This window comes from Pseudomonas sp. ok266 (assembly GCF_900110195.1).
GTDB lineage: Bacteria > Pseudomonadota > Gammaproteobacteria > Pseudomonadales > Pseudomonadaceae > Aquipseudomonas > Aquipseudomonas neuropathica.
The window spans coordinates 457,235-513,669 of record NZ_FOCU01000003.1 but is presented as its reverse complement, the minus strand read 5'-3'; the positions used below and the strand labels follow the sequence as shown (position 1 = coordinate 513,669).

Annotated in this window: 54 protein-coding genes and 1 other RNA gene (1 of these 55 cut by a window edge); 38 read left to right on the top strand and 17 right to left on the bottom strand. The window is 59.3% G+C overall.

Annotated elements, in window-relative coordinates; all coding sequences use genetic code 11:
• A protein-coding gene (locus BMY54_RS08020; RefSeq protein ID WP_093430695.1) for an acyl-CoA dehydrogenase family protein crosses the window boundary here: on the top strand, nt 1-823 show its 3' portion. Its footprint begins 314 nt before the window's first position; the window shows 823 of its 1,137 coding nt (coding positions 315-1,137); its start codon lies beyond the left edge, outside the window; the stop codon is at nt 821-823.
• Nucleotides 824-926: 103 nt separating this feature from the next.
• Here the strand turns inward: BMY54_RS08020 and BMY54_RS08015 are convergent, their stop codons facing one another.
• A complete protein-coding gene (locus tag BMY54_RS08015) occupies nt 927-1,967 on the bottom strand; it encodes an NADP(H)-dependent aldo-keto reductase (RefSeq protein ID WP_093430694.1) in 1,041 nt (346 codons plus the stop codon).
• A 245-nt stretch (nt 1,968-2,212) separates the two neighbouring features.
• Between BMY54_RS08015 and rplM the strand changes: the two genes are divergently transcribed.
• From rplM to BMY54_RS07980, 7 genes are all read left to right on the top strand, one after another.
• Nucleotides 2,213-2,641: a 50S ribosomal protein L13 gene (gene rplM, locus BMY54_RS08010; RefSeq protein WP_007917032.1), complete on the top strand. Its 429-nt coding sequence runs from the start codon at nt 2,213-2,215 to the stop codon at nt 2,639-2,641.
• Between the two features lie 14 nt (nt 2,642-2,655).
• Nucleotides 2,656-3,048 (top strand): 30S ribosomal protein S9, encoded by a 393-nt coding sequence (gene rpsI / locus BMY54_RS08005; RefSeq protein WP_008080273.1) that lies wholly within the window; start codon nt 2,656-2,658, stop codon nt 3,046-3,048.
• A gap of 269 nt (nt 3,049-3,317) precedes the next feature.
• A complete protein-coding gene (gene petA / locus BMY54_RS08000; protein ID WP_003228055.1) occupies nt 3,318-3,911 on the top strand; it encodes a ubiquinol-cytochrome c reductase iron-sulfur subunit in 594 nt (197 codons plus the stop codon).
• On the top strand, nt 3,911-5,122 hold the full coding sequence (locus tag BMY54_RS07995; RefSeq protein ID WP_093430693.1) for a cytochrome b: 1,212 nt from the start codon (nt 3,911-3,913) through the stop codon (nt 5,120-5,122). The genes petA and BMY54_RS07995 overlap by 1 nt, the downstream gene beginning before the upstream one ends.
• Nucleotides 5,122-5,904 (top strand): cytochrome c1, encoded by a 783-nt coding sequence (locus tag BMY54_RS07990; protein ID WP_093430692.1) that lies wholly within the window; start codon nt 5,122-5,124, stop codon nt 5,902-5,904. The genes BMY54_RS07995 and BMY54_RS07990 overlap by 1 nt, the downstream gene beginning before the upstream one ends.
• Nucleotides 5,905-6,050: 146 nt before the next feature.
• A complete protein-coding gene (locus BMY54_RS07985) occupies nt 6,051-6,668 on the top strand; it encodes a glutathione S-transferase N-terminal domain-containing protein (protein ID WP_007917025.1) in 618 nt (205 codons plus the stop codon).
• Nucleotides 6,669-6,684: 16 nt separating this feature from the next.
• The gene (locus tag BMY54_RS07980) at nt 6,685-7,098 is read left to right on the top strand and encodes a ClpXP protease specificity-enhancing factor (protein WP_007917024.1); all 414 of its coding nucleotides are present in this window, start codon (nt 6,685-6,687) and stop codon (nt 7,096-7,098) included.
• A gap of 51 nt (nt 7,099-7,149) precedes the next feature.
• Here BMY54_RS07980 and BMY54_RS07975 read toward each other — a convergent pair whose 3' ends face one another.
• The 4 genes from BMY54_RS07975 to BMY54_RS07960 form a co-directional block, all read right to left on the bottom strand.
• On the bottom strand, nt 7,150-7,728 hold the full coding sequence (locus tag BMY54_RS07975; protein ID WP_007917023.1) for a BON domain-containing protein: 579 nt from the start codon (nt 7,726-7,728) through the stop codon (nt 7,150-7,152).
• Entirely contained in the window at nt 7,725-8,318 is a 594-nt protein-coding gene (locus BMY54_RS07970) for a phosphoheptose isomerase (protein WP_093430691.1), read from the bottom strand. The genes BMY54_RS07975 and BMY54_RS07970 overlap by 4 nt, the downstream gene beginning before the upstream one ends.
• Before the next feature lie 104 nt (nt 8,319-8,422).
• Nucleotides 8,423-8,785 (bottom strand): YraN family protein, encoded by a 363-nt coding sequence (locus tag BMY54_RS07965; protein ID WP_093430690.1) that lies wholly within the window; start codon nt 8,783-8,785, stop codon nt 8,423-8,425.
• Nucleotides 8,785-10,596 carry a penicillin-binding protein activator gene (locus tag BMY54_RS07960; protein ID WP_093430689.1) on the bottom strand — a complete coding sequence of 604 codons (1,812 nt, stop codon included), beginning with the start codon at nt 10,594-10,596 and terminating at the stop codon, nt 8,785-8,787. Before BMY54_RS07960 ends, BMY54_RS07965 begins: the two co-directional genes overlap by 1 nt.
• 177 nt (nt 10,597-10,773) lie before the next feature.
• On the opposite strand from BMY54_RS07960, the gene rsmI reads away from it, so the two are divergent.
• From rsmI to lpxC, 18 genes are all read left to right on the top strand, one after another.
• Nucleotides 10,774-11,679, top strand: a complete 906-nt coding sequence (gene rsmI / locus BMY54_RS07955) for a 16S rRNA (cytidine(1402)-2'-O)-methyltransferase (protein ID WP_093430688.1) — start codon at nt 10,774-10,776, stop codon at nt 11,677-11,679.
• A gap of 73 nt (nt 11,680-11,752) precedes the next feature.
• Nucleotides 11,753-12,106, top strand: an RNA gene (gene rnpB / locus BMY54_RS07950) — RNase P RNA component class A.
• A 402-nt stretch (nt 12,107-12,508) separates the two neighbouring features.
• Complete coding sequence (gene mraZ, locus BMY54_RS07945) at nt 12,509-12,964, top strand: division/cell wall cluster transcriptional repressor MraZ (RefSeq protein ID WP_007917012.1); 456 nt, start codon at nt 12,509-12,511, stop codon at nt 12,962-12,964.
• Nucleotides 12,961-13,908, top strand: coding sequence for a 16S rRNA (cytosine(1402)-N(4))-methyltransferase RsmH (gene rsmH / locus BMY54_RS07940; RefSeq protein ID WP_371748248.1), 948 nt, complete (start codon nt 12,961-12,963; stop codon nt 13,906-13,908). The genes mraZ and rsmH overlap by 4 nt, the downstream gene beginning before the upstream one ends.
• Nucleotides 13,905-14,198: a cell division protein FtsL gene (gene ftsL, locus BMY54_RS07935; protein ID WP_007917008.1), complete on the top strand. Its 294-nt coding sequence runs from the start codon at nt 13,905-13,907 to the stop codon at nt 14,196-14,198. Before rsmH ends, ftsL begins: the two co-directional genes overlap by 4 nt.
• Nucleotides 14,198-15,937: a peptidoglycan D,D-transpeptidase FtsI family protein gene (locus BMY54_RS07930; RefSeq protein WP_175559568.1), complete on the top strand. Its 1,740-nt coding sequence runs from the start codon at nt 14,198-14,200 to the stop codon at nt 15,935-15,937. Before ftsL ends, BMY54_RS07930 begins: the two co-directional genes overlap by 1 nt.
• Nucleotides 15,937-17,400, top strand: coding sequence for a UDP-N-acetylmuramoyl-L-alanyl-D-glutamate--2,6-diaminopimelate ligase (locus BMY54_RS07925; protein ID WP_093430687.1), 1,464 nt, complete (start codon nt 15,937-15,939; stop codon nt 17,398-17,400). Before BMY54_RS07930 ends, BMY54_RS07925 begins: the two co-directional genes overlap by 1 nt.
• The gene (gene murF, locus BMY54_RS07920) at nt 17,393-18,760 is read left to right on the top strand and encodes a UDP-N-acetylmuramoyl-tripeptide--D-alanyl-D-alanine ligase (RefSeq protein ID WP_093430686.1); all 1,368 of its coding nucleotides are present in this window, start codon (nt 17,393-17,395) and stop codon (nt 18,758-18,760) included. The genes BMY54_RS07925 and murF overlap by 8 nt, the downstream gene beginning before the upstream one ends.
• On the top strand, nt 18,760-19,842 hold the full coding sequence (gene mraY, locus BMY54_RS07915; RefSeq protein WP_007917000.1) for a phospho-N-acetylmuramoyl-pentapeptide-transferase: 1,083 nt from the start codon (nt 18,760-18,762) through the stop codon (nt 19,840-19,842). Before murF ends, mraY begins: the two co-directional genes overlap by 1 nt.
• A gap of 5 nt (nt 19,843-19,847) precedes the next feature.
• Complete coding sequence (gene murD, locus BMY54_RS07910; RefSeq protein WP_093430685.1) at nt 19,848-21,194, top strand: UDP-N-acetylmuramoyl-L-alanine--D-glutamate ligase; 1,347 nt, start codon at nt 19,848-19,850, stop codon at nt 21,192-21,194.
• Nucleotides 21,191-22,408 carry a putative lipid II flippase FtsW gene (gene ftsW, locus BMY54_RS07905; protein ID WP_007916996.1) on the top strand — a complete coding sequence of 406 codons (1,218 nt, stop codon included), beginning with the start codon at nt 21,191-21,193 and terminating at the stop codon, nt 22,406-22,408. The genes murD and ftsW overlap by 4 nt, the downstream gene beginning before the upstream one ends.
• Nucleotides 22,398-23,468, top strand: a complete 1,071-nt coding sequence (gene murG / locus BMY54_RS07900; RefSeq protein WP_064392864.1) for an undecaprenyldiphospho-muramoylpentapeptide beta-N-acetylglucosaminyltransferase — start codon at nt 22,398-22,400, stop codon at nt 23,466-23,468. Before ftsW ends, murG begins: the two co-directional genes overlap by 11 nt.
• A complete protein-coding gene (gene murC, locus BMY54_RS07895) occupies nt 23,461-24,921 on the top strand; it encodes a UDP-N-acetylmuramate--L-alanine ligase (protein ID WP_016987574.1) in 1,461 nt (486 codons plus the stop codon). Before murG ends, murC begins: the two co-directional genes overlap by 8 nt.
• Nucleotides 24,918-25,877: a D-alanine--D-alanine ligase gene (locus BMY54_RS07890; RefSeq protein WP_093430684.1), complete on the top strand. Its 960-nt coding sequence runs from the start codon at nt 24,918-24,920 to the stop codon at nt 25,875-25,877. The genes murC and BMY54_RS07890 overlap by 4 nt, the downstream gene beginning before the upstream one ends.
• Nucleotides 25,878-25,881: 4 nt before the next feature.
• Complete coding sequence (locus BMY54_RS07885; protein ID WP_053123632.1) at nt 25,882-26,748, top strand: cell division protein FtsQ/DivIB; 867 nt, start codon at nt 25,882-25,884, stop codon at nt 26,746-26,748.
• Nucleotides 26,749-26,763: 15 nt separating this feature from the next.
• Nucleotides 26,764-28,023 carry a cell division protein FtsA gene (gene ftsA / locus BMY54_RS07880; RefSeq protein WP_007916987.1) on the top strand — a complete coding sequence of 420 codons (1,260 nt, stop codon included), beginning with the start codon at nt 26,764-26,766 and terminating at the stop codon, nt 28,021-28,023.
• 67 nt (nt 28,024-28,090) lie between these two features.
• Nucleotides 28,091-29,287 carry a cell division protein FtsZ gene (gene ftsZ / locus BMY54_RS07875; RefSeq protein ID WP_016986475.1) on the top strand — a complete coding sequence of 399 codons (1,197 nt, stop codon included), beginning with the start codon at nt 28,091-28,093 and terminating at the stop codon, nt 29,285-29,287.
• A gap of 112 nt (nt 29,288-29,399) precedes the next feature.
• Nucleotides 29,400-30,311 carry a UDP-3-O-acyl-N-acetylglucosamine deacetylase gene (lpxC, locus tag BMY54_RS07870; protein ID WP_007916984.1) on the top strand — a complete coding sequence of 304 codons (912 nt, stop codon included), beginning with the start codon at nt 29,400-29,402 and terminating at the stop codon, nt 30,309-30,311.
• A gap of 178 nt (nt 30,312-30,489) precedes the next feature.
• Here lpxC and BMY54_RS07865 read toward each other — a convergent pair whose 3' ends face one another.
• The 7 genes from BMY54_RS07865 to BMY54_RS07835 all read right to left on the bottom strand — a co-directional run bounded on the left by BMY54_RS07865 (nt 30,490) and on the right by BMY54_RS07835 (nt 40,532).
• Nucleotides 30,490-31,998: a sensor domain-containing diguanylate cyclase gene (locus tag BMY54_RS07865; RefSeq protein WP_093430683.1), complete on the bottom strand. Its 1,509-nt coding sequence runs from the start codon at nt 31,996-31,998 to the stop codon at nt 30,490-30,492.
• Nucleotides 31,999-32,218: 220 nt separating this feature from the next.
• A complete protein-coding gene (locus BMY54_RS07860; protein ID WP_093430682.1) occupies nt 32,219-33,535 on the bottom strand; it encodes an OprD family porin in 1,317 nt (438 codons plus the stop codon).
• A 196-nt stretch (nt 33,536-33,731) separates the two neighbouring features.
• On the bottom strand, nt 33,732-33,953 hold the full coding sequence (locus BMY54_RS07855) for a hypothetical protein (RefSeq protein WP_093430681.1): 222 nt from the start codon (nt 33,951-33,953) through the stop codon (nt 33,732-33,734).
• Nucleotides 33,954-34,233: 280 nt separating this feature from the next.
• On the bottom strand, nt 34,234-35,598 hold the full coding sequence (locus BMY54_RS07850) for a heavy metal sensor histidine kinase (RefSeq protein ID WP_093430680.1): 1,365 nt from the start codon (nt 35,596-35,598) through the stop codon (nt 34,234-34,236).
• The gene (locus BMY54_RS07845) at nt 35,588-36,265 is read right to left on the bottom strand and encodes a heavy metal response regulator transcription factor (RefSeq protein ID WP_007916978.1); all 678 of its coding nucleotides are present in this window, start codon (nt 36,263-36,265) and stop codon (nt 35,588-35,590) included. The genes BMY54_RS07850 and BMY54_RS07845 overlap by 11 nt, the downstream gene beginning before the upstream one ends.
• An 8-nt stretch (nt 36,266-36,273) precedes the next feature.
• Nucleotides 36,274-39,375 carry a multidrug efflux RND transporter permease subunit gene (locus BMY54_RS07840; protein WP_093430679.1) on the bottom strand — a complete coding sequence of 1,034 codons (3,102 nt, stop codon included), beginning with the start codon at nt 39,373-39,375 and terminating at the stop codon, nt 36,274-36,276.
• Nucleotides 39,372-40,532 carry an efflux RND transporter periplasmic adaptor subunit gene (locus tag BMY54_RS07835; protein ID WP_093430678.1) on the bottom strand — a complete coding sequence of 387 codons (1,161 nt, stop codon included), beginning with the start codon at nt 40,530-40,532 and terminating at the stop codon, nt 39,372-39,374. Before BMY54_RS07835 ends, BMY54_RS07840 begins: the two co-directional genes overlap by 4 nt.
• A gap of 1,069 nt (nt 40,533-41,601) precedes the next feature.
• Here BMY54_RS07835 and BMY54_RS07830 point away from each other — a divergent pair.
• The 4 genes from BMY54_RS07830 (at nt 41,602) to BMY54_RS30565 (ending at nt 43,024) form a co-directional block, all read left to right on the top strand.
• Nucleotides 41,602-41,964, top strand: coding sequence for a DUF6124 family protein (locus BMY54_RS07830; RefSeq protein WP_093430677.1), 363 nt, complete (start codon nt 41,602-41,604; stop codon nt 41,962-41,964).
• 228 nt (nt 41,965-42,192) lie between these two features.
• Nucleotides 42,193-42,498, top strand: a complete 306-nt coding sequence (locus BMY54_RS07825; protein ID WP_093430676.1) for a hypothetical protein — start codon at nt 42,193-42,195, stop codon at nt 42,496-42,498.
• 111 nt (nt 42,499-42,609) lie between these two features.
• A complete protein-coding gene (locus BMY54_RS07820) occupies nt 42,610-42,849 on the top strand; it encodes a hypothetical protein (protein ID WP_038362870.1) in 240 nt (79 codons plus the stop codon).
• A 19-nt stretch (nt 42,850-42,868) separates the two neighbouring features.
• Nucleotides 42,869-43,024, top strand: a complete 156-nt coding sequence (locus BMY54_RS30565) for a hypothetical protein (RefSeq protein ID WP_175559559.1) — start codon at nt 42,869-42,871, stop codon at nt 43,022-43,024.
• Between the two features lie 139 nt (nt 43,025-43,163).
• On the opposite strand, the gene BMY54_RS07815 is transcribed toward BMY54_RS30565, so the two are convergent.
• The 5 genes from BMY54_RS07815 to norR form a co-directional block, all read right to left on the bottom strand.
• A complete protein-coding gene (locus BMY54_RS07815) occupies nt 43,164-43,913 on the bottom strand; it encodes a YkgJ family cysteine cluster protein (protein WP_093430675.1) in 750 nt (249 codons plus the stop codon).
• A gap of 83 nt (nt 43,914-43,996) precedes the next feature.
• Nucleotides 43,997-44,323 (bottom strand): hypothetical protein, encoded by a 327-nt coding sequence (locus BMY54_RS07810; protein WP_093430674.1) that lies wholly within the window; start codon nt 44,321-44,323, stop codon nt 43,997-43,999.
• Nucleotides 44,324-44,468: 145 nt separating this feature from the next.
• On the bottom strand, nt 44,469-44,927 hold the full coding sequence (locus BMY54_RS07805; protein ID WP_093430673.1) for a GNAT family N-acetyltransferase: 459 nt from the start codon (nt 44,925-44,927) through the stop codon (nt 44,469-44,471).
• 27 nt (nt 44,928-44,954) lie between these two features.
• On the bottom strand, nt 44,955-45,857 hold the full coding sequence (locus tag BMY54_RS07800) for a chemotaxis protein CheV (RefSeq protein WP_008084803.1): 903 nt from the start codon (nt 45,855-45,857) through the stop codon (nt 44,955-44,957).
• Nucleotides 45,858-46,183: 326 nt separating this feature from the next.
• Complete coding sequence (gene norR / locus BMY54_RS07795; protein WP_093430672.1) at nt 46,184-47,743, bottom strand: nitric oxide reductase transcriptional regulator NorR; 1,560 nt, start codon at nt 47,741-47,743, stop codon at nt 46,184-46,186.
• A gap of 164 nt (nt 47,744-47,907) precedes the next feature.
• Between norR and hmpA the strand changes: the two genes are divergently transcribed.
• From hmpA to BMY54_RS07750, 8 genes are all read left to right on the top strand, one after another.
• A complete protein-coding gene (gene hmpA / locus BMY54_RS07790; RefSeq protein WP_093430671.1) occupies nt 47,908-49,089 on the top strand; it encodes an NO-inducible flavohemoprotein in 1,182 nt (393 codons plus the stop codon).
• A gap of 235 nt (nt 49,090-49,324) precedes the next feature.
• Nucleotides 49,325-49,834 (top strand): disulfide bond formation protein B, encoded by a 510-nt coding sequence (locus BMY54_RS07785; protein ID WP_025109264.1) that lies wholly within the window; start codon nt 49,325-49,327, stop codon nt 49,832-49,834.
• Between the two features lie 843 nt (nt 49,835-50,677).
• A complete protein-coding gene (cyoA, locus tag BMY54_RS07775; RefSeq protein WP_007916947.1) occupies nt 50,678-51,619 on the top strand; it encodes a ubiquinol oxidase subunit II in 942 nt (313 codons plus the stop codon).
• A 3-nt stretch (nt 51,620-51,622) separates the two neighbouring features.
• Entirely contained in the window at nt 51,623-53,653 is a 2,031-nt protein-coding gene (gene cyoB / locus BMY54_RS07770; protein WP_042560959.1) for a cytochrome o ubiquinol oxidase subunit I, read from the top strand.
• 3 nt (nt 53,654-53,656) lie between these two features.
• Nucleotides 53,657-54,280 (top strand): cytochrome o ubiquinol oxidase subunit III, encoded by a 624-nt coding sequence (gene cyoC / locus BMY54_RS07765; protein ID WP_007916943.1) that lies wholly within the window; start codon nt 53,657-53,659, stop codon nt 54,278-54,280.
• On the top strand, nt 54,280-54,615 hold the full coding sequence (gene cyoD, locus BMY54_RS07760) for a cytochrome o ubiquinol oxidase subunit IV (protein ID WP_007916940.1): 336 nt from the start codon (nt 54,280-54,282) through the stop codon (nt 54,613-54,615). Before cyoC ends, cyoD begins: the two co-directional genes overlap by 1 nt.
• Nucleotides 54,616-54,626: 11 nt before the next feature.
• On the top strand, nt 54,627-55,514 hold the full coding sequence (cyoE, locus tag BMY54_RS07755) for a heme o synthase (protein ID WP_007916939.1): 888 nt from the start codon (nt 54,627-54,629) through the stop codon (nt 55,512-55,514).
• Between the two features lie 387 nt (nt 55,515-55,901).
• A complete protein-coding gene (locus BMY54_RS07750) occupies nt 55,902-56,393 on the top strand; it encodes a RidA family protein (RefSeq protein WP_007916938.1) in 492 nt (163 codons plus the stop codon).
• Nucleotides 56,394-56,435: the final 42 nt, after the last annotated feature.

Here is a 56,435-nt window from a genome sequence, read left to right as displayed (position 1 = left end):
GGCGCTGAAGCACAAATACCTGCCGAAACTGGTTTCGGGCGAGATGGTCACGGCCATCGCCATGACCGAGCCGGGGGCGGGTTCCGATCTGCAAGGTGTGAAGACCACCGCTGTGCTGGACGGTGACGACTATGTGATCAACGGTTCGAAAACCTTCATTACCAACGGCTTTCTCGCGGATCTGGTGATCGTGGTGGCCAAGACCGACCCAAAGGCCGGCGCCAAGGGCACCAGCCTGTTTCTGGTGGAAGCGGGTACGCCGGGTTTCGATAAGGGCAAGCGCCTTGAGAAGGTTGGCATGAAGGCGCAGGACACGTCGGAATTGTTTTTCCAGGACGTGCGCGTGCCGAAAGAAAACCTGCTGGGGCAGGCCGGGTCCGGGTTTGCTTATCTGATGCAGGAATTGCCTCAGGAACGTCTGACGGTGGCGATCGGTGGCCTGGCTTCAGCTGAAGCTGCGTTGCAATGGACGCTTGATTACACCCGCGATCGCAAGGCCTTCGGCAAAGCCATTGCCGACTTCCAGAACACCCGCTTCAAGCTGGCCGAGATGGCCACGGAAATTCAGATCGGCCGAGTGTTCGTCGATAAATGTCTGGAGCTGCACCTGCAAGGCAAGCTCGACGTGCCGACGGCGGCGATGGCGAAATACTGGGGCACCGATCTGCAATGCAAGGTGCTCGACGAGTGCGTGCAGTTGCATGGCGGTTACGGCTTCATGTGGGAGTACCCGGTGGCCCGGGCGTGGGCGGATGCGCGGGTGCAGCGGATCTATGCCGGCACCAATGAGATCATGAAGGAGATTATTGCGCGGTCGCTTTGAAGTGCTAGTGACTGTCAGACCGCTATCGCGAGCAGGCTCACTCCTACAGGGGATCACCGTACCTGTGGGAGCGAGCCTGCTCGCGAAGCTTTTTAGTGGTGGATCAAGGTGCAGGGTTCGGATGATCTTTGTGAATCGCCTCGATCCCTTCCAGCACCTCGTCCGATAGCTTCAGATCGAAGCTGGCAATGTTGCTGTCCAGTTGCTCAAGCGTCGTCGCGCCAATGATGTTACTCGTGACGAATGGTTGCTGAGTGACGAACGCCAATGCCATCTGCGCCGGGTCCAGACCGTGCTCCCGGGCCAGCGCGACATAACGGCTGCACGCTGCTTCCGACTGCGCATTGAAATAGCGGCTGAAGCGACTGTAGAGGCTCAGGCGACCTTTCGGCGGACGAGCGCCACCCTCGTATTTACCTGACAGGAAACCAAACGCCAGCGGCGAATAGGCGAGCAGGCCGCACTGTTCGCGGATGGCGATTTCCGCCAGGCCCACTTCAAAACTGCGGTTGAGCAGGTTGTAGGGGTTCTGGATCGACACCGCGCGCGGCCAGCCACGCGCTTCGGCCAAGGCCAGAAAACGCATGGTGCCCCACGGGGTTTCGTTGGACAGGCCGATGTGGCGGATCTTGCCGGCCTTCACTTGCTCGTCGAGTGCTTCGAGAGTGTCTTCGAGCGGGGTCAGGTTGGCTTCGATCTTGTGCTTGTAACCCAGTTGTCCGAAAAAGTTGGTGCTGCGTTCCGGCCAGTGCAATTGATACAGGTCGATGTAATCGGTCTGCAGGCGCTCGAGGCTGGCGTCCACCGCTGCGGTGATGTGCTGGCGGTTATGGCGCAGGTTTTTGTCGCGGATGTAGTCGATGGTGTTGCCGGGGCCGGCGATCTTGCTGGCGAGGATCCAGTCGGCGCGGTCGCCGCGACTTTTGAAGTAATTGCCGATATAGCGCTCGGTGGTGGCGTAGGTTTCGGCTTTCGGCGGCACCGGGTACATCTCGGCGGTGTCGATGAAATTGATCCCGGCTTCTTTGGCCCGTTCAATCTGCGCGAAGGCTTCAACTTCAGTGTTTTGCTCGCCCCAGGTCATGGTGCCGAGGCAGATTGCACTCACGTTCAGGTCGGTACGGCCTAGCTGGCGATAGTCCATCGGGTGCTCCTTGGGCAAAACAATCATAAAAGCAGGTTGAAATATTTTTCGCAATCTGCATAATTGCCGACCTCTTTCTGCAGTGGAAGTGATGCGCCGCCGCCGAAGAATCTTGCCGTTGAACGGACGCGCCGACCCGAGCCCCCGAAAGCGTCTGTATCCGGCTGCCTTTGACTTGTCAAAGTACGCACTATTCAGTAAGATCCGCCGTCTAATTTACAGGGCGGCCCCTGAGGCTATAAAGAATGAAAACTTTTACTGCTAAACCGGAAACAGTAAAGCGCGACTGGTTTGTCGTCGACGCTGCTGGTCAGACCCTGGGTCGTCTGGCCACCGAAATCGCGAGCCGTCTGCGTGGCAAGCACAAGCCTGAGTACACTCCTCACGTTGACACCGGCGACTACATCGTCGTAATCAACGCCGAGCAGATTCGTGTTACCGGTGCTAAAACCACTGACAAAATGTACTACTCCCACTCCGGTTTCCCGGGCGGCATCAAGTCGATCAACTTTGAAAAGCTGATCGCTAAAGCCCCTGAGCGCGTGATCGAGACCGCGGTTAAAGGCATGCTGCCTAAAAACCCACTGGGTCGCGACATGTACCGTAAGCTGAAAGTCTATGCGGGCGCTGCACACCCACATACTGCTCAGCAGCCCCAAGAACTGAAGTTTTAACGGAATAGTACATTATGTCGGCGACTCAAAATTACGGCACTGGCCGTCGCAAGACCGCAACCGCACGCGTTTTCCTGCGTCCGGGTACTGGTAACATCTCCATCAACAACCGTTCGCTGGAAAACTTCTTCGGCCGTGAAACTGCCCGCATGGTAGTTCGCCAGCCGCTGGAGCTGACTGAGACTGTCGAGAAGTTCGACATCTACGTCACCGTGATCGGCGGTGGTGTAAGTGGTCAAGCTGGCGCAATCCGCCACGGCATCACTCGCGCTCTGATGGACTACGACGAAACCCTGCGTGGCGCTCTGCGCAAAGCTGGCTTCGTTACTCGCGACGCCCGTGAAGTTGAACGTAAGAAAGTTGGTCTGCGTAAAGCGCGTAAGCGTCCGCAGTACTCGAAGCGTTAATTCCGCTTCCGCGTTCAAAAAGAACGCCCGCCTCCTCACGGAAGCGGGCGTTTTTTTATGCCTGTGATTTATCAAAGAATTGCGCTGCGACAACTTGCCACTTCCGTAGACCCCCTATACTGCAAGGCTTGAGGGTAAGAGCTCCGGGTAATTCCCTTGTCAGAATTGGGGCTTTTCATTACCATTCGGCAAAATTTTTATAAGTAACATTGATTTATTTAGTAGATGCCTGATTTAACAGGCCACAAAAGCTGATGGGAGAGGACTGAATGAGCAATGACGGCGTGAATGCAGGCCGGCGTCGCTTCTTGGTAGCAGCCACATCCGTGGTGGGTGCTGCAGGAGCGGTGGGGGCTGCGGTCCCGTTCGTGGGGTCATGGTTTCCCAGTGCCAAGGCGAAAGCCGCCGGTGCACCGGTGAAAGTGAATGTCAGCAAAATCGAGCCAGGACAGCAGATGATTGCTGAATGGCGCGGCCAGCCGGTGTTCATTGTCCGCCGTACTGCGGAAATCCTGGGGAATCTCAAGAAGATCGAGGGCCAGCTCTCCGATCCAACCTCCAAAAACTCCACGCAACCCACCTATGTCGACCCTGAAGTGCGTTCGATCAAGCCGGAAATTCTGCTGCTGATCGGGATCTGCACGCACCTGGGTTGCTCACCAACTTTCCGTCCCGAAGTGGCACCTGCGGATCTCGGCAAAGACTGGGTCGGTGGCTATTTCTGCCCTTGCCACGGCTCCCACTACGATCTGGCTGGCCGCGTCTACAAGTCGCAACCTGCGCCTTTGAACCTGCCAGTTCCCCCGCATTCCTATGAGACCGATGACCTGATTGTCATCGGCGTCGATACGGAGAAAGCGTGATGAGCAAGTTCATGGATTGGGTTGATGCGCGCTTTCCTGCGACCAAAATGTGGGAAGACCATCTCAGCAAGTATTACGCTCCAAAAAACTTCAACTTCTTCTATTTCTTCGGCTCTCTGGCGCTGCTGGTGCTGGTCAACCAGCTCGTCACCGGCGTCTGGCTGACGATGAGCTACACGCCATCGGCAGAAGAGGCTTTTGCGTCTGTCGAAGGCATCATGCGTGACGTCAATCACGGCTCGATTTTGCGCCTGCTGCACGCTGTCGGCGCTTCGATGTTCTTCATCGTGGTGTATCTGCACATGTTCCGGGGCCTGCTTTACGGCTCGTACCAGAAACCGCGCGAGCTGGTCTGGGTGTTCGGCATGCTGATTTACCTGGCGCTGATGGCCGAGGCATTCATGGGTTATCTGCTGCCGTGGGGCCAGATGTCCTACTGGGGTGCCCAAGTGATCATCTCGCTGTTCGGTGCGATTCCGGTGATCGGTAACGACCTGACCCAGTGGATTCGTGGTGATTACCTGATCTCCGGAATCACTCTGAACCGCTTCTTCGCCTTGCATGTCGTGGCTCTGCCGATCGTGATTCTCGGTCTGGTGGTACTGCACATTCTGGCATTGCACGAAGTCGGTTCGAACAACCCTGACGGCGTCGACATCAAGAAGCACAAAGATGAAAACGGCATCCCGCTGGACGGCATTGCTTTCCACCCGTACTACACCGTGAAAGATATTGTCGGTGTCGTGGTGTTCCTGTTTATCTTCTGCTTTATTGTGTTCTTCTTCCCGGAAATGGGTGGCTATTTCCTCGAAAAACCAAACTTCGAGCCGGCCAACCCGTTCAAGACGCCTGAGCATATCGCGCCGGTCTGGTACTTCACGCCGTTCTACGCGATCCTGCGAGCAATCCCTGACAAGCTCATGGGCGTTATTGCCATGGGCGCTTCAATTGCTTTCCTGTTTGTCCTGCCGTGGCTCGATCGCAGTCCGGTCAAATCCATGCGCTATAAAGGCTGGATGAGCAAAGTCTGGCTCGTCATATTCTGCGTTTGCTTTGTGCTGCTTGGCTGGACTGGCGTGAAAGCTCCGACGCCGTCTCTGACGTTGCTGTCGCAGGTCTGCACCTTCCTGTACTTCGCGTACTTCATCCTGATGCCGTTCTACACCAGGCTCGAGAAGACCAAACCGGTTCCGGAAAGGGTGACTGGCTGATGAAAAAGTTATTTTTTGCTCTGATTTTTGCTGCTCTGCCTGTTCTGTCCTTCGCCGCTGAACACGGTGGTCCGGAGCTGGAAAAGGTCGACATCGACGTTTCCGACAACGCTGCGCTGCAGGATGGCGCACGTACCTTTGCCAACTATTGCATGGGTTGCCACAGTGCCAAGTTCCAGCGTTACGAGCGGGTGGCCGATGATTTGGGCATTCCTCACGAAATGATGCTGGAGAAGCTGGTGTTCACTGGCGCCAAGATTGGCGATCACATGAACATCGGCATGCAGCCGGCAGACGCCAAGACCTGGTTTGGTGCCGCACCACCGGATCTGACCCTGGTCGCTCGCGTACGCGGCACCGACTGGCTCTACGGTTACCTGAAGTCGTTCTACGAAGATCCTGCACGTCCATGGGGCGTGAACAACAAGGTTTTCCCGAACGTCGGCATGCCTAACGTGCTGGTCGGCCTGCAAGGTCGTCAAGTCGTGGGTTGCAAACAGGTGCAGATCGTCGAAGACGGCAAGAAGCAATATGATCCGCTGACCGGTACGCCTCTGACTCATGAAGCGTGCGATCAGCTGACCATCGTGCCGAAAACCGGTGCGCTGAACGAAGAGCAGTTCGATGAGAAGGTCAAGAATCTGGTAACCTTCCTGGCTTACTCGGCTAACCCGGTTAAGCTGCAACATCAGCGCATCGGTACTTATGTCTTGCTGTACCTGGCGTTCTTCTTTGTGTTCGCCTACCTGCTCAAGCGTGAATACTGGAAAGACGTGCACTGATACGCTTCAAGCATTGCTGTTAATCGCGCGCGCCCAAGGGCGCCTCCGATAGCGCAACGTCTGGTTTGCCAGGTGTTGCCGGAGGCGCCCTCTGGGCGCGCGCGTTTTTCCGGTTCCGATAATTTCAACAAGCGAGGAGGATCGCCATGGGCGTGACCAATCGGTTGGCCTGTTACTCCGACCCCGCCGACCACTATTCCCACCGAGTGCGCATCGTGCTTGCAGAGAAGGGTGTCAGCGCCGAGATCATTTATGTGGAAGCTGGTCGCCAGCCGCCTAAACTGATCGAGGTAAACCCTTACGGCAGTCTGCCGACGCTGGTCGATCGTGACCTGGCGTTGTGGGAGTCGACCGTGGTGATGGAATATCTGGATGAGCGTTACCCGCACCCGCCATTGATGCCGGTTTATCCGGTGGCGCGTGCCAACAGCCGTTTGCTGATTCATCGAATTCAGCGCGACTGGTGTGGTCTGGTGGATCTGATTCTGGATCCCAAGTCCAAGGAGGCCGCGCGTGTCGTGGCGCGCAAGGAATTGCGTGAAAGCCTGACGGGCGTGTCGCCGCTGTTTGCCGACAAGCCGTTTTTCCTCAGTGAGGAACAAAGTCTGGTGGATTGCTGCCTATTGCCAATACTCTGGCGTTTGCCGATTCTGGGTATTGAACTGCCGCGGCCAGCCAAGCCGCTGCTTGATTATATGGAGCGCTCGTTTGCGCGTGAGGCTTTCCAGGCGAGTCTGTCTGGTGTCGAACGCGATATGCGCTAAGGCTTAAGGAGCCGCTATGAACTCCAGTCGACCTTATCTGGTCCGCGCGCTCTACGAGTGGATTGTTGATAACGATTGCACCCCGCACATGCTGGTCAATTCCGAGTACCCGGCAGTGCAGGTGCCGCAGGGTTTCGCCAGCGACGGGCAGATTGTCCTGAACATCTCGCCGAGTGCTGTGCGTCATCTGCACATGGACAACGACGTGGTGACCTTCGAGGGTCGCTTCGGTGGCGTTCCGCACAGCTTGTACGTGCCGATCAGCGCGATTCTGGGTATCTACGCCCGGGAGAACGGTCAAGGCATGGTGTTTGATCTCGAGTCGCCGATGGATGACGAAGAAGAGATCGAGTCGGATGACGACTTGCCGCCACCGGACAGCGAGCCGCCGCGACCTAGCGGCCGGCCAAGCCTGAAAGTGGTGAAGTAATAAAAAAGGCGATCCGGATGGATCGCCTTTTTTATTACATAGGGTTGTGCGTCAGTCGATGTATTCGAACAGCTTGACGATCTTCTGCACGCCGGAAACGCCCTGAACCAGATTGGTCGCCTGAGTGGCTTCCTGTTTGGTCAGCAGGCCCAGCAGGTAGACGATGCCGTTCTCGGTCACGACCTTGATGCGCGAACCGGGAATGCTGGCGTCGGTGAGCATCTGGGTTTTGATCTTGGACGTCAGCCAAGTGTCATTCTGGCGAGCCAGGAAACCGGACGGCGGTATGACCTGCAGTTCGTTGTGAACAGTTTTTACCCGTTGCACGGCGGCTGCCGCTTGCTCGGCTTTGGCTTTCAAGTCAGCGCGAGGCGTTTGACCGGCCAGCAAGACAACACCGTTGAAACTGGTGACGACGATGTGCGAGTCGTTGTCCAGTGCCGGGTCGGCCTTGGCCACGTTCACACCGACTTTGGTTTCGATCAACGAGTCATCGATCTTGCTACCGAAGGTGCGCGTGCCACGGTCGTCGTCGATCGGTGCTTCACGGCTGGCGTTCACCACTGAGGTGCAGCCGCTGATGCCGAGGCACAGGGTCAAGGCCAGAAGGCCAAGGCGATTAGGGGTCATTCTTCACTCCCGAACAGTTGGCTGTCGATCAGATCGCAGAGGCAATGGATCGCCAGCAAGTGGACTTCTTGAATACGTGCAGTGACATTGGCCGGTACGCGGATCTCGACGTCTTCGGGCAGCAGCAGTGACGCCATGCCGCCACCATCGCGTCCGGTCATAGCTACGACAATCATTTCGCGATCATGTGCGGCCTGGATCGCTTGAATAATGTTCGCCGAGTTACCGCTGGTCGAAATCGCCAGCAGCACATCGCCCGACTGGCCGAGGGCGCGGATCTGCTTGGAGAACACTTCGTTGTAGCTGTAGTCGTTGGCGATCGAGGTGATCGTCGAGGTATCGGTGGTCAGCGCAATCGCCGGCAGGCTCGGACGCTCGCGCTCGAAGCGGTTGAGCAGCTCCGAGGAAAAATGCTGAGCGTCGCCGGCCGACCCACCGTTGCCGCACGAGAGCATTTTGCCTCCGTTGAGCAGGGTGTTGACCATGATCTGGCTGGCTTGCTCGATGTGCGGTGCAAGTACGTCCATCGCCTGTTGCTTGGTGTCGATACTGGCCTGGAAAAGCTGGCGAATTCGGGATTGCATGTCCATCTGTGTGACCTTAAGTAGCGCGGCTGTCCGGCACATGAATGTGCAGCCCGCAAAGCAAAGAGCAAAATTTGTCGGTGGGATTGTCCGGGTCGCAACGCCGACGATCAACTGTCGAAAGCATTCTGCAACCAGTTCAGCTGACTCGGATGGCTGTCGATGGCCACCACGTCGAAGCGGCAAGGGGAATTGGCCCAACGCGATTCGCGCTGAAGAAAATACTGTGCAGCGAAAATCAGTTTCTGCTGCTTGCGCCCATCGATGCTAGCGAGCGCGCCACCCCATTGAGTGTTTTTTCTGTAGCGAACTTCAACGAATACTACTGTATCGCCATCAAGCATGACCAGATCAAGCTCGCCGCGTTTGCATAACCAGTTCTGCGCCAGCAGGCGCAGACCTTGTTGTTGCAGATGCTCGAGCGCCTGGCGCTCGGCATCCTTGCCGCTTTGCGAGCGTGACCTGTCAGGCATCAGTGCGGGGTGTCCGGCAGGCGCTGCACCTGCCCGCTGACGAACTGCGCCCAAGGCAACTGGCGCACAACGCGTTGGGTCTGAGTCATGCCGAGGCTGCCCGACTCACCGTCGATGCGGCTGTCCGGCAGGGCCTTGAGTTGACCCAGGCGCGGTGCAAGACGATAGGCATCCACACCCATCGCGTACAGGCGGCCGAGGCTACCGGCGGCTTGCGGCCACTGCGCAACCACTTGCTGACGCAGTGGATCGCTGGAGTCCAGCAGCCATGGGGTTTCGCAGAAGCGAATGCCGTTCATGTCGTTGTACTGATTCACGTCGCCGCTGGCGCTGTAAACGTGCGACGTCGCGTACACCGGAACGTCACCTGCGTACTGGAAGTTCAGGGTTGGCTTGATCTGCTGAGCCTGTTGCGGGGTTGCGGCGAGGAAGATGAATTCGATGTCCTGACGGCGCGAAGGCTGCGCGGCGACGTTGGTGCCGGCGGCATTCTGCAGGCTCTTGGCGCGCGCTTCGCTTTGACGCAGCTGGAACATGTCGGCGATCTGCTGGGCCAGTTGCACCGGCTGATCAACGCGCTCGGTCGCTACGATGCTGCCACCATTCGCTTGCCAGTCCTGGCTGAAAGCACGCAGTACGCGATCGCCCCATTCGCCTTTCGGCACCATGATCGCGGCGCGGTGCAGGCCATCGGCACGGGCGCGGCGTGAGACTTCGCGGGCTTCGTCTTCAGCGGCCAGGCCAAACTGGAACAATTGCGCCGGGCCTTGATCGCCTTCGCTGTAGTTCAGCGCAAGGGTGGTGATCGGCAGCTGCGGGCGAGTGCTCAACTGTTTGACCAGTGGTTTTTCCAGCGGGCCAACGACCAGTTGCACGCCGTCAGCCTGAGCCTTGCGGTAGAACTCGTCCATCGAAGTCAGTTTCGAGCTGTCGTAGAACTCGATTGCTGGTGGCTTCTGTCCGGCCTGTTGCGCCTGGTAGTGCGCAGCCATGAAGCCTTCACGTAGTGCCTTGCCAACAGCGGCCAGCGGGCCGTCCTGTGGCAGCAGCAGGGCGATTTTGCTCAGGGGCTGGCTGGCCAGTTCCTTGAGTTTGGTCAGCGGCAACGGCAGGTTGATCGCCGCCGGGTGCTTTGGATTCTGCGCGCGCCAGGTGTCGATCGCCGCTTGCTGCTGTTCCAGGGTGCCAGCGGATTTCACTGCCATGGCCAGGCCCATCCAGCCGCCGAGGTCGTCGGTGCTGTTCGGTTGCAGTTGATCAGTTGGCAGCGAGCCGATCAGGGTCCAGATCGCTTCGTGGTTCTTGCTCGCGGCTTCGCCTTGCAGCATCGGCGCGATGAACACGCGCTCGCGGGCAGCGGCCAGGGTCTGGCCATCGGCCTCAAGGGCGCGGGCATGTACGGTGCCGGTGCGCACTTGCTGCTCTTCAGGCATCTCGCCCAAGTGCTGCAGGCTTGGGTGGCTCAGGGCGGTCAGCGCGGCTTTCGGCTGATTGCGCGTCATCGCCAGTTCAGCGTTCAAGGTGCTGGCGAAAATCTGCTGGCCGGGCTTGAGTTGCTCCATCGGCACTTGTTGCAGGATTTGCGCGGACTGTCCGGCATTGCCCTGACGGTAGGCCAGGTCTGCGGCGCTCAGGCGCAACAGGGCGGCTTTTTCCGGGGTTTTCGCCTGGCTAGCCTGTTCGAGCAGTTGCTCGATGCTGGCATCCGGGGTCCGTGGAAGTTCGCCAAGGCTGGAGGAAGGGGAGCTGACGCAAGCCGCCAACAGGGCAGCGAGGCAGAAGGCAGTGAACAGCCGCAGGCAAGCGATCATGTAAGTGTTCCTGATACTCGATCAAATTAGCGTCGAATTGTACCCAAGCACTGGCCGGGGCGCGATGTTACTGGCGTGAATCGGACGATTTAGCTGAAGTAAATGTTGCAGTGCTGCATAACCACGCACAAAACCGTGGTGGCTCGAAGCGCGTCGCAAGCCTCGTGTCGCGCTACAATGGCCGCTTTTACCGATCACGAGGTGTGCGCTTTGACTGCTCCAGGTTCCCTGAATTCCGCTGCTGGCTCGCTTTATGTGGTGGCGACGCCCATCGGCAACCTGGACGACATCAGCGCCCGGGCCCTGAAGATCCTCCGCGAAGTGGCATTGATCGCTGCCGAAGACACCCGTCACTCGGCGCGCCTGATGCAACACTTCGGGATCGGCACGCCGCTGGCCGCGTGTCACGAACACAATGAACGAGATGAAGGTAGCCGTTTTATTACCCGCTTGCTGGCGGGTGATAACGTCGCGTTGATTTCCGATGCGGGGACGCCGCTGATTTCCGATCCGGGGTATCACTTGGTGCGTCAGGCCCGCGCGGCCGGGATCAATGTCGTGCCAGTGCCGGGTGCCTGTGCGCTTATTGCCGCGCTGTCGGCGGCCGGTCTGCCGTCTGACCGTTTCATCTTCGAAGGTTTTCTGCCGGCCAAATCGGTCGGACGCAAGGCGCGACTGGAAGCGGTTAAAGAAGAGCCGCGTACGTTGATTTTCTACGAGGCCCCGCACCGCATTCTTGAATGTCTGCAGGATATGGAAGCCGTGTTTGGCGGTGAGCGCCAGGCATTGCTCGCCCGCGAGATCACCAAGACCTTCGAAACGCTCAAAGGTCTGCCATTGGCCGAGTTGCGCGCGTTCGTCGAATCCGACAGCAATCAGCAGCGTGGCGAATGCGTAGTGCTGGTGGCGGGCTGGACGGCACCGGAGTCCGAGGATGCGGTCAGCAGCGAGGCGATGCGTATTCTTGATCTGTTGCTCGAAGAGATGCCGCTCAAGCGTGCCGCCGCGTTGGCAGCACAAATCACTGGCGAGCGCAAAAACGTGCTGTATCAGGTCGCGCTGGAGAAACAGAAAGGCGTGTAGGCCGTCACCCATAGCGGTCTTGAGGCTTTTAGCGCTTGTTCTTCGGGCGCTCTGCCGTTAACCTTCGCGGCGGAGAGTCGATCGGACAGTCGCTGCCCTCTATGAAAATTAGGGGGGGGAGGAAAGTCCGGGCTCCATAGGGCGAAGTGCCAGGTAATGCCTGGGAGGCGTGAGCCTACGGAAAGTGCCACAGAAAATAACCGCCTAAGCGCTCAAGCGCCGGTAAGGGTGAAAAGGTGCGGTAAGAGCGCACCGCACGTCTGGCAACAGTTCGTGGCTAGGTAAACCCCACTTGGAGCAAGACCAAATAGGGTCCCAAGGCGTGGCCCGCGCTGGGACCGGGTAGGTTGCTAAAGATGTCCAGTGATGGCCATCGTAGACGAATGACTGTTCAAGACAGAACCCGGCTTACAGATCGACTCTCCACCTTTTTCTTTCCCTGCTTGAATCATTGGCAACAGGGCTGTGTAATATCAGCAGGCCTGCTCTGAAAGTCCGGCAGCGGCAAACGCAGTAATAGCCATTTCCCACCTTGCTTCAATCAACAGCAGAAGCGCTTTTGTAATACCGAAAAAATCTTACTCTTAACAAATTACTTTAACTTTCGAGCGCAGCTTTCAGTTCTGCATCAAGTTATTGGTCAAAAGTATCCGTCAGATTCTCGTTGCACCTCCTTTTATGCTCCTAAATCTCCGTTCTGTAAGGGTTTTCCTTTAATCCGCGCCTTGACGGTGTGGTGGGCGCATTCCTATAGTGTGCGCAAGTGGCGGAAAGTGGCATGAAGTGGGTTTTTTGAGCTCAAAACGATAAAAATTGGAGAAACGCAGACGTGTTTCGCGGAGCTAACGCTATCAGTCTCGATGCAAAGGGCCGTCTCGCCATGCCGAGCCGGTACCGTGACGAGCTCGATTCGCGTAGTTCTGGCCAATTGATCGTGACCATTGATGCCGTTGATCCGTGTTTGTGTGTCTATCCGCTCGACGAGTGGGAAATTATTGAAACCAAGTTGCGCGCGCTTCCTTCGCTTCGCGAAGAGAACCGTCGCCTGCAACGTTTGCTGATTGGTAATGCCGTCGACCTTGAACTCGATGGCAGTGGTCGTTTTCTGGTTCCACCGCGTCTGCGCGAATACGCCAAGCTCGATAAGCGCGCGATGCTGGTAGGCCAACTGAACAAGTTCCAATTGTGGGACGAGGATGCATGGAATGCGGTATCTGCCGCTGACCTTGCTGCTATTCAACAACCGGGCGCGATGCCTGATGAACTGCGTGATTTGATCCTGTGACTATTGATAGCGGCTTTAACCACATCACCGTACTGCTTGACGAAGCCGTCGAGGCTCTCGCCGTACGTCCTGATGGCTGCTATCTGGACGGTACGTTCGGGCGCGGCGGACACAGCCGGTTGATCCTCAGCCAGCTCGGCACGGACGGCCGGCTCATCGGATTCGACAAAGATCCACAAGCGATTGCCACCGGGCAAACGCTAGCGGCCGAAGACGGCCGCTTTGTCGTTGTGCAGCGCAGCTTTGCCGAACTGGGTTCGGTGGTTGCCGAGCAAGGTCTGGCCGGCAAGGTCAGCGGCATTCTGCTTGACCTCGGCGTGTCTTCGCCGCAGCTCGACGACGCTGAGCGCGGCTTCAGTTTCCTCAATGACGGCCCGCTCGACATGCGCATGGACCCGTCCCGTGGCATCAGCGCTGCCGAATTCGTCAACACCGCGCCGGCTGAGGAAATCGCCCGGGTGTTCAAGGAATACGGCGAAGAACGTTTCTCCGGTCGTATGGCCCGCGCCGTCGCCGAGCGTCGCGATATCAAGCCGTTCGAGCGCACTGCCGATCTGGCCGAAGTATTGAAAGTCGCCAACCCGGCATGGGAAAAGGGCAAGAACCCGGCCACCCGTGCATTCCAGGGTTTGCGTATTCACGTCAACAACGAACTGGGTGATCTGGAAGCCGGCCTCGAAGCCGCGCTGGACGCGCTGGAAATCGGCGGCCGTCTGGTCGTGATCAGCTTTCACTCGCTGGAAGACCGTATCGTCAAACTGTTCATGCGCAAACTGGTGAAAGGCGAAGCCGACAACCTGCCGCGCAACCTGCCGGTGCGCCATGTCGCGTTCGAACCGAAAATCAAAGTCCATGGCAAAGCGCAGACGGCCTCCGACGCCGAACTCAAAGCCAACCCACGTTCCCGTAGCGCCGTCATGCGCGTCGCGGAGAAGCTGCGGTGAGCAAGCTTTTCGCCAAGCCACTGCCCGGCGGCAGCTTTCTGATGCTGCTGCTGTTTATCGGCGTGCTCGTCTCGGCCATCGCCGTGTCGTACAGCGCGCACTGGAACCGGCAGTTGCTCAACACCCTTTATAACGAACTCAGCGTGCGCGACAAGGCGCAGGCCGAGTGGGGGCGTCTGATTCTCGAGCAGAGCACCTGGACCGCGCACAGCCGCATCGAAGTGCTGGCCACCGAACAACTGAAAATGCACATTCCGGGCGCGGCTGACGTGAAGATGGTGGCGCCATGATGAAACTCGAAGGCGCACTGTTCCCATGGCGCTTCCGCCTGATGGTGGCGCTGCTCGGCGTGATGGTCGCGGCGATCTGCTGGCGCATCATCGACTTGCAAGTGGTTGACCGTGACTTCCTCAAAGGTCAGGGCGATGCGCGCAGCCTGCGTCATATTCCGATTCCGGCTCACCGTGGTCTGATAACCGACCGTAACGGCGAGCCTTTGGCCGTAAGTACCCCAGTGACCACGCTGTGGGCCAACGCCAAGGAAATGCAAACGGCCAAAGAGAAGTGGCCGGCACTTGCTGCCGCGCTGGGTCAGGATCCGAAAGCCCTGACCGAACGCCTCGAAGCCCAGGCCAACAAAGAATTCATTTATCTGGTGCGCGGGCTGACCCCCGAGCAAGGCCAGGCTGTGCTCGATCTGAAAGTCCCTGGCGTCTACGGCATCGAAGAATTCCGCCGGTTCTACCCGGCCGGTGAAGTCACCGCGCACATGGTCGGTTTTACCGACATCGATGACCACGGTCGTGAAGGTGTCGAGCTGGCTTATGACGAATGGCTCGCCGGGGTGCCGGGCAAACGACAAGTCATCAAGGATCGGCGCGGTCGGCTGATCAAGGATGTTCAGGTCACCAAAAACGCCAAGGCCGGCAAGCCCTTGGCGTTGTCCATTGACCTGCGTCTGCAATATCTGGCCAACCGCGAACTGCGCAACGCGATCATTGAGAACGGCGCCAAGGCCGGCAGCCTGGTGATCATGGACGTCAAGACCGGCGAGATTCTCGCCATGGTCAACCAGCCGACCTACAACCCGAACAACCGTCGCAATCTGCAACCGGCAATGATGCGTAACCGCGCGATGATCGACGTGTTCGAACCGGGTTCGACCATGAAAGCCATCTCGATGGCGGCTGCAATCGAAACCGGCCGCTGGAAACCGAGCGACACCGTCGAGGTGTATCCGGGATCCCTGCAGATCGGCAAATACACGATCAAGGACGTTTCCAAGAGCGAAGGTCCGGTGCTCGACTTGACCGGCATCCTGATCAATTCCAGTAACGTCGGCATGAGTAAGGTCGCGTTCGATATCGGCGGCGAAACGATTTTCCGCCTCGCGCAGAAAGTCGGCCTCGGCCAGGACACCGGCCTTGGCTTCCCGGGCGAACGTGTCGGCAACCTGCCGAACTACCGCGATTGGCGTAAGGCTGAAACCGCGACCCTGTCCTACGGCTACGGTATTTCCGTGACCGCGATTCAGCTTGTGCACGCGTTCTCGGCGCTGGCCAACAACGGTCGTCTCGCGCCGTTGACCCTGATCAAAACCGACAAGCCGCCGCAGACCACGCAAGTGCTGCCGGAAGCCGTGGCGAAAACCTTGCAAGGCATGCTCACCCAGGTGATCGAAGCGCCGCGCGGCGTGTTCCGTGCGCAGGTGCCGGCGTATCACGTGGCGGGTAAGTCGGGTACTGCGCGTAAGACCTCGGTGGGTACCAAGGGCTACGCGGAAAACTCTTATCGCTCGCTGTTTGCCGGTTTCGGCCCGATGAGCGATCCGCGTTACGCCATCGTTGTCGTGATCGATGAGCCAAGCAAGGCCGGTTACTTCGGTGGTCTGGTTTCCGCGCCGGTGTTCAGCCGTGTGATGTCCGGCACCCTGCGTCTGATGAACGTAACGCCGGACAACTTGCCGACCACACAGCAGGCCAACGCCACCCCGGTCATACCGCTGAAAGCCAATGGAGGGCGCGGCTGATGTCATTAAGTCTGAACAAGATATTCCCCCACGCCGGCCACGATCTGTTGATCCGTGAATTGGCGCTGGACAGCCGCAACGTACGCGCGGGCGATTTGTTCCTCGCCGTGCCCGGCGGCAAATTCGATGGCCGTGCACACATTGCCGATGCTCTGGCGCGCGGCGCTGCCGCTGTGGCCTATGAAGTGGAAGGCGCCACCGTGCTGCCGATCACTGACGTGCCGCTGATTCCGGTCAAAGGCCTGGCCGCGCAACTGTCGGACATCGCCGGGCGTTTTTACGGTGAGCCAAGTCATCACCTGAACCTGATTGGCGTGACCGGTACCAACGGCAAGACCAGCGTGACTCAATTGGTTGCGCAGGCGCTGGATCTGCTCGGCCAGCATTGCGGCATCGTCGGGACCTTGGGTTCCGGCTTCTATGGCGCACTGCAAAGCGGTCTGCACACCACGCCGAATCCGATCGCCGTGCAAGCGACCCTGGGCGACCTGAAAAAGGCCGGCGCCAAAGCCGTGGCCATGGAAGTGTCGTCCCACGGTCTGGATCAGGGCCGCGTGACGGCGCTGGCGTTCGACGTGGCGGTGATGACCAACCTGTCCCGCGATCATCTGGATTATCACGGCACCATGGAGGCGTACGCCGAGGCCAAGGCCAAGCTGTTCGCCTGGAATGATCTGAAGTGCCGCGTGGTCAACCTCGACGACGATTTCGGCCGGCAGTTGGCCGCGGAAAAACGTGAATCGCGCTTGATCACCTACAGCCTGCTCGACAGCAGCGCTTACCTGTTCTGCCGCGAAGCACAGTTCGACGACCACGGCGTGCGCGCCACGCTGGTTACGCCGCAGGGCGAACATCATCTGCGCAGCACCTTGCTCGGTCGTTTCAACCTGAGCAACGTACTGGCAGCCGTCGGTGCCTTGCTCGGTCTGGATTACGCGCTCGACGAAATTCTCAAAGTACTGCCGAAACTCGAAGGCCCGGCCGGGCGCATGCAGCGTCTTGGTGGTGGCACTCAGCCGTTGGTGGTGGTCGATTACGCGCACACCCCAGACGCGCTGGAAAAAGTCCTGACCGCGCTGCGCCCGCACGTTAAAGGTCAGCTGCTGTGCCTGTTCGGCTGCGGCGGCGACCGTGATCGCGGCAAGCGTCCGTTGATGGCCGAAGTGGTCGAGCGTCTGGCCGATCAGGTGCTGGTCACCGACGACAATCCGCGCACCGAAGATCCAGCAGTGATTTTCGACGACATCCGCGCCGGCTTCACGGCTGTGGATAAAGTCACCTTCGTCGCCGGCCGGGGCCAGGCGATTGCGCAACTGATTGCCGGCGCCTCGGCTGATGACGTGATTGTTCTGGCCGGTAAAGGTCACGAGGACTACCAGGAAATCAACGGCGAGCGCCATGCCTTCTCCGATCTGGTCGAGGCTGATCACGCCCTGACCGCGTGGGAGGTGGCCCATGCTTAAGGCCCTGAAACTCAGCGCACTGACCAACGCGCTCGACGCACGTTTGATCGCCGCCGATGCCAGTTTCGACGGCGTCAGCATCGACAGCCGTGCGATCCAGCCGGGTCAACTGTTTATAGCGTTGACCGGCCCGCGTTTCGACGGTCATGACTACTTGAACGATGTCGCCGCCAAAGGCGCCGTCGCTGCGCTGGTCGAACGTGAAGTTGCCGACAGCACGCTGCCGCAACTGCTGGTCAAGGACACCCGACAGGCCCTCGGCCAGTTGGGCGCGCTGAACCGTGCCGCGTTCACTCAGCCAGTTGCTGCGATCACCGGCTCCAGCGGCAAGACCACCGTCAAGGAAATGCTCGCGAGCATCCTGCGCACGCGCGGTCCGGTGCTGGCGACCCGTGGCAATCTGAACAACGATCTCGGCGCGCCGCTGACCCTGCTCGAACTGGCCCCGGAGCACACTTCGGCGGTGATCGAACTGGGTGCCTCGCGTCTCGGCGAAATCGCTTACACCGTCGGCTTGACCAAGCCGCACGTGGCGATCCTGAACAATGCCGGTACCGCGCACGTCGGTGAGTTTGGCGGTCCGGAAAAAATCGTCGAAGCCAAAGGCGAAATCATCGACGGCCTCGCGGCTGATGGCATCGCCGTGCTCAATCTCGATGACAAGGCCTTCGGTATCTGGAAGACCCGTGCCGGCGCTCGCAAAGTATTTAGCTTCTCTCAGCTGAATGCTGAGGCAGATTTCTACGCAAGCTTCATCGTCCCTGACGCACGTGGGTGCCCTGCGTTCGAACTGCATACCCCGCAAGGTGTTGAACGGGTCCAGTTGAACTTGCTTGGCGGCCACAACGTCACTAACGCCGTTGCCGCCGCCGCTGCCGCTCACGCCCTGGGTGTGTCGCTGTTCGGCATCGCCACCGGGCTTGGCGCCGTGCAACCGGTCAAGGGTCGCACTGTCGCGCAACTGGCAAAAAACGGTATGCGCGTGATTGATGACACTTACAACGCAAACCCCACCTCGATGTGCGCGGCCGTTGATATACTCGCCGGCTTTTCCGGCCGCACCGTCCTGGTGCTCGGAGATATCGGCGAGTTGGGCGATTGGGCGGAGCAGGGGCACCGCGACGTGGGCGAGTACGCCCGGGGCAAGGTTTCCGCGCTTTATGCCGTTGGGCCAAACATGGTTCACGCCGTAAACGCTTTCGGTGAACAGGCGTATCACTTCGGCAGCCAAGCCGAACTGATTCAGGCCCTCGACGCCGAGCAGGACACAAACACCACCATTTTGATCAAGGGTTCGCGCAGTGCGGCGATGGAAAACATCGTTGCGGCTCTGTGCGGGTCCAGTCTGGAGAAACATTAATGCTGCTGCTGCTAGCGGAGTATCTGCAACAGTTCTACAAAGGCTTCGCGGTCTTTCAGTACCTGACCCTGCGCGGGATTCTCGGTGTACTGACCGCGCTGGTTTTGTCGCTGTGCTATGGCCCGTGGATGATCCGCACCCTGCAGAACCGTCAGATCGGTCAATCCGTGCGTAACGACGGCCCGCAATCGCACCTGTCCAAGTCGGGTACACCGACCATGGGCGGCGCACTGATTCTGTCTTCGATTGGTGTCAGCACACTGCTCTGGGCTGACCTGAGCAACCGTTACGTCTGGACTGTTTTGCTGGTGACTCTGCTGTTCGGCGCCATCGGTTGGGTCGACGATTACCGCAAGGTCATCGAGAAGAACTCGCGTGGCTTGCCGAGCCGCTGGAAGTATTTCTGGCAATCGGTATTCGGCCTCGGCGCGGCGATCTTCCTTTATATGACCGCGTCCACCCCGGTGGAAACCACGCTGATCCTGCCGATGCTCAAGGACTACAGCATTCCGCTGGGCCTCGGTTTCATCGTGCTGACTTATTTCGTGATCGTTGGCTCGAGCAACGCGGTCAACCTGACTGACGGCCTCGACGGCCTGGCGATCATGCCGACCGTGATGGTCGGTGGTGGCCTCGGCATCTTCTGCTACCTGTCGGGTAACGTGAAATTCGCTGAATACCTGTTGATCCCTTACGTGCCGGGCGCGGGTGAACTGATCGTGTTCTGCGGTGCGCTGATCGGTGCCGGCCTTGGCTTCCTCTGGTTCAACACCTATCCGGCGCAAGTGTTCATGGGCGACGTCGGTGCCCTGGCACTCGGTGCGGCACTGGGCACCATCGCGGTGATCGTCCGTCAGGAAATCGTCCTGTTCATCATGGGCGGTGTGTTCGTGATGGAAACCCTGTCAGTCGTCATTCAGGTTGCGTCCTTTAAGCTGACCGGTCGCCGTGTGTTCCGCATGGCACCGATACACCACCATTTTGAACTCAAGGGCTGGCCCGAGCCGCGCGTGATCGTCCGTTTCTGGATCATCACCGTGATTCTCGTGCTGATCGGCCTTGCCACCCTGAAGCTGAGGTAGAACGAGTGTCTCTGATCGCTTCTGACCACTTCCGCATCGTTGTCGGCCTCGGCAAGAGCGGCATGTCCCTGGTTCGCTTCCTGGCGAACCGGGGCACGTCGTTTGCCGTGGCGGACACGCGGGAAAATCCACCGGAACTGGCCACGCTCAAGCGTGACTATCCGCACGTGGAAGTGCGTTGTGGCGAGCTGGACGTCGAATTCCTCTGCCGTGCCGACGAGCTCTACGTGAGCCCCGGCCTGGCGCTGGCGACCCCGGCCCTGCAAGCCGCTGCGGCCCGTGGCGTGAAACTGTCCGGCGACATCGAGCTGTTCGCGCGTAACGCGCAGGCGCCGATCGTGGCCATCAGCGGTTCCAACGCGAAAAGCACCGTCACCACCCTGGTCGGCGAAATGGCGGCTGCGGCCGGCAAACGTGTCGCTGTCGGCGGCAACCTCGGCACCCCGGCGCTGGATCTGCTCAGCGACGACGTCGAGCTGTACGTGATGGAACTGTCGAGCTTCCAGCTGGAAACCACCGACCAGCTCAACGCCGAAGTGGCCACCGTGCTGAATATCAGCGAAGACCACATGGATCGCTATAGCGGCCTGCCGGCTTACCACCTGGCCAAGCACCGGATCTTCCGTGGCGCCAAGCAGTTCGTGGTCAACCGTCAGGATGCACTGAGTCGTCCGCTGATGGGCGAGGGTCAACCATGCTGGACCTTCGGATTGACCAAACCGGATTTCAAGGCATTCGGTATCCGCGAAGAAGACGGCGAGAAGTATCTGGCCTTCGAATTCCAGAACCTGATGCCGGTGCGTGAGCTGAAAATTCGCGGCGCACACAACCAGTCCAACGCCCTCGCGGCGCTGGCGCTGGGGCATGCCGTGGGCTTGCCGTTCGACGCCATGCTCTCGGCGCTGCGTACATTTGCCGGCCTCGAGCATCGCTGCCAGTGGGTCCGCGATCTCGACGGCGTGGCGTATTACAACGACTCCAAAGCGACCAACGTTGGTGCCGCACTGGCCGCCATCGAAGGCTTGGGCGCCGACATCGAAGGCAAGGTCGTCCTTATCGCCGGTGGCGATGGCAAGGGTGCCGAATTCAACGATCTGCGTGATCCGGTCGCGGCCAACTGCCGCGCCGTGATCCTGATGGGCCGCGACTCCGACAAGATCGGCGCAGCCATCGGTGATGCCGTGCCACTGATTCGCGCGACCTCGCTGGTCGATGCCGTTGCGCAATGCCGCGCCGCTGCCCAACCGGGTGATGTGGTGCTGCTGTCGCCGGCCTGCGCCAGTTTCGACATGTTCAAGAATTATGAAGACCGTGGTCACCAGTTCGTCCGCGCTGTGGAGGAATTGGCATGAGCCTGCGCAATATCATCAAACCGTATCCGTCGCCGATCATCACCGGGCGCGGTATCGACCTCGATTTCCCGATGCTCGCCGGTTGCCTGGCGCTGCTCGGCCTCGGTTTGATAATGATCGCCTCGGCGTCCACCGAAGTGGCGGCCGCACAGTCCGGCAGCCCACTGTATTACATGATTCGCCACCTTATTTATGTGGTGCTGGGCCTGGGCGCGTGCATCGTCACCATGATGATTCCGATCGCCACCTGGCAACGTCTCGGCTGGTTGATGCTGATTGGTGCGTTCGGTTTGCTGGTGATGGTGATCATTCCCGGCATCGGTCGCGAAGTGAACGGTTCGATGCGCTGGATCGGTTTCAGCTTCTTCAACGTGCAGCCGTCGGAAATCGCCAAAGTATTCGTGGTGATCTACCTCGCCGGTTATCTGGTGCGGCGTCAGAAAGAAGTACGCGAAAGCTGGATGGGCTTCTTCAAGCCGTTCATCGTGCTGCTGCCGATGGCCGGCCTGTTGCTGATGGAGCCGGACTTCGGTGCCACCGTAGTAATGATGGGCGCTGCGGCGGCCATGCTGTTCCTCGGCGGGGTCGGGCTGTTCCGCTTCTCGCTGATGGTGGTGTTGGCGGTCGGAGCGGTGGTCTTGCTGATTCAAATGCAGCCGTACCGAATGGCGCGTCTGACCAACTTCGCTGACCCGTGGGCCGACCAGTTCGGCGCCGGCTATCAGTTGTCGCAAGCCTTGATCGCGTTCGGTCGTGGCGAATGGCTCGGCGTCGGTCTGGGTAACAGCGTGCAGAAGCAGTTCTACCTGCCGGAAGCGCACACCGACTTCGTGTTCTCGGTTCTGGCTGAAGAATTGGGCGCCGTCGGTTCGCTGTGCACCGTCGCCCTGTTCGTGTTCGTGTGTATTCGTGGCATGTACATCGGTCTGTGGGCGGAAAAAGCCAAACAGTTCTTCGCCGCTTACGTGGCGTACGGCCTGTCGTTCCTGTGGATTGGTCAGTTCCTGATCAACATCGGCGTGAACGTCGGCCTGCTGCCAACCAAAGGTCTGACCTTGCCGTTCCTCAGTTATGGCGGCAGCTCGTTGGTGATCTGCTGTGCCTGCCTTGGCTTGCTGCTGCGGATCGAGTGGGAGAGTCGAACCCATTTGGGCAGCGAAGAGATGGAATTCCATGAGAGCGACTTCGCCGAGGAGCCGAATCATGGGCGCTAATGTATTGATCATGGCCGGCGGCACCGGCGGCCACGTGTTCCCGGCGCTGGCCTGTGCCCGCGAGTTTCAGGCGCGCGGCTACACCGTGCACTGGCTCGGCACACCACGCGGGATCGAGAATGAACTGGTCCCGGCCGCAGGGCTGGAACTGCACCGCATCAACGCCACCGGCCTGCGCGGCAAGGGCAAGCTGTCGCTGCTCAAGGCGCCGTTCATGCTGCTCAAGTCGGTATGGCAGGCGCGGGCAATCATTCGTCGCTTGAAGCCAGTGTGTGTGGTCGGCTTCGGTGGTTATGTGACTGGCCCCGGTGGTCTTGCCGCGAAACTGGCCGGTGTGCCGGTGATCGTTCACGAGCAGAACGCAGTGGCCGGCACCGCCAATCGGTTGCTGGTGCCGTTCGCCGCCCGGGTGTGTGAAGCGTTCCCCGACACCTTTACTCTGTCGGACACCCGCCGTACCACCGGAAACCCGGTGCGCAGCGAGCTGTTCCTCGACACATCGCGACCTGCTCTGGCCGGTCGCAAAGCGCGTTTGCTGATCCTCGGCGGAAGCCTGGGCGCAGAACCGTTGAACAAATTGCTGCCTGAAGCCCTGGCCCAAGTCGCTGCCGATCTGCGCCCGGAAGTGTTTCATCAGGCCGGCAAAAACCACGATGAAGTGACTGCAGAGCGCTACCGCGCCGCCGGCGTGGATGCGCAGGTGCAGCCGTTCATCAAAGACATGGCCCAGGCCTATGGCTGGGCTGACCTGGTGGTGTGCCGCGCAGGCGCGTTGACCATCAGTGAGCTGGCTGCCGCCGGTCTGCCCTCGATGCTGGTGCCTTTGCCCCACGCGATCGACGATCACCAGACTCGCAACGCCGATTATTTGGCCCGCGAAGGCGCTGCCTTCCTGATGCCACAAAGAACGACTGGTGCCGCGGACCTTGCCGCGCGCCTGACAGAGGTCTTGATGCAACCGCAACGACTCGAAGATATGGCCCAAGCGGCCCGCCGTCTGGCGAAACCCGATGCCACCCGTAGCGTGGTCGATACCTGTCTGGAGGTGGCTCATGGTTGAGAATCAGAAAGCCATGCCGCAACCGGAAATGCGCCGCATCCGTCGCATCCACTTCGTCGGCATCGGCGGCGTGGGCATGTGCGGTATCGCCGAAGTGTTGTTGAACCTGGGCTATGAAGTCTCCGGTTCCGACCTGAAAGCGTCGCCGGTGACCGAGCGTCTGGAATCGTTCGGCGCGCACATCTTCATTGGCCACCGTGCCGAGAACGCCGCTGCCGCCGACGTGCTGGTGGTGTCGAGCGCTGTGAACACCTCTAACCCGGAAGTAGCGAACGCGCTTGAGCGTCGTATTCCGGTGGTGCCGCGTGCCGAGATGCTCGCTGAGCTGATGCGCTATCGCCACGGCATCGCCGTTGCCGGTACGCACGGCAAAACCACCACCACCAGCCTGATCGCTTCGGTGTTCGCCGCCGGTGGTCTGGACCCGACGTTCGTCATCGGTGGCCGTCTGAATGCTGCGGGCACCAATGCCCAGCTCGGCACCAGCCGTTACCTGATCGCCGAAGCCGACGAAAGCGATGCGAGCTTCTTGCACCTGCAACCGCTGGTGGCCGTGGTTACCAACATCGACGCCGACCACATGGCGACCTACGACGGTGACTTCAACAAACTGAAGAAAACCTTCGTCGAGTTCCTGCACAACCTGCCGTTCTACGGTTTGGCAGTGATGTGCCTGGACGATCCGGTGGTGCGTGAAATCCTGCCGCTGGTGAAACGTCCGACCGTGACCTACGGCTTCAGCGAAGACGCTGACGTGCGCGCGATCAATATTCGCCAGCAAGGCATGCAGACGTTCTTCACCGTGCTGCGTCCGGATCGCGAGCCGCTGGACGTGTCGGTGAACATGCCCGGCAACCACAACGTACTCAATTCGCTGGCGACCATTTGCATCGCCACTGACGAAGGCGTCAGCGATGAAGCCATCGTCCAGGGCCTGTCGGGCTTCCAGGGCGTTGGTCGGCGCTTCCAGGTTTACGGCGAACTGCCGGTGGACGGCGGCAACGTGATGTTGGTCGATGACTACGGTCACCACCCGACCGAAGTCGCCGCAGTGATCAAAGCCGTGCGCGGTGGCTGGCCGGAGCGCCGTCTGGTGATGGTTTACCAGCCGCACCGTTATAGCCGCACCCGTGACCTGTACGACGACTTCGTCAATGTACTGGCCGACGCCAACGTCCTGCTGCTGATGGAAGTCTATCCGGCCGGCGAAGAGCCGATCCCGGGTGCCGACAGCCGCAAGCTGTGCAACAGCATCCGCCAGCGCGGTCAGCTCGACCCGATCTACATCGAGCGTGGCGTCGATCTGGCGCCGCTGGTCAAGCCGCTGCTGCGTGCCGGCGACATCCTGCTGTGCCAGGGGGCCGGTGATATCGGTGGTCTCGCGCCGAAGCTGTTGAAAAGTGAATTGTTCGCTGGCGCCGTGGCGGCGTCGGTCGAGGGGAAGTTGAAATGACTGCTGCCTACGCCAAGCTGTTTTCCACTATCGCGCCGAAAGACTTCGGCCGTGTCGCCGTGCTCTTCGGTGGCCTGAGTGCCGAGCGTGAGGTGTCGCTGAAATCCGGTAACGCCGTACTCGACGCGCTGCAAAGCGCTGGCGTGGACGCGTTCGGCATCGACGTTGGCGAAGACATTCTGCAACGGCTGCTCAGCGAAAAGATCGACCGCGCGTTCATCATTCTTCACGGCCGTGGCGGTGAAGACGGCTCCATGCAGGGCCTGCTTGAAGTAGCGGGCATTCCGTACACCGGCAGCGGCATCCTGGCCTCGGCACTGGCGATGGACAAACTGCGCACCAAGCAGGTCTGGCACAGCCTCGGGATTCCGACGCCGCGTCACGCCGTGTTGTGCAGCGAAGCCGATTGTATTTCGGCAGCGACGGAACTGGGCTTCCCTTTGATCGTCAAACCGGCGCATGAAGGTTCAAGTATCGGGATGGCCAAAGTGAGTTCTGCGTCCGAGTTGATCGACGCATGGAAAGCGGCCAGTACCTACGATTCGCAAGTCTTGGTTGAGCAATGGATTCAAGGTCCGGAGTTCACCATCGCCACCCTGCGTGACCAGGTGTTGCCTCCTATCGCCCTGGGTACACCGCACACGTTCTACGACTACGACGCCAAGTACATCGCCAACGATACCCAGTACCGCATTCCGTGCGGGCTGGATGCCGCCAAGGAACAGGAACTCATGGATCTCACGGCCAAGGCCTGTGAGGCGCTGGGTATTGCCGGTTGGGGCAGGGCGGACGTGATGCAGGACGCCGACGGGCAGTTCTGGTTCCTGGAAGTGAACACCGCACCGGGTATGACCGATCACAGTCTGGTGCCGATGGCCGCGCGTGCGGCCGGTCTGGATTTCCAGCAACTGGTTCTGGCCATTCTGGCCGCCAGTGTTGAAGACGCTCGAGGTTAAGACGATGCAAGGCGCTCAGCTCCGACATCAGCCTCCCGCACCCGGCCGCAAGCCGGTGCCACGGGGTGCCAGCCGAATGGTGGCGAAAGAGCCGATGTCCGCGCGCCTGCCGAAAGCCAATTTCGGCTTTCTGAAAAGTCTGTTCTGGCCAGTGCTGCTGGTGGTGCTGGGCTTTGGTACTTACGAAGGTGCAACGCGTTTGCTGCCGTACGCCGACCGGCCGATCACCAAGATCGCCGTGCAAGGCGACCTGAGCTACATCAGCCAGCAAGCGGTGCAGCAGCGGATCGCCCCGTACGTGGCGTCGAGCTTCTTCACCATCGACCTGGCCGGTATGCGTACCGAGCTTGAGCAGATGCCGTGGATCGCCCACGCCGAAGTACGTCGGGTGTGGCCGGACCAGGTGGTGATCCGCCTCGAAGAGCAACTGCCGGTGGCGCGTTGGGGTGATGAGTCGTTGCTGAACAACCAGGGCCAGGCGTTTACGCCCAAGGAACTGGCGAACTACGAACATCTGCCACAGCTGTTCGGTCCACAACGGGCCCAGCAGCAAGTGATGCAGCAGTATCAGGTGCTGAGCCAGATGCTGCGGCCGTTGGGCTTCTCGATTGCACGCCTGGAACTGCGTGAACGCGGGAGTTGGTTTCTGACCACCGGTGCCGGCAGTTCCGGCCCCGGCATCGAGTTGCTGCTGGGACGCGGCAACCTGGTGGAAAAGATGCGCCGCTTTATCGCCATCTATGACAAGACGCTTAAAGACCAGATTACGAACATTGCGCGCATCGATCTGCGCTACGCCAACGGCCTCGCTGTTGGCTGGCGGGAACCTGTAGCGCCGACGACAGCCCAACCCGCTGTCGCGAAGAATTAAGAAGAGGCAGGACCCATGGCAAACGTGCAAAGCGGCAAAATGATCGTCGGTCTCGATATCGGCACCTCCAAGGTGGTGGCGCTGGTCGGCGAGGTTTCCGACGACGGCTCGCTGGAAATCGTCGGGATCGGTACCCATCCGTCCCGTGGCCTGAAGAAGGGCGTGGTGGTCAACATCGAGTCCACCGTGCAATCGATCCAGCGCGCGATCGAAGAAGCCCAACTGATGGCGGGCTGCCGCATTCACTCGGCGTTCGTCGGTGTGGCGGGCAATCACATCCGCAGCCTGAACTCCCACGGCATCGTCGCGATCCGCGATCGTGAAGTCAGCTCGGCCGACCTTGAGCGCGTGCTTGACGCCGCTCAGGCCGTGGCGATTCCGGCTGACCAGCGCGTGCTGCACACCCTGCCGCAGGATTACGTGATCGATAACCAGGAAGGCGTTCGTGAGCCTCTGGGCATGTCCGGCGTACGTCTGGAAGCCAAGGTTCACGTAGTCACCTGCGCCGTCAACGCCGCACAGAACATTGAAAAATGCGTGCGTCGCTGCGGTCTGGAAATCGACGACATCATTCTCGAGCAACTGGCCTCGGCCTACTCGGTACTGACCGACGACGAGAAAGAACTGGGCGTGTGCCTGGTCGACATCGGCGGCGGTACCACCGACATCGCGATCTTTACCGAAGGCGCGATTCGCCACACGGCGGTGATCCCGATTGCCGGTGATCAGGTGACCAACGACATCGCCATGGCGTTGCGCACCCCGACCCAGTACGCCGAAGAAATCAAGATCCGCTACGCCTGCGCCCTGGCCAAACTGGCCGGTGCCGGTGAAACCATCAAGGTGCCGAGCGTTGGCGACCGTCCACCGCGCGAACTGTCGCGTCAGGCCCTGGCCGAAGTGGTCGAGCCGCGTTACGACGAACTGTTCACGCTGATTCAGGCCGAGCTGCGTCGCAGCGGCTACGAAGACCTGATCCCGGCCGGCATCGTGCTGACCGGTGGCACTTCGAAAATGGAAGGCGCCACTGAACTGGCCGAAGAAATCTTCCACATGCCGGTCCGCCTCGGCGTGCCGCATGGCGTGAAGGGTCTGGATGACGTGGTGCGCAACCCGATTTATTCCACTGGCGTTGGTTTGTTGATGTACGGCCTGCAAAAGCAGTCCGACGGGGTTTCGTTCTCCGGCATCGGCAGCCGCGACAGCTACAGCAACGAAGAGCCACAGGCGCCGTTGCTGGACCGATTGAAGAAGTGGGTTCAAGGCAACTTCTAAAGCTTTACCGCAACACCGCAACAAACAGCAGTAGGCGAAAAAACTAGAGAATGTAAGGAGAGGGAAAATGTTCGAACTCGTAGACAACATCCCCGCAAGCCCGGTAATCAAAGTTATCGGTGTTGGCGGTGGCGGCGGCAACGCTGTCAATCACATGGTCAAGAGCAACATCGAAGGCGTTGAATTCATCTGCGCCAACACTGATGCTCAAGCGCTGAAAAACATCGGCGCGCGTACCATTCTGCAACTGGGTACCGGCGTGACCAAAGGTCTGGGCGCTGGCGCCAACCCTGAAGTAGGTCGTCAGGCCGCTCTCGAAGACCGTGAGCGCATTGCCGAAGTCCTGCAGGGCACCAACATGGTGTTCATCACCACTGGCATGGGCGGCGGTACCGGTACCGGTGCTGCGCCGATCATCGCCGAAGTGGCCAAGGAAATGGGCATTCTGACCGTTGCTGTCGTAACGCGTCCGTTCCCGTTCGAAGGCCGCAAGCGTATGCAGATCGCCGATGAAGGCATCCGCATGCTCTCGGAAAGCGTTGACTCGTTGATCACCATTCCCAACGAGAAGCTGCTGACCATCCTCGGTAAAGACGCCAGCCTGCTGTCGGCTTTCGCCAAGGCTGACGATGTACTGGCCGGTGCCGTTCGCGGTATCTCCGACATCATCAAGCGTCCGGGCATGATCAACGTCGACTTCGCCGACGTACGTACCGTGATGAGCGAAATGGGCATGGCGATGATGGGCACTGGCTGCGCCAGCGGTCCGAACCGTGCACGTGAAGCCACCGAAGCGGCGATCCGCAACCCGCTGCTGGAAGACGTGAACCTGCAAGGCGCACGCGGCATCCTGGTGAACATCACCGCCGGTCCTGACCTGTCCCTGGGTGAGTACTCCGACGTGGGTAGCATCATCGAAGCCTTCGCTTCCGAACACGCGATGGTCAAGGTCGGTACCGTTATCGATCCTGACATGCGCGACGAACTGCACGTGACCGTGGTTGCCACGGGTCTGGGCGCGAAAATCGAGAAGCCTGTTAAGGTCATCGACAACACCGTTCATACCTCCATGGCTTCTGCCCAGGTACAACAACCGGCTCCGGCCCGTCAGGAAGCGCCTGCGGTCAACTACCGTGATCTGGACCGTCCGACCGTCATGCGCAACCAGGCTCAGGCCGGTGCTGCGGCTGCCGCGAAGATGAATCCGCAAGATGATCTGGACTACCTGGACATCCCGGCTTTCCTGCGTCGTCAGGCCGATTGATGGAATGTATCAGGGCTATGAAGGTGATTGGTGTTCAGCAAAGGCATGGTCTGCTATCATCGCCAGCCTTTGTTGATACCAGTTCGCAATTTGCGCTGAAGCGGCCCAAGCCATGATTAAACAACGCACACTGAAAAATATTATCCGTGCCACAGGTGTAGGCCTGCACTCCGGTGAGAAGGTCTATCTGACCCTCAAGCCTGCGCCTGTCGACACTGGCATTGTGTTTTGTCGCGCTGACCTCGACCCTGTGGTGCAGATTCCTGCCCGCGCGGAAAACGTCGGTGAAACCACTATGTCGACGACGCTGATTAACGGCGACGTCAAAGTGGACACGGTAGAGCACTTGCTCTCGGCCATGGCTGGCCTGGGCATCGATAACGCCTACGTCGAGCTCTCCGCGTCCGAAGTCCCGATCATGGATGGCAGCGCTGGACCCTTCGTATTCCTGATTCAATCGGCAGGCCTGGAAGAACAGGACGCCGCCAAGAAATTCATCCGCATCCTGCGTGAAGTGACAGTGGAAGACGGCGACAAGCGCGCCACTTTCGTCCCTTTCGAAGGATTCAAGGTGAGCTTCGAGATCGATTTCGATCACCCGGTATTCCGGGACCGCACCCAAAGTGCAAGCGTGGATTTTTCCAGCACTTCGTTCGTAAAAGAAGTCAGCCGCGCCCGTACCTTTGGTTTCATGAGTGATATCGAGTACCTGCGCAAGCACAACCTCGCACTCGGCGGCAGCGTTGAAAACGCAATCGTGGTCGATGCCGATGGCGTACTGAACGAAGACGGCCTTCGCTATGAAGACGAATTCGTGAAGCACAAGATCCTCGACGCGATTGGCGACCTGTATCTGCTGGGTAACAGCCTGATTGGTGAGTTCAAGGGCTTCAAGTCCGGCCACGCACTGAACAACCAGCTGCTGCGCAAGTTGATTGAGCAGACAGACGCTTGGGAAGTGGTGACGTTCGAAGACGCCAGCACCGCACCAATCTCTTACATGCGCCCGGTTGCGGCGGTGTAAGTAAAAAACCTCTCTAGTTTTTTGAAGGCCATCCTCGGATGGCCTTTTTTTATGCCTGCAATTGCTCTAGTGCCTGATCTGGCCTCTTCGCGAGCAGGCTCGCTCCCACAGGGGAATGCATTTCAAATGTGGGAGCGAGCCTGCTCGCGAAGGCGTCGGTGCGATCGCCTCAGAACGTTCAGGCAGCCACCACCACCCGATTGCGCCCACTTTCCTTGGCCTGATAAAGCGCCTTGTCCGCCGCAAACAACAACTGCTCCAGCGTCATCTCACTCGCCGCCGTCCAGCTCGCAATGCCGATACTCACGGTCATCGGCCGCTCGGCCCCGTCGACCAACGGCAACTGCTCCACCCCCTGACGAATATGCTCGGCTATCTGCTGTGCGCCATGGCCATCGGTCTCGGCGAGAATCACCGAAAACTCTTCACCTCCGTAGCGCGCCACCAGATCCGTCGGTCGCCGCACGTTTTCCGTGATGACCCTGGCCAGCGTCTTCAGCGCCAGGTCGCCGGCCTGATGCCCATGTCGATCATTGAAAGCCTTGAAGTGATCGGCATCGATCATCATCACCGACATCGGTTTGCCCGAGCGCTGGGCGCGGAACCACTCATGGCGTAGTGCCTGATCGAGCATCCGCCGATTGGCCACGCCCGTCAGCGCATCGGTAGCGGCCAGTTGGGCCAACTCGCGCTCGGCCCGTTGGCGCAGGCGCAACTCGCGGGCCAACAGCCAGGTCAGCCACAGCAAACCCATACACAACACGCCCGTGGCACCACTGATCAGCATCGCGGTGCGCCGCCAGGTGCCAAATACTTCATCGCTGGACAGCGCGACCATCACCGTCAGTGGCAGATTGCCGACCCGCGAATAGGTATAGAGGCGTTGTTGATGGTCCATGCTCGAGGTGCTGGTAAAACTGCCATTGCCATCCTTGTCACCCAGAATACGCACGACATTCGGTCGGTTGCCGTAGCTCTTGCCGATGGAATCGCTTTGCAGATACGGCTTCTGCGCCAGCAGGACGCCGTCGTTGTTGATGATATTCAGCGTGCTGTCTTTGCCAATGTCGAGGCTGTTGAACAACTGATCGAAGTAATCGAGCTTCATCGACGCCACGGCCACACCGGCGAACTCACCAGTGTCCGAGGAAATCCGTCGGCTGAAGCTGATGCGCCACTGGTTGGCTTCGTCGCAGTCGCAACGGGTCTTGAACGGGCGGCTGATAAACATGCCGACATCGCGATTGAATGCGTGGGCGAGGAAATAATCGCGGTCGGCAAAGTTGCCCGGTTTCGGCTCGATTCGCGAAGAGTCGGCGACCACATCGCCGTGTTTGTCGAGGAGCAGTATGTCGCCCTTGAAGCGCGCGGTGGTCGAGCGGTCGAACAGCGCCAGATGGCGGATCTGCGGTGAGACATCTTGCAGGTCATCGCGCTGGGCGGCGGCGATCAGGCCTTGCAGGGTCAAGTCGTACAACTCGACGGTGCGCAGGACATCGGCGTCGATCAACTGGGCGATGGTGGTGGCACTGCGGGTCGCCGATTCCTGAGCGTTGGCATGCTCGCGGATCAGCAGGAACGTGACGATGCACAGAATCGCGATCACGGTCAGCGAACTGCCGCAGATCAGCAGCAACTCGGGGCGTCCGGTCTTGCCCGCAACGGGAGGGGTACGGCTCGCGATCATGATTGGGCTGTCGGTTGGGGAAAGTCTTATAAGCGTAGTTGCACAACACCACCGAAGCGCCTGACGCAAAATACCTGTGGGAGCGAGCTTGCTCGCGAAGGCGTTGTGTCAGCCAACATCAATGTTGCTGAAAGATCGCCTTCGCGAGCAAGCTCGCTCCCACAGGGTTGGTCATTGCTTGAGCTATCGGAGTGAGTCTGCAGTCAGCTTAGCGCGGATCTTAGAAGACGTTGATCGGGTAGTCGATGACAACACGGTATTCATCTGTGTCCGAATCAATCACGCCGTAGCCGTTGCCGCCTCGGTTGGTCGCCCATTGCAGGTGGACCGCCAGATCCTTGGCCTGACCGCTCTGCACCACGTATTTCAGATCGAGATCGCGTTCCCAGTGCTTGGCGTTGCGGCCATCGGCGCTGTACCAGTTGGAATAGCCTTTGCTGTCGGGGTCAACCTTGGTCAGGTCGACAGTGCCGCGCGAGTAGGACACCGACGAGGTCAGCCCCGGCACGCCGACACCGGCGAAGTCATAGGCGTACTTGAGCTTCCACGAGCGTTCGTTCGGGCCGTTGAAGTCGGAGTATTGCTGGGAGTTGTCGAGGTAAACGCTGTCGCCTTGGCTGATGTAGTCGAACGGCGTGTTGCCGTTGACCCGCTGATACGCGGCGGTAACGCTGTGATTACCGACGCCAACGGTGAAATGCAGGCTGTAGGTGTTGTTGTCGATGTTGCCCAGCAGCGCATCACCGGTGTCTTGCGTGTGATAGAAGTGCAAGCCCGGGTTGAGGCTGACCAGATCGTTCAACTGCCAGGTGTAGTCGAGGTCGTAGTAATACTGGTTCCAGATGTCCTTCAACTCAGAGGCATAAAGACTGCTGGTCAGGCCTTCGACACCGCTCCACGCCACGCCGGCCCAGTTCAGGTGCTGGCTCTCATCGCCGTCGGCAAGAGTGCCGTAGGAAGTGCCGATGCGCGTGTGCCCACTCTGGTTGTAAGGCTTGGTGAAACTGGCTTGGCCGCCTTCGATCAACCAGCCGTCGAAGCTGTGGTTGGTCAGGCTCACACCACGGAAAGTCTGCGGCAGCATGCGCGTATCACCGCCGGCGATGACCGGGTTGGTGAGGAACAGGTCACCGGCCTTCAACTCGGTATCGAACGCGCGCATTTTCAACGTGCCACCCGCCGTGGAGAACGCCCCCGGCGCTTTGCCGCCATTCTCTCTGACCGGCAGGATGCTCGAGCCGTCGGTGCCGCCACCGCCATCGAGCTTCAATCCCAGCATGGCGTGGGCATCGATGCCGAAACCGACCGTACCTTCGGTGTAGCCCGACTTGAAGATCCCGAGAAAGCCCTGGCCCCACTCGATGTTGTCGTCCGCCTTCTGCAAGCGGTTGCGATTCATGTAGTAGTTGCGAGTGTTGAGGTTGAGGCTCGAACCCTCGACAAAGCCATCTTTGGCAGGCTCGTCAGCGTGAGCGGCAGGGGCAATCGTTGCGGCAATTGCAATGAACAGCGGGGTGCAGCGAACTGGGTAACGCACGTGCGATGGAGCTCCTTGGGTCAACTGGCCCTTCAATGGCTTGAGGGCTTGATGTTTCTTGTTGTTACAGACGAACCAAACGGCTTTCAGACCACAACGAAAAAAGGCCGCTGAAAGGCAGCGGCCTGGAATGACGACGGTTGAACGGGAAGAGCCAAACAACCGCGTCGAGGGAAACGTTGGCGCGGTGCGCGACTCAGCTGTCTTTCTCGGCAGCTTGAGCCTGTGAGGTGGCAGCCTGCGGGGCTTGCGTGGCGTCTTGTGCCTTGGCCATCACTTCGGCCTGATGCTGATCGAAGGCCTGCGCGCGAGCGATATTTTGCGCTACGAACGACTGCGATTCTTCAGCCATCGCCATCGGCGACAGGATCAATGAGGACAAAACGAAAGCGCTGGCAATACCCATACTGTTGGACATCTTGAAAACCTTCTCGCTTGGCGAGTGCTGTTTGGTGCGGGCAAAGATAAGGTCGCCGGGCGTTGGGAAACAGCGTGATTTTCATAAATGACTGTTACAGCAGAAGCAAAAGTCACCCCCTCACCCCAGCCCTCTCCCCCAGGGGGGCGAGGGGGAAAGGGAGCAGATCTTCATGCTTTTCAAAGCCTGAGTTCGACGGGATATTTCAGGTCGGCGTACTTCGAAAGAGCACCACGGTAAGTCCCCTCTCCCTCGGGGAGAGGGTTAGGGTGAGGGGCTTTCAGACCGGCAAATAAATCCCGAAGGTATTCATCCCCCGATCACTGCGCACGAACACATCGCCGCCATGCATCAGCGCAATCGCCTTGACGATCGCCAGCCCCAGCCCATGGTTATTGCCACTGTTGCTACGCGACGCATCGACCCGATAAAAGCGCTCGAACAACCGTGGCAAATGCTCGCTGGCAATCGGCGAACCGGGGTTGGCCACGCCGATACTCACCTGCTGCTCTTTAACCTCGATGTGCACCTCGATCACCTGACCCGCGCCGGTGTGCTGCACCGCATTGCTCAGCAAATTAATCAACGCCCGGCGCAAATGCGCGACCTCGATCTGCACCTGCGCATCGCCGCTGACCTGCACCTCAACTTGCGCATCTTCAAGAATGAAATCCAGATATTCCAGGGTCGTTGCCACCTCATCCGCCAGCGAAGTCGAGGTCAGTTTGGTCGCCTTGTTGCCCTGATCGGCACTGGCCAGAAACAGCATGTCGTTGATGATCGAGCGCAGCCGTTCCAGCTCTTCCAGATTGGATTGCAGCACTTCGAAATAATGTTCGGCAGAACGCCCACGGGTCAGCGCCACCTGAGTCTGACCAATCAGATTGGTCAGCGGCGAACGCAGCTCATGAGCGACGTCGGCGTTGAACGATTCCAGCCGCGAGTAGGCCTGCTCAACCCGTTCCAGCGTCGAGTTGAAGGAGTCGACAAACTGCTCAAGTTCCGGTGGCAGCGGCGACAGACGCAAGCGCCCGGCCCGCAGTGGAGGCGCCAGTCGTTGAGCTTCATGGGACAGTTTGATCAGCGGTTTGAGACCAATCCGCGCGACCCAATAGCCCAGCGCCGAAGCCATCAGCACACCGACAATCGCCAGCCCGATCAAGGCAATCAGCAGGTTGTGCTGCGTCTCATGAAAGGTCTCGGTATCGATGCCGATCATGAACCGTAGCGGCGGACGCTGATCCTTGGCCGGCAACTCGGTCAGCAGCACTTTCAGTGGATAAGGCTGGCCGGGCAACTGCAAGTCATGCATGCCCAGCGGGCCTTTGGCAAAAGTACGGATCGCCGCATCGGGCTGACCGTATTCGTAACCCGGATCGCCGCTCACCACCCAGAAACGAATGCGTTTGTCCTCTTCACCCAGCAGCTTCAACTTGGCGTTGATCTTCACCCAATGCTCGGGCGTACCGAAGCGATTGAGCGCCGATTCGAGCACGCTGTAACGCGCATCCAGCTCGGCTTCCGGCAGCAGACCCAAGCCTTTATCGACCTGCTGATACAGCGCGCCGCCGATCAACAGAAACACCAGCAGCGCCACCAGCGTGAACATGCCGCTCAGGCGCAGCGCGATGGAATTACTGGACACCACGGCTCTCCAGCACATAACCCATGCCACGAATGGTGTGCAGCAGTTTCTCGTCGAACGGCCCGTCGAGCTTGGCGCGCAGGCGTTTGATTGCGACTTCGACAACGTTGGCATCGCTGTCGAAATTGATGTCCCAGACCATCTCGGCGATGGCGGTTTTCGAAAGGATTTCACCTTGCCGGCGGGCGAGAACGCTCAACAGGGAGAACTCTTTGGCGGTCAGATCCAGTCGCGTGCCGGCGCGGGTAGCCTTGCGGCTGATCAAATCTATCCACAGGTCGGCGATGCTCACCTGCACCGGTTCATGCCCGCCGCTGCGCCGGGTCAGCGCTTGCAGGCGCGCGACCAGCTCAAGGAAGGAAAACGGTTTGCCGAGGTAATCGTCGGCACCGTCGCGCAGGCCTTTGATGCGGTCTTCGACGCGCTCGCGGGCGGTGAGCATGATCACCGGGGTTTGCTTGCGCGCACGCAACGCGCGCAACACGCCGAAGCCATCGAGGCCCGGCAACATGACGTCGAGGACGATCACCGCGTAGTCGCTTTCCAGCGCCAGATGCAGACCCTCGACGCCGTCACGGGCCAGATCCACGGTGTAACCCTGTTCCGTCAGACCGCGGTGCAGATAGTCCGCGGTTTTTTCCTCGTCTTCGATAATCAGAACGCGCATGACCCGCCTCAGTCTGTGGTCGCCAGCGCCGCTACGGGCGCAGGTTTGGGCCTGTGGAACAGCCGCTCAAGCCACAAGTATATGACCGGAGTGGTAAACAACGTCAGCATCTGGCTGACCAGCAAACCGCCGACCACCGCGATCCCCAGCGGCTGACGCAGTTCGGCGCCGGTGCCGTAACCGAGCATCAGCGGCAGGGCGCCGAGCAGGGCGGCGAGGGTGGTCATGATGATCGGCCGGAACCGCGTGATGCATGCTTCGAAAATCGCATCCTGCGGCGACAAGCCTCGGTGGCGCTGCGCTTCGAGGGCGAAGTCGATCATCAGAATGCCGTTCTTCTTGACGATACCGATCAATAGCACCAGCCCGATCAGCGCCATGATCGAAAAGTCCTGGCCGCAGATCCACAGCATGATCACCGCACCCAAACCTGCCGCCGGCAGCGTCGAAATAATCGTCAGCGGGTGCACGAAGCTTTCATAAAGCACGCCGAGAATGATGTACACCGCCACCAGCGCCGCAAGAATCAGCCACGGCTGACTGGCCAGCGAACTCTGGAACGCCTGCGCCGCGCCCTGGAAATTGCCGCTGATCGCCGTCGGCATGCCGATCTCGGCCTTGGCCTGATTGAGCAGAATCACCGCATCACCCAACGCCACACCGGGCGCAAGGTTGAACGACAGGTTGGCCGCCGGGAACATGCCGTCATGGGCGATCGACAACGGACCAATGGTCGGCGCATCGAATTTGGCCAGCGCCGACAGCGGCACCATCTCGCCACTCAGTGGCGAGCGCAGGTAGAAATAGTTGAGGCTTTCGGCCTTGCCGCGTTGTTTGGTGTCCAGTTCCAGAATCACGTTGTACTGGTTGACCTGGGTCTGGAATTCGTTGATCTGCCGTTGGCCGAAGGCGTCGTACAGCGCCTCGTCGACATCGCTGGCGGTCAGACCGAAACGGGCGGCGGCGCTGCGGTCGATGCTGATGTGGGTGATGCTGCCGCCCAGTTGCAGGTCGTTGGAAATATCGCGGAACGCCGGGTTGCTACGCAGTTTTTCCGTGAGGCGTTGCGTCCATGTCGCGAGGGTTGCGCCGTCGTTACTCTTCAGCACGTATTGATACTGCGCGCGGCTCGGGCCGGAGCTGAGGTTGATGTCCTGGCCGGCGCGCAGGTAGAGGACGATGCCGGGGACCTTCATCAGTTGCGGACGGATGCGGTCGATGAACTGACTGGCTGAAACATCACGGTCGCCACGTTTTTTCAGGGCGATCCAGAAGCGGCCGTTGGCGATGGTCTGGTTACTGCCGGAGACACCTACCGAGTGGGAAAACGCTTGCACGGCCGGATCGGCAGCGACGATTTCGGCCATCGCCAGGTGTTTTTTCACCATGTCGCCGTAGGAAATATCCGCTGCAGCTTCGGTTGTCCCGAGGACGAAACCGGTGTCCTGCACCGGGAAGAAACCTTTCGGGATAAAGATGTAACCGCCAATCGCCATCGCCAGCGACAGACCGAACACGCCGATCATCAATTTCTGATGGGCGAGGGCGCGGCGCAGGCCTTTCTCGTACCAGCCGAGCAAGCGTTCGCTGAAGCCCGGTTTGGCGTGGGCGTGATGCACCGGTTTGCGCATAAACAGCGCCGCTAGTGTTGGCGCCAGAGTCAGCGACACCACCACGGAAATCATGATGGTCGAGGTCGCAGTCAGGGCGAATTCCTTGAACAGTCGACCGACTACGCCGCCCATGAACAGCAGCGGAATAAACGCCGCCACCAGCGAGAAACTGATCGATACCACGGTAAAGCCAATCTCGCCGGCGCCCTTGATCGCCGCTTCGCGCATATCGTCGCCGGCCTCAAGGTGCCGGTGGATGTTTTCCACCACCACGATCGCATCGTCGACGACGAAGCCGACCGCGACGACGATCGCCACCAGCGTCAGGTTGTTCAGGCTGAAACCGAGGAGGTACATCAAAGCGAAACTGGCGATCAGCGAAACACCCAGTACCGCCGAGACAATCAGGGTCGCCGACAACTGACGCAGGAACAGCGCCATCACCGCGACCACCAGCAGGATCGCGATCAACAGGGTAATTTCGACTTCATGCAGCGAGGCGCGAATGGTCTGGGTGCGGTCGATCAGGGTTTTTACTTGCACCGAGGCCGGCAGCATGGCTTCGAGGCCGGGCAGGGCGGCTTGAATGCGGTCAACGGTTTCGACGATGTTGGCGCCGGGTTGGCGCGAGATCACCAGGTTTACCCCCGGTTGATCGCCCGCCCACGCTTGCACATAGTCATCTTCCGAACCGTTGATAACGTTAGCGACATCTCTTAGGTGAACCGGGGCGCCGTCCTTGTAGGAAACGATGAGCTGGCGGTATTCCTCGGGCTGGAACAACTGGTCGTTGGTCGACAGTGTGGAAATGCTCGATTCGCCGTACAGCGCACCTTTGGCCAGGTTGAGGCTGGTCTGCTGAATCGCCAGTCGGATGTCGGCGAGGGTCAGGCCGATCGCCGCCAGTTTGTCCGCCGAGGCTTGTACGCGAATCGCCGGACGTTGCTGACCGGTGATGTTGATTTGGCCTACGCCGTCGATCTGACTGATCTGACGCGAGAGCAGGGTTTCCACCAGGTCGCTGAGTTCGGTGCCGGGCATTTGCGTCGAGCTGACGCTGAGAATCAGCACCGGGCTGTCGGCCGGGTTGACCTTCTTCCAGGTCGGTAGCGTCGGCATGTCCTTGGGCAGTTTACCGGCGGCGGTGTTGATCGCTGCCTGGACTTCCTGCGCAGCGGTGTCGATGCTTTTATCGAGGGTGAATTGCAGGGTCAAAAGGCTTGAGCCCAGCGCACTGCTCGATGTCATCTGGGTCATGCCGGGGATGGCGCTGAATTGCACCTCCAGCGGCGTGGCGACGGACGAGGCCATGGTGTCGGGGCTGGCGCCGGGTAACTTCGCCGAAACTTGAATCGTCGGAAATTCCGCTTCCGGCAGTGGGGCGATTGGCAGGCGCGGGAAGGCAATTGCGCCGACCAATACCAGCGCGATGGTCAGCAGAATCGTCGCCACCGGATGATCGATGCACCACGTGGAGACGCCTTTGTGCGCCTTCATGGTTTCGGCTCCGCTTGCACCACCTGCGCCGGTTCGGTCATGACCTGTACGGTCGAGCCGGGCTTAAGCCGCGACTGGCCGTCGGTGACCAGCACGTCACCGGCCTTCACGCCTTTGATGATGTCCTCGCCGCTGCCTTGATAAACCATCTGCACCTGCACCGCTTCGACCTTGTCGCCGTTGACCCGATAAACGAAGTGTTGATCGAGGCCACGTTGTACGACGGTGGGCGGGACGACCAGCGCATCTTTGTCGAGGGCTGTCTGAATTTTTACCGTGACCAGCAGGCCGGGCCAGAGCTTCTGGCTGGCGTTGTCGAATTCGGCCTTGGCGCGGATGGTGCCGGTGTTGGCGTTGATCTGGTTGTCGATGAGGGTCAGGTGACCTTCTCCGAGCAGGTTGCCGGTTTCGCCATCGGTGTCGGCGCCGATGTAGGCCTTGACCTGCGCGCGTTGCGGGTCGTTGATCAAGCCTTGCAGGGTCGGCAGCATTTGCTGGGGCAGGGAGAATTCGACGGCGATCGGGTCGATCTGGGTGACGGTGAACAGGCCGGCGGTGTCGGTCATGCGCAGGAAATTGCCTTCGTCGACGGTGCGAATACCGACACGGCCGGTGACCGGGGAGCGGATCTGTGTGTAGGAAAGTTGTACTTGCGCAGCATCAATCGAAGCCTGGTTGCCTTGGGCGGTGGCTTTCAGTTGGTTGACCAAGGCTTGTTGTTGGTCGTAGGTCTGTTTCGAGATGCCGTCGTCGACGGTGAGCAGTTTGTAGCGCTTGAGGTTGACCAAGGCGACTTGCAGTTGCGCCTGGCTTTCGCCCAGTTGGGCGCGGGCCTGGTCGAGGCTGGCGCGAATGGAGCGGTCGTCGATGGTGGCCAGCAGGTCGCCTGCTTTGACGAGTTGGCCTTCTTTGACGAGGATTTTGGTGAGGATGCCGTCGATCTGGGGGCGTACTACGACGCTGTGTAATGAGAGTACGGAGCCGATGCCGCTGGTGTAGCGGGGGACGTCTTTTTCGCTGACCGCTATGACTCGCACGGGGATGGCGGTGGGGGTGGCGAGTTTGGTGGGGGCGGGTTTCAGGGTGTGCCACAGACCTGCGCCTGCGAGGACGATCAATAGGGTGGCGAGCAGGGCTTTGTTTTTTTGGATTCGCATGCGGGGTGGGCGCCGGACGGATTTTGGGCAGGGTTAGGGTCTTTATAAACTTGTTTGGGGGTCAGGAGGGTGACGGCTAGCTGTCGGCGCTGTCAGTTTTCTCTGGGTGTATATCCGTTTTTGCGGGTGTGGCTGATTACGGTTCCGCCCTTACGGCGGGTCACTTTTTACAAACGCCTAAAAAGTAACCAAAAACGCTTGCTCCTGCGTGCGGCCCGCTCGCTGGGGCTCGGGGTTCCTTCGCTGCGGGATCGATCCGGGCGCAGCGCCTACGGTTTGCTTCGCTGCACCTCCTCTCGCTGTGTTTGGCTGCGCCAAACGGTCGCTGCGCTCCCACGCCCGGATCAATCCCTCCACTCAGCCTTCCGACGTCGCTCGTGGATCAAGATCAAGAGCAGGCGAGCTGACACTCGGCCTATTGAGTGGTGAAGAGCGGGGCGTGGTCGGCGTTGGTTTTGTGTTGGATTCGCCCCTCACCCCAGCCCTCTCCCGGAGGGAGAGGGGGCCGATTTGTGTGTTTTTCAGAGCCTCAGTTCGACGCGGTATCGCACGTCGGCGTAGTTCTCCCAAACAACTCGGTCAGTCCCCTCTCCCTCCGGGAGAGGGCTAGGGTGAGGGGCTTTTGATCTGTTTCAGAATCTGAGTTCGACTCGGTATTTCACGTCGGCGTAGCTCTGCCAAACACCACGGTCAGTTCCCTCTCCCTCTGGGAGAGGGCTAGGGTGAGGGTTGGCTTTTGGCTGTTTAAATTTGTGTCAAATAACCAGAACCTTCCCACAATGTTTTCAGGTTGTCCGTCGGACGTGCGCTCTCTAGTCTTTGGCTGTCGCCGAAAACTCGGTGATCGGGTGTGAGAACCCGGAAAAATTAGTGATTCAGTCCATCAGTCCGCATAATTGCCGGCAGCTTGTCCGCTGCTCGCAAATGCTTCATGGCGGCTATGTGCGGGCAGACTTCGGTCTGGCCGGTTTCCTATTTTTCCGGTTTCTCACCCCGCACATAGCTGCCACCCACTTCGCCGCGTGAGAAACGGCAAGGGATGGCTCCCATTTGCAAAATAGGGTTTCCAATGACTAAGCCAGTTCCAGATCCACCCATCGATCCCACAACCCCACTCGAAGACGCCATCCGCGCCGACGACCAGATCAAAACCCGCGAAGCCATCAAGCGCGCGCTCGATTTCTACCTTTGCCCCGAACCGGTCAAACCGCGTCAGCCCAGTACGATGTTCCTCATCCACCCGAACATCGATACCGAAAGTCTGCTTGCCCACGCCTGCGAATCGCTGGCTTCAGCCAATGTCATGGCCGGTGATCTGGCCGATCAGCTCAGTCGCCCGCAGCGCAGTACGGCGCTGGCGATCCAGCAGATCGTCATGCTCGCCGAGCTGGCGGTAAACCGGGCGCTGGATCGGGTTGATCCGCAGGGTTGAACACCGCGTCATCGTTCATCGCCAGCAGGCTGGCTCCCACAGTTAAAACGTATTCCAATTGTAGGAGTGAGCCTGCTCGCGATGGCGGTATAACGGTCCCAAAAAGGGACCGATCAGTCCCTATTCGGGACCCATTTGCCAACTATGCTTCTCAAGATCCGTCCCAGCACGCGGATAACATGGTATAGCCCGGGTTCTCTGGGCCGCTCACCCCGGGAGTGTCTTGAAATGCAGCTGAAAACCGCTCTGCCGTATGTGCTTCTCTTGCTTCCACTCACAGCATTCGCCGCGCCGGCCAGTCAATCCGGTGAGATCCGCTTCACCGGGCAAATCGTTGATTCGGGTTGTCAGGTCGGGCCGGTCGGGGCGTTTGTTGCTCGTGAGTCTCGCCAGATTGAAATCAAGCCCGGCGTGAAAGTCGATGTCGACACTGAGCGCAACGCCTGTAGCCATCAGTCGCTGCCGATTTCCATGCGCTATGAAGCGCTGAAGACCTCGGCCGACAAAGGCATCGTCACCATCACCTACCTGTAAACCGTTCGGCGTGCGCTGCAAATCTTCAGGTGCCGAGCCATGGCGCACAGGTATACTGCGCGCCTTCGCGGCTCACTGATCGGGCCCGACTTTTTGCTTTCCGGAGCTTTTATGACTTCCCCGACCCTGCCGCCGGTTGACGACGCTGTGAGCGATGTCTCGGCTGAACTGGCCGATACCAGCGAAACCAAAGCCGATATCCCGGCGTTCAAATTTCCGTTCAAACCGGGCGAGCTGGCTTCTGCCAAAGGCTCGAACCAGCCGTGGTACAAGAACGGCGCCAAGAACGGCCACACCAAGACCCCGGGCATGGCGCCGCCGGGCACCCGTCGTTCGATGGGCAAGCGCTGAGTTTTATTCGCGCTATCCCATGAAGATCAATCTCCCGGTGACCGGTCGCAACGTTGATGTGGCGCTGGATGAGGGGCGGCAGAGTCAGCGCAACTCCGAGGACGTGGCGGGGGTGGCCGGTGATTTAAGGTTGCTGGCGCGGGAGTTCTGGGTGCGGCGGCAGATCCGCGATTGAGATTGTCCGGGCCGGCGTCTTCGCGAGCAAGCTCGCTCCCACGGGTTTTTCGGTCGTTCATACAATTCGTGCACGACACAATCTCTGTGGGAGCGAGCTTGCTCGCGAAGAGGCCCGGATAGGCGCTTAAGAATCTGGATCAAGCCGCGCGCAGCGAGATAAACGCATACGTCTGCGCCGGCTCAGTCACCACCTGTGCCCCGGCGGCCAGCACTTGCCCGGCCACATCATCCCCGGACACATGAAACACCCACTCACTCGGAGTCGTCGTCAGCGGTTGCGCGGTGACCTGATCAATCACCGAAGCAAAAGCACTCATATTCGGCAAGTACGCAGTAAACCCGTCTCCCTTCAGCGCTGTGGTGCGAATCCCGAGCATCGCGCAGATCGCGTCCTTGATGCCGATGTCATCCCGATCGGCCTGGCGCGAGCGCTGAATCAACTCCACCAGTTCCTGATCCACCAACTCACCGCCGGCAATCAACACCGGCCCCTGTTGCCAGGACTCCGGCGGACAATCCTTGGCGGCAGGGTTGAGCGGGATATGCGGATTGATTTCTGCCGGATAAATGCGGCACACCAACGGCCGTCGCTCGTAGATCCGGCACAACTTGTCTTCGTCAAGATTCCGACAGGGGCCGACGTTGTACGCGGCGAAAGTGATCGCCACATGGGCGTCTGCCGCGCCGCTGCGAACGAGCGCTGAGCGCCGTTCGGCATGTTCCCGCTGCTGCGCCGGCAAACCCAGGCCATTACCGAGAAATGCCTCGACCAGCACGATCACCTGACCGCCATCCGCCGCCCACATGCGGGCTTCGGTCAGGGTCAGCGGGACATGGTGATCGGTGCAGCATTTGCCGCAGCCTACGCAGGAAAACGTCGTATTCATTGAGCGATCTGTCTTCAATCAGGGTGTGAAACGGTGGCGGAAAACCACCGCACAGAACTGGATCGAAGCAAGTTATGCGCCATTCACTTGGTTTTAACGGGCGGGCGGATCGAATCCCACTCGCTGACGAAGGCGGTTTTCGACTGTTTGTTGTACAGACACAGTTCGGTGCCTTGCTGACCTTTCATGTGTTTTTGTGGGTATTGGCCTTGCAGCAACACGGCGGTGTAGCCGACGCGGTCATCGAATTGTGCGGGGGTGCCGACCGGTTTGGCGTTTTTCAAGCCGCTGGCTTTGCTGCAACTGGCGAGTACGGTTTTGTCGTAGGCGGCCCAGGCGTCGGGGCTGGATGCGTGCGCCTGGGAGGCGAGGGCGGTGAGGCAGAGCAGGCTTAAGGTGATGGCTTTCATGGGGAATCCTTGGTCGTGGGTGGCCAAGGTTTGAGTCTGTCTGAGAAGGGAAGTTGCCTGTGCTGGCCTCTTCGCGAGCAGGCTCGCTCCCACCGTTTGAAAAGCATTCCAGGGTGGGAGCGAGCCTGCTCGCGAAGACGGTCGATCAGTCCGGCACCAGCTCGCGGCGGACCACATACATCCCGGCACTTTCATACAAGCGCTGCGCCCGCTGGTTGTCCTCCAGCACTTTCAGATCAACAAACCCTTCCCGGCGCTGCTGAAACACCTTGAATGCATTGAACAGCAACGCCCGGCCTAATCCTCGGCCCTGCATGCGCGGATGCACCACCAGATTTTTGATATACGAGCTGGTCCAGCATTGCGCCACGCCGACCACGCCTTCGCCATCACGGGCAATCAAACACAGGCTCGGATCGTATTCAGGATCGGTTTCGAACTGCTGCTGCCAAACGTCCAGCGCCGGCACTCGGCCGCCACCTTCGCGGTAGCCGAGTTGCATCAAGTCATGCACGTCCGCCGCCAGTTCGACGGAGTACGTACACAGTTCAATGCCTTGAGGCCAAGGCACATCCGGCGCGTCCTTGCCCAGATCGCGCCGCATCAAAAAACAATACCTCTGGGCCAAGACTCAGTGCCCGTGGGCGGCGACGTGTTTGGCCGCTTCGATCAGGCAGTGGGTCAGTTCTGGAGAGGAGAACTTGGTCAGCACACCGTTCGCCCCGGCCAGGCGCGCTTTTTCGCTGTTCATCGCGCTGTCGAGCGAGGTGTGCAGCAGCACGTACAAATGGGCGAAGTCCGGAGTCTCGCGCAGGGTACGGGTGAAGGCGTAGCCGTCCATCTCGGACATTTCGATGTCGGAGACGATCAGGTTGATCTGCTGCGCCGTGCCTTGCAGGTCGAGCAGGCAGTCGATGGCTTCCTTGGCGCTGCGTGCTGTGTGGCATTGCAGGCCGAGGTTGCGCAGGGTGTGCACCGATTGCTGCAGCGCCACCTGGCTGTCGTCGACCACCAGGATGCGTGCGTTGCCGAGCACCTCGGCATCTTCCATGGTCAGGTCGGTCGGGGCCATTTCGATCTGCGCCGGGGCGATGCTGTGGATAACCTTTTCGATATCCAGCACCTGCACCAGCGTGCCGTCCACCGAGGTCACGCCGGTGATGTAGGCACGCGAGCCGCCGGAACCGAACGGCGGCGGTTTGATGTCGGTGGTCAGGCAGTGGACGATTTTGCTCACCGCTTGTACATGCAGGCCCTGCTTGGAGCGGCTGACGTCGGTGACGATCAGGCAGCCGCCGTTCGGGTCTTCCAGCGGGCGTTCGCCGATGGCGCGGCTGAGGTCGATCACCGACAGCGAAGCACCGCGCAGGGTGGCGATGCCTTTCACGTGCGGGTGCGACTCCGGCAGCTTGGTCAGCGGCGGGCAGGGGATGATTTCACTGACTTTCAGCAGGTTGATCGCCATCAGCTTGCCGCTGCGCAAGGTAAACAGCAGAAGCGAAAGTGAGTCTGCGCGGGCTTTGGTGGAGGACATATGAACCTTCTGTGGAAAGGTGGTGGGCGAGGGTGCAAATCGCCAAAAACTATTGATGCCGGGTTATCGGCGTTAAAGGGGTGGGCTTTAGGTTAGTTGTCGGGTGGTCGGCTTGAGTTGATCGCTGTTCTCTCTATCACTGCCCCTCACCCCAGCCCTCTCCCAGAGGTAGAGGGGGCCGACCGAGGTGTCTGGCGTTGTATATCGACCTGAACGACCGAGTCGATTATGGATTCGGTAAAGCAGATTCAGGTCTGCGTGTTTCTTAAGCATCCCCGGGTCGGTCCCCTCTCCCTCCGGGAGAGGGCTAGGGTGAGGGTGTGCTTTTAGCTCTTCATCCCCAACCGCTTGGCCATACGCCCAAGATTCGCCCGATCCAACCCCAACTCCCGCGCCGCACTCGCCCAGTTATCCTGATTACGTTCCAGCGCCGCACTGATCAAGCGCCGCTGATACTGCTCGGTCGCACTGCGCAGATCCCCGCTGATCAGCGGCATCTCAGCCACAACTCCGGCAACCGCTTCAACCGAGTTATCCACAACCTCGCGCGGTAAATCCAGATCCGCCGCGCTCAAACTGAGAATCTTCGGCCGCACCTTGCAGTTGCCCAGCGCCTTCAACGCACTGCGGCCGATCAAGTGTTCCAGCTCTCGCACGTTGCCCGGCCAAGTGTAGGCGAGCAGTGCTTCCTGGGCGTCGCTGTTCAGGCGCAGGCTGTTGAGGCCCATGCGCGAGCGGTTCTGTTCGAGGAAGAAACCACTGAGCAACAACACATCGCGGCCACGATCACGCAGCGCCGGCACGCGCAACGGGTAGACGCTGAGGCGATGGTAGAAGTCGGCACGATAGCGACCGCTGCGCACTTCTTCGGCGAGGTCGCGGTTGGTCGCTGCAATCAGACGCACATCGACCTGATGCTCCTTGTCCGACCCCAAACGCTGCAACTGACCGCTCTGCAAAACGCGCAATAATTTCGCCTGCACGGTCAGCGATAACTCGCCGACCTCATCGAGAAACAGCGTGCCGCCATTGGCCAGTTCGAACTTGCCGCGTCGATCGCTGGTGGCGCCGGTGAAGGCACCGCGCACGTGGCCGAACAGTTCGCTTTCTACCAGCGTGTCGGGCAGGGCGGCGCAGTTGAGGCTGATGATTGGTTTTTCGGCACGGGGCGAGGCGGCGTGAATCGCTTGGGCGACCAGTTCTTTGCCGACGCCGGTTTCCCCGGTAATCAACACCGTCAGATCGCTGCCGCCGACCAGATTGATTTCCTCCACCAGTTTCTTCAGCGCCTTGCTCTGGCCGATCATTTCGCGGTTCTGCTGGCCGCTGGCCTGACGATAAACCTCGGCGCGCTGGTGCTCGTCTTCTGCGCGATTGGCCAGACGTTCTATACGTTCGGCGGCGTTGACCGTGGCCGAGGCGAGGCTGGCGAAGGCTTGCAGGGCGTCGAGTTCGATCGGTTCGAAACGCTCGGGGTCGAGAGCGTCGAGGGTGATCAGGCCCCAGAGTTTTTCATCGACAAATAAAGGGCAGCCGAGGCAATCGTGAACCTCCAGATGCTCGTCGAGTCCGTCGACGAGACCGTCATAAGGATCGGGCAAGTCGCTGTCGGCGGCGAAGCGCGTGGGTCCGGCTCCGCTGAGGAGAATTTCGAAACGCGGGTGCTCGCTGACTTTGAAGCGCCGACCGAGGGTGTCCGTACTTAAACCGTCCACGGCCAGCGGCACCAGCGATTCGCCGTCGAGGCGCAACAATGCAGCGGCATCGCAGGGCAGCAGGGCGCGCATGGCTTCGAGCAGGCGTCGATAACGCTCGCCCTCGGGCAGTTCGCGGGACAAATCGGAAACTAAGGGCAGCAGGGCGGTGAGCAGGGATTTGGCGGTCATGGTCTTGTAGTCAAAGAGACAAGATGTAGTCGGGATGACTATAAAGGCCTTTGGGTCGTTATGACTACATAGTTATTAAGTTATTGATTTATTTGAAAAAATAAATTGGCACGGAATCTGATAACCCTAAGGTAACTTTTCAAAGAAGCTCAGGAGTCAACCTTATGCTTAGCGTTCAGGATCGTGCCATCGTCAAATCCACCGTGCCTCTGCTGGAAAGCGGCGGTGAAGCGCTGATCACTCACTTCTACCGCATGATGCTCTCTGAATACCCTGAGGTCCGGCCGCTGTTCAACCAGGCCCACCAGGCCAGCGGTGACCAGCCGCGCGCCTTGGCCAACGGCGTGTTGATGTACGCGCGGCACATCGATCAGCTCGACCAGTTGGGTGATCTGGTGGCGAAGATCATCAACAAGCACGTTGCCTTGCAGATTCTTCCGGAGCATTACCCGATTGTCGGTGCCTGTCTGCTCCGCGCTATTTCCGAAGTGCTCGGCGAAGAGATTGCCACGCCAGAAGTGATGAGCGCGTGGGGCGCGGCGTACGGTCAACTGGCGGACATTCTGATCGGCGCCGAAACCGCGATCTATGACCAGAAAGAACAAGCCGTCGGCGGCTGGCGCGGGGCGCGTGAGTTCATCGTCGCGGCCAGGGTCGAGGAGAGCGCGGAAATCATTTCGTTCTACTTTGAGCCGGCAGACAAAGGCCCGATTCTCGCGGCCGAACCGGGTCAATACATCGGCATGAAGCTGATCCTCGATGGCGAAGAAATCCGCCGCAACTACTCGCTGTCGGCACTGGCGAACAACGGTCAGTACCGCATCAGCGTCAAACGCGAACCGGGTGGTCGTGCCTCCAATCACTTGCACGATCAACTGCAGGTCGGCGCGAGCATCCAGTTGTTCCCGCCATCGGGTGAGTTCACCTTGGCTGCGAGCGACAAACCGTTGGTGCTGATCAGCGGTGGCGTTGGCATCACGCCGACTCTGGCGATGCTCGAAGCCGCGCTGGAAACCGAGCGTCCGGTGCACTTTATCCACTGCGCGCGCAATGGCAGCGTGCATGCGTTCCGCGACTGGATTGATGAACTGGCTGAACGTCATCCGCAACTCAAGCGTTTTTATTGCTACGCCGAGGATGACGGTGTGAGTCCGGCAGCGGACAAGGTCGGGATGTTGAGTCAGGAGTTGCTGGGCGAGTGGTTGCCGGCTCAGCGTGATGTCGACGCCTACTTCCTTGGGCCGAAGGGTTTCATGGGGGCGATCAAGCGGCATTTGAAAGCGCTGGGTGTGCCGGAGAAACAAAGCCGTTATGAGTTCTTCGGGCCGGCTTCGGCTTTGGAATGATTTAAGACCGAGGCGCCATCTTCGCGAGCAAGCTCGCTCCCACAGGATTTGTGTTTGACGCAAATTCAAAGTGGGAGCGAGCTTGCTCGCGAAGGCCGTTATGCGGTCTGAATTTGTGAAACATGATCCAAGGTTAATGGTTGCTTAACCGCTTTATCGTTTATTCCCCCGGTGTAGACTTGCGACAACCTTCAGCCGCGAGCCGGTTGAACCATGGACATAAAAGGGAAACGCGATGAGCGAGGAAACGATTCGGTTGGGCCGTGAGCGGCGCTTTCTGGTGCTGTTGGGGATCATCTGCCTGGCGCTGATCGGTGGCGCTCTATATATGCAGATCGTGCTCGGCGAAGCGCCGTGCCCGCTGTGCATCTTGCAGCGCTATGCGTTGCTGCTGATCGCGCTGTTCGCGTTCATCGGCGCGGCCATGCGCACCCGTCGCAGCATCACCGTGTTCGAGGTGCTGGTGGTGATTTGTGCGATTGCCGGGGCCGGTGTGGCCGGGCATCACGTGTACACCCAGTTCTATCCGGCGGTGAGTTGCGGCATCGATGTGCTGCAGCCGATTGTCGATGATCTGCCGCTGGCGAAGATCTTCCCGCTGGGCTTCCAGGTTGACGGTTTCTGCTCGACGCCGTACCCGCCGATCCTTGGCTTGTCGTTGGCACAATGGGCACTGGTGGCGTTCGTGCTGGTGGTGATCCTGGTGCCGCTGCTGACCTCGCGTAACCGAAAAGCACTGCGCTGAGTCAACTAATCGGCTGTCTGGCCGATACAGAAAACGCCTCGATTTGCGGATCAGCCAATCGGGGCGTTTTGCTTTTCACGGTGTTTGTGAAAACACCGTGACGGGTGGCAAGGAAGGGTGTGGCAAGTGTGCGACATGTTGTCACACGCGCCATGTCGCAGGGCCATTGAGTGACGCGGAATCGGCCGTTGTTACAAAAAAGGATTGGTCAGTTTCGGGGTTTTTCGGCTTTAGCACGCGAGTGCCAGAGCAGGCAGTTTTAACAAGCGCGGGTATATGGCCAAAAGCCTTGGGTTATCGGGCTTTGCGCTGTTCCAGCGTTCGGAAATAGCCTTCGGAGCTGTCTGAACTGACGCGGGTACACCTACATTTTTTGGTGTTTTTGTTGAGAATCTATTTCGATAACATGTGGAACTTTTGCAAAAATGGCGATGCATTGTTGCTCGAACGGATAAAAATTATTTCGGGATAAGACATGGTGTATAGGGCGCTACCTATCTACAATCGCCCGCACTGAATTCCCGGCACTGTTCAGCCTTTATTAAGGAACGCTTTTTTATTAAGGCGCTGCGCAGAAAGTCGGGTGTCGAGTGAGTCGAAAGGCTTTCAAGACACCCAGGTGTCGGTGCCTTCCAACTTTCCGCACCAAATGGAATTGGTCTGTAACAAGGCCTTTGACCACGAATTCGAATAAGAACTGACCGCTGTCCCAGGTTTTGTCGAGCGTCTGACGCGCGACGGGCGGCCCTTATTCAATCCAAAGAAAATGCCAACCCTTGGCAGGGTGAAGTGTTGGCGATCAAAACCCAACTGCATTGCGCAAGCTGCTTTAGAGGTCGTGAGATGAGTAAAAACAGGTACCCCAGATTACTAGGCCTAGTGCCGCTGCTCGGCACGTTGTTGCTGGGAGGCTGCAACATGACCTTGCTCAATCCAACGGGCCAGGTTGGCCTGGAACAGCGAAACCTGATCATCACCGCGACCCTGCTGATGCTGTTGGTCGTTGTGCCGGTTATCGTCATGACCTTCCTGTTCGCCTGGAAGTACCGCGCGTCGAACAAGAACGCCGTCTACACCCCGAAATGGTCGCACTCGACCAAAATCGAAGTGGCAGTCTGGACCATCCCGGTCCTGATCATCATTGCCCTGGGTTACATCACCTACATTTCGACCCACGAACTGGACCCGTATCGTCCGATTCAATCCGACGTCAAGCCAGTGACCATCGAAGTCGTTGCGCTGGACTGGAAGTGGCTGTTCATCTACCCGGAACAAGGCATCGCCACGGTCAACAAGATCGTGTTCCCGGCGCACACGCCAATCAACTTCAAGATCACCTCTGACGCTGTGATGAACTCGTTCTTCATCCCGGGTCTGGGCGGCCAGATCTACGCGATGGCGGGCATGCAGACCAAGCTGCACCTGATCGCTGACCGCAACGCTGAAATGGACGGTATCTCCGCCAACTACAGCGGCGCGGGTTTCACCGGTATGAAATTCAAGGCTATCTCCACCACTCAGGAAGATTTCGACGCCTGGGTAAGTGAAGTCAAGAAGTCACCTAAACAGCTTGATCAAGCTGAATACGCGGCCCTTGCCAAACCGAGCCAGAACAACCCAGTCGAGCTCTACTCCTCGGTCACGCCGAACCAGTTCCAGATCATCGTCGACAAGTACGAAGGTATGAAGCCGGGCAAGCCGCTGAAGCACGAGAAGAAAGAGAAAGAAGTGGCGGCCACGGAAATTGACTCGAGTTCGCATTCAGCTGCCGGGGCAGAGGAGTAAACGATGTTTGGTAAATTAAGTTGGGAAGCAGTCCCATTCCACGAGCCGATCGTGATGGTGACCATCGCCATGATCGCCCTCGGTGGTCTGGCGCTGTTCGCTGCAATCACCTACTTCAAGAAGTGGACCTACTTGTGGACCGAGTGGCTGACTTCGGTTGACCACAAGAAAATCGGCGTGATGTACATCATCGTCGCCATGGTCATGCTGCTGCGCGGTTTTGCCGACGCCATCATGATGCGTACCCAGTTGGCCATGGCCACCGAGGGTTCGCCTGGCTACCTGCCACCTGAACACTATGACCAGATCTTCACCGCTCACGGTGTGATCATGATCATCTTCATGGCGATGCCATTCTTCACCGGCCTGATGAACCTTGCAGTGCCGCTGCAGATCGGCGCGCGTGACGTTGCGTTCCCGTTCCTGAACTCCCTGAGCTTCTGGCTGCTGGTATCCGGCGTAGTGCTGATCAACCTGTCCCTGGGCGTCGGCGAATTCGCCAAGACCGGTTGGGTTGCCTATCCACCATTGTCGGGTCTGCAATACAGCCCTGGCGTGGGCATGGACTACTACATCTGGGCGCTACAGCTATCCGGGTTAGGTACGACGCTAACGGGGGTTAACTTCCTCGCGACCGTACTGAAAATGCGTACCCCTGGCATGAAACTGATGGACATGCCGATCTTCACCTGGACCTGCACCTGGGCAAACGTTCTGATCGTGGCTTCGTTCCCGATCCTGACCGCTACCCTGGCACTGCTGACCCTTGACCGTTACATGGATTTCCACATTTTCACCAATGAACTTGGTGGCAATCCAATGATGTACGTCAACCTGTTCTGGGCCTGGGGCCACCCTGAGGTTTACATCCTGATCCTGCCGGCATTCGGCATCTTCTCGGAAGTGATCTCGGCGTTCACCGGCAAGAAACTGTTCGGCCACCACTCGATGATCTACGCCTCGGGCGCGATCTCGGTACTGGGCTTCATGGTTTGGCTGCACCACTTCTTCACCATGGGTTCGGGTGCCAGCGTCAACGCCTTCTTCGGTCTGGCGACGATGCTGATTTCCATCCCGACGGGTGTGAAACTGTTTAACTGGCTGTTCACCATCTACCAGGGCCGTCTGCGCTTCACCAGCCAGGTTCTGTGGACCCTGGGCTTCATGGTGACTTTCGCCATCGGCGGCATGACCGGCGTACTGCTGGCCATCCCGGGTGCTGACTTCGTTCTGCACAACAGCCTGTTCGTGATCGCGCACTTCCACAACGTGATCATCGGCGGTGCGGTATTCGGTTACATCGCTGGTTTCGCGTTCTACTTCCCGAAAGCGTTCGGCTTCAAGCTGCACGAAGGCTGGGGTAAAGCAGCGTTCTGGTTCTGGATCTCGGGCTTCTTCGTCGCGTTCATGCCGCTCTATGCACTGGGCTTCATGGGCATGACCCGTCGTCTGAACGCCACCACCAACCCTGAGTGGGTACCGTACCTGTACGTTGCCATGTTCGGTGCGGTGATGATCGCTGTGGGTATTGCCTGCCAGCTGATCCAGCTGTACGTGTCGGTGCGTGACCGCAACAAGCCAGAGAACGTTTGCGATCACGGTGACCCGTGGAATGCACACACCCTGGAATGGTCGACCTCGTCGCCACCGCCGTTCTACAACTTTGCTGTGCTGCCTAAGGCTGACTGCATCGACCCGTTCACTGAAGCCAAGGAAAACGGTACTGCGTACCAGCGTCCGGCCAAGTACGAGCCGATCCACATGCCGAACAACACCGCCACTGGCGTGGTGATGGGCGCACTGTTGACCGTCTTCGGTTTCGCAATGATCTGGCACATCTGGTGGCTGGCGATCGCGAGCCTGGTAGGCACCGTCGTTTACTTCGTGATCCACGCTGCACGTGACGACCAGGGCTATATGGTTCCGGTTGAAACGATCGAGCGTATCGAAGCCGAGCAGCACAAGCGTCTGGTTGCGGCAGGGAAAATCCCGGCCGGTGCCACCCGTGTTGAAACCTCGTTGGAACAGGCTTAAACCATGTCGAACTTAGTGACCAATGTTGGACACGCCCATGGTGACCATGGGCACGATGACCATCACCACGATTCGGGCGAGATGACCGTATACGGTTTCTGGCTCTACCTGATGACCGACTGCATTCTGTTTGCGTCGATCTTCGCGGTGTACGCAGTACTGGTAAACAACGTAGCCGGTGGCCCGTCGGGCCACGACATCTTCGAACTGCCATACGTGCTGGGCGAAACCGCTCTGCTGTTGTTCAGTTCGATCACCTACGGCTTCGCCATGCTGGCGTTGTACAAAGGCAAGAAGCAGGCGGTCCTGGGTTGGTTGTTCATGACCTTCCTGCTCGGCGCAGGCTTTATCGCCATGGAGATCAACGAGTTCCACCTGCTGATCTCCGAGGGCTTCGGTCCTAGCCGTTCGGGCTTCCTGTCCGCGTTCTTCACCCTGGTCGGTACCCACGGTCTGCACGTATCTGCGGGTCTGATCTGGATGGGCATCATGATGTACCAGGTCAACAAGCACGGCCTGACGGCGACCAACAAGACCCGTCTGAGCTGCCTGAGCCTGTTCTGGCACTTCCTGGACGTGGTGTGGATCTGCGTATTCACCGTTGTTTACCTGATGGGGACTCTGTAATGGCTAATGCACACTCCCATGACAGCCATGATGCTGGCCACGGCAGCGTAAAGTCGTACGCCATTGGCTTCATCCTGTCGGTGATCCTGACCGTCATCCCATTCGGTCTGGTGATGTACCCGAGCCTGCCGAAGGCCACCACGCTGGCAATCGTTCTGTTGTTCGCAGTGATCCAGGTGATCGTTCACCTGTATTACTTCCTGCACCTGGACCGCTCCATTGCTCAGCGTAACAACGTGATCGCGTTTGTCTTTACGGCCATTGTGATCGTGCTGCTGGTTGGCCTGTCGTTGTGGATCATGTTCAGCATCCACACCTACATGATGGCGAAGTGAGGTAAGACCCGATGTCGCTCAAGCACTTTATCCAAATCACCAAACCGGGGATCATTTTCGGTAACGTGCTTTCTGTGGCAGGCGGGTTTTTCCTGGCCTCGAAAGGGCATGTGGATCTGGCGGTGTTTCTGGCTGCCATGATCGGTACATCCCTGGTTGTTGCCTCCGGTTGCGTGTTCAACAACTGCATCGACCGCGACATCGACCTGAAGATGGAACGCACTAAAAACCGGGTGCTGGTGCAGGGCTTGATCTCCCTGAAACTGGCCCTGGTCTACGCGACCATCCTTGGTGTTCTCGGCGTTGCGTTGTTGTACAAGGTGGCCAACCCGTTGGCCGCTTTGTTCGCGGTGATCGGCTTCATCATCTACGTCGGCTTCTACAGCCTGTACCTCAAGCGCAAGTCGGTTCACGGCACGCTGGTGGGCAGTCTGTCGGGCGCCATGCCGCCAGTGATCGGTTACGTTGCCGTAACCAACAGCTTCGACATGGCCGCGCTGACGTTGCTGGTGATGTTCAGCCTGTGGCAGATGCCGCATTCCTACGCCATCGCGATCTTCCGCTTCAACGATTACCTGGCCGCATCGATTCCGGTGTTGCCAGTGAAGCGCGGTATTCAAGTGGCCAAGAAGCACATCCTGCTCTACATCCTGGCGTTCCTTGTAGCGACCTTGATGCTGACCTTCAGCGGTTACGCTGGCATGAGCTATCTCGCGGTGGCTGCGGCCATGGGCATGTACTGGTTGTACATGGCCTGGACCGGCTACAAGGCAGTGGATGACACGGTCTGGGCACGCAAGCTGTTCGTGTTCTCGATCTTCACCATCACTGCGTTGAGCGTCATGATGTCCCTGGACTTCAAGGTGCCTGCAGAGTTGCTGCTGACGTACGCGCCGTAAGGTTCGAGGCTTGAAGAAAAACCCCGCACATTGAGAGATGTGCGGGGTTTTTTGTTGCCTGGCGTAAAGCCCCTCATCGGAACGCCGCCCGCCCAGCCCTCTCCCAGAGGGAGCGGGGGCCGACCGAGTTGTCTTGAATCCGCCGTCGACCTGAAGAATCTTGGCGATTCTGGATTCGGTAGAGCGCTTTCAGGTCGGTGTATCTCGTCAATATCCCGCAATTAGTTCCCTCTCCCTCTGGGAGAGGGCTAGGGTGAGGGTTGCGAGTGGAGTTCAAAACCCCTAGATTTGGATCCAACCCCGACAGTGATAGCACCAAGCCATTTTTTCGGTGTTTTACTGCCGTGATTCGAGCTTCTTCATGCACTGATCATAAGGCTGGGCGAAATGACTGAGAGGATGACCTGCGACGAGCGTTTTATTGCCCTGGCCCAAGAGCTGAACTACGACATCTATGGTGAGAACACCGCCGGCGGCAATTACGCGCCGCTGATCCGTCATCATGATGAGCTGTATATCAGCGGCATGGTGCCGCGCACTAACGGCAAGATTCAGTACCCGGGGCGTGTCGGCCTGGAGTTGACCCTCAAGGATGCGCAAGCCGCTGCGAGCATCAGTGCGATGCGTTGCCTGGCGCTGATCGTCGATGCCGTCGGTTCGCTGGACAAGATCAAGGCGTTGTTGCGGGTCACTGTTTACGTGAAGTCGACGCCGGATTTCGTTGACCTGAGCGAAGTGGCCAACGGTGCGTCGGACGTGTTCAGTCATGTGCTCGGTGATGCCGGCCGGCATACGCGCACTACAGTTGGCGTGTATCAGTTGCCGAAGAACGCAGCGATTGAAGTGGACATGATTGTAGCGTTGCATCCTTCGGCTTGAGGGTGACTTCACGGCTTGCCCTCACCCTAACCCTCTCCCTCG

What these genes read in the sequence shown, in the direction of transcription:
- BMY54_RS08015 (WP_093430694.1), bottom strand. Translation starts at nt 1,967, where the DNA reads ATGGACTATCGCCAGCTAGGCCGTACCGACCTGAACGTGAGTGCAATC.
- rplM (WP_007917032.1), top strand. Translation starts at nt 2,213, where the DNA reads ATGAAAACTTTTACTGCTAAACCGGAAACAGTAAAGCGCGACTGGTTT.
- rpsI (WP_008080273.1), top strand. Translation starts at nt 2,656, where the DNA reads ATGTCGGCGACTCAAAATTACGGCACTGGCCGTCGCAAGACCGCAACC.
- petA (WP_003228055.1), top strand. Translation starts at nt 3,318, where the DNA reads ATGAGCAATGACGGCGTGAATGCAGGCCGGCGTCGCTTCTTGGTAGCA.
- BMY54_RS07995 (WP_093430693.1), top strand. Translation starts at nt 3,911, where the DNA reads ATGAGCAAGTTCATGGATTGGGTTGATGCGCGCTTTCCTGCGACCAAA.
- BMY54_RS07990 (WP_093430692.1), top strand. Translation starts at nt 5,122, where the DNA reads ATGAAAAAGTTATTTTTTGCTCTGATTTTTGCTGCTCTGCCTGTTCTG.
- BMY54_RS07985 (WP_007917025.1), top strand. Translation starts at nt 6,051, where the DNA reads ATGGGCGTGACCAATCGGTTGGCCTGTTACTCCGACCCCGCCGACCAC.
- BMY54_RS07980 (WP_007917024.1), top strand. Translation starts at nt 6,685, where the DNA reads ATGAACTCCAGTCGACCTTATCTGGTCCGCGCGCTCTACGAGTGGATT.
- BMY54_RS07975 (WP_007917023.1), bottom strand. Translation starts at nt 7,728, where the DNA reads ATGACCCCTAATCGCCTTGGCCTTCTGGCCTTGACCCTGTGCCTCGGC.
- BMY54_RS07970 (WP_093430691.1), bottom strand. Translation starts at nt 8,318, where the DNA reads ATGGACATGCAATCCCGAATTCGCCAGCTTTTCCAGGCCAGTATCGAC.
- BMY54_RS07965 (WP_093430690.1), bottom strand. Translation starts at nt 8,785, where the DNA reads ATGCCTGACAGGTCACGCTCGCAAAGCGGCAAGGATGCCGAGCGCCAG.
- BMY54_RS07960 (WP_093430689.1), bottom strand. Translation starts at nt 10,596, where the DNA reads ATGATCGCTTGCCTGCGGCTGTTCACTGCCTTCTGCCTCGCTGCCCTG.
- rsmI (WP_093430688.1), top strand. Translation starts at nt 10,774, where the DNA reads ATGGCCGCTTTTACCGATCACGAGGTGTGCGCTTTGACTGCTCCAGGT.
- BMY54_RS07930 (WP_175559568.1), top strand. Translation starts at nt 14,198, where the DNA reads ATGAAACTCGAAGGCGCACTGTTCCCATGGCGCTTCCGCCTGATGGTG.
- BMY54_RS07925 (WP_093430687.1), top strand. Translation starts at nt 15,937, where the DNA reads ATGTCATTAAGTCTGAACAAGATATTCCCCCACGCCGGCCACGATCTG.
- murF (WP_093430686.1), top strand. Translation starts at nt 17,393, where the DNA reads ATGCTTAAGGCCCTGAAACTCAGCGCACTGACCAACGCGCTCGACGCA.
- mraY (WP_007917000.1), top strand. Translation starts at nt 18,760, where the DNA reads ATGCTGCTGCTGCTAGCGGAGTATCTGCAACAGTTCTACAAAGGCTTC.
- ftsW (WP_007916996.1), top strand. Translation starts at nt 21,191, where the DNA reads ATGAGCCTGCGCAATATCATCAAACCGTATCCGTCGCCGATCATCACC.
- murG (WP_064392864.1), top strand. Translation starts at nt 22,398, where the DNA reads ATGGGCGCTAATGTATTGATCATGGCCGGCGGCACCGGCGGCCACGTG.
- murC (WP_016987574.1), top strand. Translation starts at nt 23,461, where the DNA reads ATGGTTGAGAATCAGAAAGCCATGCCGCAACCGGAAATGCGCCGCATC.
- BMY54_RS07890 (WP_093430684.1), top strand. Translation starts at nt 24,918, where the DNA reads ATGACTGCTGCCTACGCCAAGCTGTTTTCCACTATCGCGCCGAAAGAC.
- BMY54_RS07885 (WP_053123632.1), top strand. Translation starts at nt 25,882, where the DNA reads ATGCAAGGCGCTCAGCTCCGACATCAGCCTCCCGCACCCGGCCGCAAG.
- ftsA (WP_007916987.1), top strand. Translation starts at nt 26,764, where the DNA reads ATGGCAAACGTGCAAAGCGGCAAAATGATCGTCGGTCTCGATATCGGC.
- ftsZ (WP_016986475.1), top strand. Translation starts at nt 28,091, where the DNA reads ATGTTCGAACTCGTAGACAACATCCCCGCAAGCCCGGTAATCAAAGTT.
- lpxC (WP_007916984.1), top strand. Translation starts at nt 29,400, where the DNA reads ATGATTAAACAACGCACACTGAAAAATATTATCCGTGCCACAGGTGTA.
- BMY54_RS07865 (WP_093430683.1), bottom strand. Translation starts at nt 31,998, where the DNA reads ATGATCGCGAGCCGTACCCCTCCCGTTGCGGGCAAGACCGGACGCCCC.
- BMY54_RS07855 (WP_093430681.1), bottom strand. Translation starts at nt 33,953, where the DNA reads ATGTCCAACAGTATGGGTATTGCCAGCGCTTTCGTTTTGTCCTCATTG.
- BMY54_RS07845 (WP_007916978.1), bottom strand. Translation starts at nt 36,265, where the DNA reads ATGCGCGTTCTGATTATCGAAGACGAGGAAAAAACCGCGGACTATCTG.
- BMY54_RS07840 (WP_093430679.1), bottom strand. Translation starts at nt 39,375, where the DNA reads ATGAAGGCGCACAAAGGCGTCTCCACGTGGTGCATCGATCATCCGGTG.
- BMY54_RS07835 (WP_093430678.1), bottom strand. Translation starts at nt 40,532, where the DNA reads ATGCGAATCCAAAAAAACAAAGCCCTGCTCGCCACCCTATTGATCGTC.
- BMY54_RS07830 (WP_093430677.1), top strand. Translation starts at nt 41,602, where the DNA reads ATGACTAAGCCAGTTCCAGATCCACCCATCGATCCCACAACCCCACTC.
- BMY54_RS07825 (WP_093430676.1), top strand. Translation starts at nt 42,193, where the DNA reads ATGCAGCTGAAAACCGCTCTGCCGTATGTGCTTCTCTTGCTTCCACTC.
- BMY54_RS07820 (WP_038362870.1), top strand. Translation starts at nt 42,610, where the DNA reads ATGACTTCCCCGACCCTGCCGCCGGTTGACGACGCTGTGAGCGATGTC.
- BMY54_RS30565 (WP_175559559.1), top strand. Translation starts at nt 42,869, where the DNA reads ATGAAGATCAATCTCCCGGTGACCGGTCGCAACGTTGATGTGGCGCTG.
- BMY54_RS07815 (WP_093430675.1), bottom strand. Translation starts at nt 43,913, where the DNA reads ATGAATACGACGTTTTCCTGCGTAGGCTGCGGCAAATGCTGCACCGAT.
- BMY54_RS07810 (WP_093430674.1), bottom strand. Translation starts at nt 44,323, where the DNA reads ATGAAAGCCATCACCTTAAGCCTGCTCTGCCTCACCGCCCTCGCCTCC.
- BMY54_RS07805 (WP_093430673.1), bottom strand. Translation starts at nt 44,927, where the DNA reads ATGCGGCGCGATCTGGGCAAGGACGCGCCGGATGTGCCTTGGCCTCAA.
- BMY54_RS07800 (WP_008084803.1), bottom strand. Translation starts at nt 45,857, where the DNA reads ATGTCCTCCACCAAAGCCCGCGCAGACTCACTTTCGCTTCTGCTGTTT.
- norR (WP_093430672.1), bottom strand. Translation starts at nt 47,743, where the DNA reads ATGACCGCCAAATCCCTGCTCACCGCCCTGCTGCCCTTAGTTTCCGAT.
- hmpA (WP_093430671.1), top strand. Translation starts at nt 47,908, where the DNA reads ATGCTTAGCGTTCAGGATCGTGCCATCGTCAAATCCACCGTGCCTCTG.
- BMY54_RS07785 (WP_025109264.1), top strand. Translation starts at nt 49,325, where the DNA reads ATGAGCGAGGAAACGATTCGGTTGGGCCGTGAGCGGCGCTTTCTGGTG.
- cyoA (WP_007916947.1), top strand. Translation starts at nt 50,678, where the DNA reads ATGAGTAAAAACAGGTACCCCAGATTACTAGGCCTAGTGCCGCTGCTC.
- cyoB (WP_042560959.1), top strand. Translation starts at nt 51,623, where the DNA reads ATGTTTGGTAAATTAAGTTGGGAAGCAGTCCCATTCCACGAGCCGATC.
- cyoC (WP_007916943.1), top strand. Translation starts at nt 53,657, where the DNA reads ATGTCGAACTTAGTGACCAATGTTGGACACGCCCATGGTGACCATGGG.
- cyoD (WP_007916940.1), top strand. Translation starts at nt 54,280, where the DNA reads ATGGCTAATGCACACTCCCATGACAGCCATGATGCTGGCCACGGCAGC.
- cyoE (WP_007916939.1), top strand. Translation starts at nt 54,627, where the DNA reads ATGTCGCTCAAGCACTTTATCCAAATCACCAAACCGGGGATCATTTTC.
- BMY54_RS07750 (WP_007916938.1), top strand. Translation starts at nt 55,902, where the DNA reads ATGACTGAGAGGATGACCTGCGACGAGCGTTTTATTGCCCTGGCCCAA.